At 64.4% G+C, this 55013-nt stretch carries 53 protein-coding genes, 4 tRNA genes and 1 pseudogene (2 of these 58 only partly in view); 28 read left to right on the top strand and 30 right to left on the bottom strand.

Features of this window, described 5'->3' with window-relative positions:
• Together QFZ83_RS05380 and QFZ83_RS05385 are read left to right on the top strand one after the other, a co-directional pair.
• Nucleotides 1–615, top strand: the 3' portion of a protein-coding gene (locus QFZ83_RS05380) for a 4Fe-4S dicluster domain-containing protein (protein ID WP_307503500.1). It extends 111 nt beyond the left edge of the window; 615 of the gene's 726 nt are visible here — the last part of the coding sequence; its start codon lies off the left edge, out of view; the stop codon is at nt 613–615.
• Nucleotides 616–619: 4 nt separating this feature from the next.
• Nucleotides 620–1552, top strand: coding sequence for a DmsC/YnfH family molybdoenzyme membrane anchor subunit (locus QFZ83_RS05385; protein WP_307503503.1), 933 nt, complete (start codon nt 620–622; stop codon nt 1550–1552).
• Here QFZ83_RS05385 and QFZ83_RS05390 read toward each other — a convergent pair.
• The 10 genes from QFZ83_RS05390 to QFZ83_RS05435 form a co-directional block, all read right to left on the bottom strand.
• Nucleotides 1549–2478: an SMP-30/gluconolactonase/LRE family protein gene (locus QFZ83_RS05390; RefSeq protein ID WP_307503506.1), complete on the bottom strand. Its 930-nt coding sequence runs from the start codon at nt 2476–2478 to the stop codon at nt 1549–1551. The genes QFZ83_RS05385 and QFZ83_RS05390 overlap by 4 nt on opposite strands.
• 13 nt (nt 2479–2491) lie before the next feature.
• On the bottom strand, nt 2492–3334 hold the full coding sequence (locus QFZ83_RS05395; RefSeq protein WP_307503509.1) for a hypothetical protein: 843 nt from the start codon (nt 3332–3334) through the stop codon (nt 2492–2494).
• The gene (locus tag QFZ83_RS05400) at nt 3331–4734 is read right to left on the bottom strand and encodes a DUF2314 domain-containing protein (RefSeq protein WP_307503512.1); all 1404 of its coding nucleotides are present in this window, start codon (nt 4732–4734) and stop codon (nt 3331–3333) included. The genes QFZ83_RS05395 and QFZ83_RS05400 overlap by 4 nt, the downstream gene beginning before the upstream one ends.
• 132 nt (nt 4735–4866) lie before the next feature.
• Nucleotides 4867–6747, bottom strand: a complete 1881-nt coding sequence (locus QFZ83_RS05405) for an Ig-like domain-containing protein (protein ID WP_307503514.1) — start codon at nt 6745–6747, stop codon at nt 4867–4869.
• 272 nt (nt 6748–7019) lie between these two features.
• Nucleotides 7020–7601 (bottom strand): HD family hydrolase, encoded by a 582-nt coding sequence (locus tag QFZ83_RS05410; RefSeq protein WP_307503517.1) that lies wholly within the window; start codon nt 7599–7601, stop codon nt 7020–7022.
• A 66-nt stretch (nt 7602–7667) separates the two neighbouring features.
• Entirely contained in the window at nt 7668–8063 is a 396-nt protein-coding gene (locus QFZ83_RS05415) for a DUF4431 domain-containing protein (RefSeq protein WP_307503520.1), read from the bottom strand.
• Between the two features lie 143 nt (nt 8064–8206).
• Complete coding sequence (locus QFZ83_RS05420) at nt 8207–9202, bottom strand: bifunctional enoyl-CoA hydratase/phosphate acetyltransferase (protein WP_307503523.1); 996 nt, start codon at nt 9200–9202, stop codon at nt 8207–8209.
• A 96-nt stretch (nt 9203–9298) separates the two neighbouring features.
• A complete protein-coding gene (locus QFZ83_RS05425; protein ID WP_307503525.1) occupies nt 9299–10768 on the bottom strand; it encodes an MFS transporter in 1470 nt (489 codons plus the stop codon).
• Between the two features lie 55 nt (nt 10769–10823).
• Nucleotides 10824–11405 carry a helix-turn-helix transcriptional regulator gene (locus QFZ83_RS05430; protein ID WP_307503528.1) on the bottom strand — a complete coding sequence of 194 codons (582 nt, stop codon included), beginning with the start codon at nt 11403–11405 and terminating at the stop codon, nt 10824–10826.
• A 44-nt stretch (nt 11406–11449) separates the two neighbouring features.
• Nucleotides 11450–12172 (bottom strand): hypothetical protein, encoded by a 723-nt coding sequence (locus QFZ83_RS05435; protein WP_306882773.1) that lies wholly within the window; start codon nt 12170–12172, stop codon nt 11450–11452.
• 309 nt (nt 12173–12481) lie between these two features.
• Between QFZ83_RS05435 and QFZ83_RS05440 the strand changes: the two genes are divergently transcribed.
• Together QFZ83_RS05440 and QFZ83_RS05445 are read left to right on the top strand one after the other, a co-directional pair.
• The gene (locus QFZ83_RS05440) at nt 12482–13495 is read left to right on the top strand and encodes a patatin-like phospholipase family protein (RefSeq protein WP_307503531.1); all 1014 of its coding nucleotides are present in this window, start codon (nt 12482–12484) and stop codon (nt 13493–13495) included.
• A gap of 283 nt (nt 13496–13778) precedes the next feature.
• Entirely contained in the window at nt 13779–14051 is a 273-nt protein-coding gene (locus tag QFZ83_RS05445) for a hypothetical protein (protein ID WP_307503534.1), read from the top strand.
• Between the two features lie 36 nt (nt 14052–14087).
• Here the strand turns inward: QFZ83_RS05445 and QFZ83_RS05450 are convergent, their stop codons facing one another.
• On the bottom strand, nt 14088–15965 hold the full coding sequence (locus tag QFZ83_RS05450; RefSeq protein WP_307503538.1) for a DUF2075 domain-containing protein: 1878 nt from the start codon (nt 15963–15965) through the stop codon (nt 14088–14090).
• Between the two features lies 1 nt (nt 15966).
• Nucleotides 15967–16380 (bottom strand): nucleotide pyrophosphohydrolase, encoded by a 414-nt coding sequence (locus tag QFZ83_RS05455; protein WP_307503540.1) that lies wholly within the window; start codon nt 16378–16380, stop codon nt 15967–15969.
• 245 nt (nt 16381–16625) lie between these two features.
• Between QFZ83_RS05455 and QFZ83_RS05460 the strand changes: the two genes are divergently transcribed.
• Nucleotides 16626–17825, top strand: coding sequence for a restriction endonuclease (locus QFZ83_RS05460; RefSeq protein WP_307503543.1), 1200 nt, complete (start codon nt 16626–16628; stop codon nt 17823–17825).
• 102 nt (nt 17826–17927) lie between these two features.
• Here the strand turns inward: QFZ83_RS05460 and QFZ83_RS05465 are convergent, their stop codons facing one another.
• From QFZ83_RS05465 to QFZ83_RS05505, 9 genes are all read right to left on the bottom strand, one after another.
• Entirely contained in the window at nt 17928–18791 is an 864-nt protein-coding gene (locus QFZ83_RS05465) for a hypothetical protein (protein ID WP_307503545.1), read from the bottom strand.
• A 77-nt stretch (nt 18792–18868) separates the two neighbouring features.
• Complete coding sequence (locus tag QFZ83_RS05470; protein WP_307503546.1) at nt 18869–19639, bottom strand: hypothetical protein; 771 nt, start codon at nt 19637–19639, stop codon at nt 18869–18871.
• 119 nt (nt 19640–19758) lie between these two features.
• Nucleotides 19759–19834: transfer RNA gene (locus QFZ83_RS05475), tRNA-Thr, on the bottom strand.
• 25 nt (nt 19835–19859) lie between these two features.
• Nucleotides 19860–20879, bottom strand: coding sequence for a class 1 fructose-bisphosphatase (locus QFZ83_RS05480; RefSeq protein WP_013542760.1), 1020 nt, complete (start codon nt 20877–20879; stop codon nt 19860–19862).
• A gap of 54 nt (nt 20880–20933) precedes the next feature.
• Nucleotides 20934–23636 (bottom strand): aminopeptidase N, encoded by a 2703-nt coding sequence (gene pepN, locus QFZ83_RS05485; protein ID WP_307503548.1) that lies wholly within the window; start codon nt 23634–23636, stop codon nt 20934–20936.
• Complete coding sequence (locus tag QFZ83_RS05490; protein WP_307503551.1) at nt 23623–24309, bottom strand: HAD family phosphatase; 687 nt, start codon at nt 24307–24309, stop codon at nt 23623–23625. The genes pepN and QFZ83_RS05490 overlap by 14 nt, the downstream gene beginning before the upstream one ends.
• A gap of 5 nt (nt 24310–24314) precedes the next feature.
• Nucleotides 24315–25419, bottom strand: a protein-coding gene (prfB, locus tag QFZ83_RS05495) for a peptide chain release factor 2 (protein ID WP_307503554.1) whose coding sequence is annotated in 2 segments (ribosomal slippage) — nt 24315–25337 and nt 25339–25419 — 1104 coding nt in all. Because the reading frame shifts where the segments join, the coding sequence is not laid out codon by codon here.
• 172 nt (nt 25420–25591) lie between these two features.
• Nucleotides 25592–26800, bottom strand: coding sequence for a Fic family protein (locus QFZ83_RS05500; RefSeq protein WP_307503558.1), 1209 nt, complete (start codon nt 26798–26800; stop codon nt 25592–25594).
• 202 nt (nt 26801–27002) lie between these two features.
• Nucleotides 27003–27818, bottom strand: coding sequence for a MetQ/NlpA family ABC transporter substrate-binding protein (locus QFZ83_RS05505; RefSeq protein ID WP_307503560.1), 816 nt, complete (start codon nt 27816–27818; stop codon nt 27003–27005).
• 236 nt (nt 27819–28054) lie between these two features.
• Here QFZ83_RS05505 and QFZ83_RS05510 point away from each other — a divergent pair, with 236 nt between their 5' ends.
• Genes QFZ83_RS05510 through QFZ83_RS05525 form a run of 4 tightly spaced genes read left to right on the top strand, consistent with a single transcriptional unit; the run spans nt 28055 to nt 30829 of the window.
• The gene (locus tag QFZ83_RS05510) at nt 28055–28930 is read left to right on the top strand and encodes a methionine ABC transporter ATP-binding protein (RefSeq protein ID WP_307503562.1); all 876 of its coding nucleotides are present in this window, start codon (nt 28055–28057) and stop codon (nt 28928–28930) included.
• Nucleotides 28923–29585, top strand: coding sequence for a methionine ABC transporter permease (locus QFZ83_RS05515; protein WP_013542754.1), 663 nt, complete (start codon nt 28923–28925; stop codon nt 29583–29585). The genes QFZ83_RS05510 and QFZ83_RS05515 overlap by 8 nt, the downstream gene beginning before the upstream one ends.
• Before the next feature lie 44 nt (nt 29586–29629).
• Nucleotides 29630–30451 carry a MetQ/NlpA family ABC transporter substrate-binding protein gene (locus QFZ83_RS05520; protein ID WP_307503564.1) on the top strand — a complete coding sequence of 274 codons (822 nt, stop codon included), beginning with the start codon at nt 29630–29632 and terminating at the stop codon, nt 30449–30451.
• 24 nt (nt 30452–30475) lie between these two features.
• On the top strand, nt 30476–30829 hold the full coding sequence (locus tag QFZ83_RS05525) for a hypothetical protein (RefSeq protein ID WP_307503567.1): 354 nt from the start codon (nt 30476–30478) through the stop codon (nt 30827–30829).
• Between the two features lie 270 nt (nt 30830–31099).
• Here QFZ83_RS05525 and QFZ83_RS05530 read toward each other — a convergent pair whose 3' ends face one another.
• Both QFZ83_RS05530 and QFZ83_RS05535 read right to left on the bottom strand, forming a co-directional pair.
• The gene (locus tag QFZ83_RS05530) at nt 31100–32455 is read right to left on the bottom strand and encodes an LLM class flavin-dependent oxidoreductase (RefSeq protein ID WP_307503570.1); all 1356 of its coding nucleotides are present in this window, start codon (nt 32453–32455) and stop codon (nt 31100–31102) included.
• Entirely contained in the window at nt 32452–33285 is an 834-nt protein-coding gene (locus tag QFZ83_RS05535) for a MetQ/NlpA family ABC transporter substrate-binding protein (RefSeq protein WP_307503572.1), read from the bottom strand. Before QFZ83_RS05535 ends, QFZ83_RS05530 begins: the two co-directional genes overlap by 4 nt.
• A gap of 151 nt (nt 33286–33436) precedes the next feature.
• Here QFZ83_RS05535 and QFZ83_RS05540 point away from each other — a divergent pair, with 151 nt between their 5' ends.
• Entirely contained in the window at nt 33437–34135 is a 699-nt protein-coding gene (locus QFZ83_RS05540) for an aspartate/glutamate racemase family protein (RefSeq protein ID WP_307503574.1), read from the top strand.
• On the opposite strand, the gene QFZ83_RS05545 is transcribed toward QFZ83_RS05540, so the two are convergent.
• Nucleotides 34132–35058, bottom strand: coding sequence for an alpha/beta fold hydrolase (locus QFZ83_RS05545; RefSeq protein ID WP_307503577.1), 927 nt, complete (start codon nt 35056–35058; stop codon nt 34132–34134). The two genes, QFZ83_RS05540 and QFZ83_RS05545, sit on opposite strands and share 4 nt — an antisense overlap.
• 135 nt (nt 35059–35193) lie before the next feature.
• On the opposite strand from QFZ83_RS05545, the gene QFZ83_RS05550 reads away from it, so the two are divergent.
• From QFZ83_RS05550 to QFZ83_RS05565, 4 genes are all read left to right on the top strand, one after another.
• Entirely contained in the window at nt 35194–36255 is a 1062-nt protein-coding gene (locus QFZ83_RS05550; protein ID WP_307503581.1) for an aldo/keto reductase, read from the top strand.
• Nucleotides 36252–36755, top strand: a complete 504-nt coding sequence (locus QFZ83_RS05555) for an aminoacyl-tRNA deacylase (RefSeq protein ID WP_307503585.1) — start codon at nt 36252–36254, stop codon at nt 36753–36755. Before QFZ83_RS05550 ends, QFZ83_RS05555 begins: the two co-directional genes overlap by 4 nt.
• 73 nt (nt 36756–36828) lie before the next feature.
• Complete coding sequence (gene plsY / locus QFZ83_RS05560; RefSeq protein WP_306882795.1) at nt 36829–37464, top strand: glycerol-3-phosphate 1-O-acyltransferase PlsY; 636 nt, start codon at nt 36829–36831, stop codon at nt 37462–37464.
• A gap of 8 nt (nt 37465–37472) precedes the next feature.
• Nucleotides 37473–37826 (top strand): RidA family protein, encoded by a 354-nt coding sequence (locus tag QFZ83_RS05565; protein ID WP_306882796.1) that lies wholly within the window; start codon nt 37473–37475, stop codon nt 37824–37826.
• A gap of 6 nt (nt 37827–37832) precedes the next feature.
• Here QFZ83_RS05565 and QFZ83_RS05570 read toward each other — a convergent pair whose 3' ends face one another.
• Together QFZ83_RS05570 and QFZ83_RS05575 are read right to left on the bottom strand one after the other, a co-directional pair.
• Nucleotides 37833–38483: a TIGR02281 family clan AA aspartic protease gene (locus QFZ83_RS05570; RefSeq protein WP_307503588.1), complete on the bottom strand. Its 651-nt coding sequence runs from the start codon at nt 38481–38483 to the stop codon at nt 37833–37835.
• A 7-nt stretch (nt 38484–38490) separates the two neighbouring features.
• The gene (locus tag QFZ83_RS05575) at nt 38491–38976 is read right to left on the bottom strand and encodes a YajQ family cyclic di-GMP-binding protein (protein WP_013542743.1); all 486 of its coding nucleotides are present in this window, start codon (nt 38974–38976) and stop codon (nt 38491–38493) included.
• A gap of 45 nt (nt 38977–39021) precedes the next feature.
• On the opposite strand from QFZ83_RS05575, the gene murB reads away from it, so the two are divergent.
• From murB to QFZ83_RS05590, 3 genes are all read left to right on the top strand, one after another.
• On the top strand, nt 39022–40074 hold the full coding sequence (gene murB / locus QFZ83_RS05580; RefSeq protein ID WP_013542742.1) for a UDP-N-acetylmuramate dehydrogenase: 1053 nt from the start codon (nt 39022–39024) through the stop codon (nt 40072–40074).
• Nucleotides 40075–40085: 11 nt separating this feature from the next.
• A complete protein-coding gene (locus QFZ83_RS05585; protein ID WP_307503592.1) occupies nt 40086–40919 on the top strand; it encodes a hypothetical protein in 834 nt (277 codons plus the stop codon).
• A 121-nt stretch (nt 40920–41040) separates the two neighbouring features.
• Nucleotides 41041–42486 carry an IS1182 family transposase gene (locus tag QFZ83_RS05590; RefSeq protein WP_307503597.1) on the top strand — a complete coding sequence of 482 codons (1446 nt, stop codon included), beginning with the start codon at nt 41041–41043 and terminating at the stop codon, nt 42484–42486.
• Nucleotides 42487–42618: 132 nt separating this feature from the next.
• Here the strand turns inward: QFZ83_RS05590 and argG are convergent, their stop codons facing one another.
• From argG to QFZ83_RS05610, 4 genes are all read right to left on the bottom strand, one after another.
• Nucleotides 42619–43965, bottom strand: a complete 1347-nt coding sequence (gene argG / locus QFZ83_RS05595; RefSeq protein WP_307503600.1) for an argininosuccinate synthase — start codon at nt 43963–43965, stop codon at nt 42619–42621.
• 14 nt (nt 43966–43979) lie between these two features.
• Nucleotides 43980–44306 (bottom strand): pyrimidine/purine nucleoside phosphorylase, encoded by a 327-nt coding sequence (locus tag QFZ83_RS05600; RefSeq protein WP_307503604.1) that lies wholly within the window; start codon nt 44304–44306, stop codon nt 43980–43982.
• Between the two features lie 114 nt (nt 44307–44420).
• Nucleotides 44421–45083: a hypothetical protein gene (locus tag QFZ83_RS05605; RefSeq protein ID WP_307503607.1), complete on the bottom strand. Its 663-nt coding sequence runs from the start codon at nt 45081–45083 to the stop codon at nt 44421–44423.
• Between the two features lie 58 nt (nt 45084–45141).
• Nucleotides 45142–45495 (bottom strand): ArsC family reductase, encoded by a 354-nt coding sequence (locus QFZ83_RS05610; protein WP_307503609.1) that lies wholly within the window; start codon nt 45493–45495, stop codon nt 45142–45144.
• Nucleotides 45496–45531: 36 nt separating this feature from the next.
• On the opposite strand from QFZ83_RS05610, the gene folC reads away from it, so the two are divergent.
• The 11 genes and pseudogenes from folC to QFZ83_RS05665 all read left to right on the top strand — a co-directional run.
• Complete coding sequence (gene folC, locus QFZ83_RS05615; RefSeq protein WP_306882801.1) at nt 45532–46839, top strand: bifunctional tetrahydrofolate synthase/dihydrofolate synthase; 1308 nt, start codon at nt 45532–45534, stop codon at nt 46837–46839.
• 60 nt (nt 46840–46899) lie between these two features.
• Nucleotides 46900–47781 (top strand): SPOR domain-containing protein, encoded by an 882-nt coding sequence (locus QFZ83_RS05620; protein ID WP_306882802.1) that lies wholly within the window; start codon nt 46900–46902, stop codon nt 47779–47781.
• Nucleotides 47782–47799: 18 nt separating this feature from the next.
• The gene (locus QFZ83_RS05625) at nt 47800–48285 is read left to right on the top strand and encodes a CvpA family protein (RefSeq protein ID WP_306882803.1); all 486 of its coding nucleotides are present in this window, start codon (nt 47800–47802) and stop codon (nt 48283–48285) included.
• Between the two features lie 11 nt (nt 48286–48296).
• Nucleotides 48297–49802, top strand: coding sequence for an amidophosphoribosyltransferase (purF, locus tag QFZ83_RS05630; protein WP_307503610.1), 1506 nt, complete (start codon nt 48297–48299; stop codon nt 49800–49802).
• An 8-nt stretch (nt 49803–49810) separates the two neighbouring features.
• Nucleotides 49811–51031 (top strand): O-succinylhomoserine sulfhydrylase, encoded by a 1221-nt coding sequence (locus QFZ83_RS05635; protein WP_307503612.1) that lies wholly within the window; start codon nt 49811–49813, stop codon nt 51029–51031.
• Between the two features lie 10 nt (nt 51032–51041).
• Nucleotides 51042–52431, top strand: a pseudogene (gene gltX / locus QFZ83_RS05640) (glutamate--tRNA ligase).
• A 73-nt stretch (nt 52432–52504) separates the two neighbouring features.
• A tRNA-Ala gene (locus QFZ83_RS05645) sits at nt 52505–52580 on the top strand.
• A gap of 55 nt (nt 52581–52635) precedes the next feature.
• Nucleotides 52636–52711, top strand: a tRNA-Glu gene (locus QFZ83_RS05650).
• A 69-nt stretch (nt 52712–52780) separates the two neighbouring features.
• Nucleotides 52781–52857, top strand: a tRNA-Asp gene (locus tag QFZ83_RS05655).
• A 74-nt stretch (nt 52858–52931) separates the two neighbouring features.
• Entirely contained in the window at nt 52932–53933 is a 1002-nt protein-coding gene (locus QFZ83_RS05660) for a LysR family transcriptional regulator (protein ID WP_307503615.1), read from the top strand.
• Between the two features lie 100 nt (nt 53934–54033).
• A protein-coding gene (locus tag QFZ83_RS05665; protein WP_307503618.1) for an AMP-binding protein crosses the window boundary here: on the top strand, nt 54034–55013 show its 5' portion. The gene runs 592 nt beyond the window's last position; 980 of the gene's 1572 nt are visible here — the first part of the coding sequence; its start codon is at nt 54034–54036; its stop codon lies off the right edge, out of view.

The raw sequence follows: 55013 nt of genomic DNA on the forward strand, positions 1-55013 counted from the left end.
GACCTCAACGTCTGTGTCGGCTGCCACGCGTGCGTGACCTCGTGCAAGCAATGGAACACCTCCGGCAGCGCCGGCCCGCTCGCCGACGAGCGACCTTACGCCGCCAACCCGACCGGCACCTTCTTCAACCGCGTACAGACCTACGAGGCCGGCGCCTTTCCAGCGACCGAGACGGTGCACCTCCCCAAGAGCTGCCTGCACTGCGAAGACCCGCCCTGTGTGCCCGTGTGTCCGACCGGCGCGAGCTACAAGCGCAAGGAAGACGGCATCGTGCTCGTCGATTACGACAAGTGCATCGGCTGCAAGTACTGCGCATGGGCCTGCCCCTACGGCGCGCGCGAGCTCGATGAAGAACGCCAGGTCATGACCAAGTGCACCCTCTGCGTGGACCGCATCTACGACGAGCTGCTGCCCAAGGAAGACCGCAAGCCCGCCTGCGTGAAGGCCTGCCCCACGGGCGCGCGCCTCTTCGGCGATGTGAAGGACCCGGACTCCGAGGTGTCGAAGGCGATTCGCGAACGCGGCGGCTACCAACTGATGCCGGAGTGGGAGACCAGCCCGGCCAACCAGTACCTGCCGCGCCGCATCACGCAATCGACGGACGCGCAGGGGTAACGGCATGCATCCCGCGTTCTCGATTCTTTTCTTCACCACGCTGGCCGGTGCGGCGCAGGGCCTTGTGTTCACGCTGGCGCTCGGTGCGCTGTTCGGTCTGGAGATGGCGCCGGGCTTTCTGACGATCGCATTGGGCGTGGCCGAGGTGCTGCTTGTGGCGGGGCTCGCCGCCTCGTTCATGCACCTGGGCCGCAAGACCCGTGCATGGCGCGCGGTGCTGATGTGGCGCACCTCGTGGATGTCGCGCGAGGTCATCGTGCTGCCGGGCTTCATTGCGCTGGTCGCGCTGTGGTGGCTGTGGCTGCGCTTCGGCGTGGGCGCGCCGTGGTCGTGGCTGCTGCCCGTGCTGGTGCTGCTCGGTGCTGTCGCGCTCTGGTACTGCACCGCGATGATTTATGCGTGCCTGCGCTTCATCGAGGAATGGGCGCATCCGCTCACCATCGTCAACTTCACGCTGATCGGGTTGTCGTCGGGGCTGGTGCTCGCGTGCGCGATGGCGGCCGTCGCTGGCGAGGCGCGCTTCGTGCAGGTCTTCGGGCCGTGCGCGCTCGTTGCCACGCTGGCGGCGTGGGCCGCGCGCGGACAGGCATTGCGGCGCAACGCCGGCATTCGCCACAAGTCGACGCTGCAATCGGCCACCGGCATCCGCACCGAGAAGCTGGTGCAGAAGTCGATGGGCATGTCGGCCGGGTCGTTCAACACGCGGGAGTTCTTTCATGGCGCATCGCTGGCCGCGCTGAAGAACATCAAGCTCGGCTTCCTGCTGTTTGCCTTCGTGCTGCCTGCGCTGCTGCTGGCGTGGGGCCTCGCGAGCGCGGCCGTGCTTCCGTGGCTGCTCGCGGTGCTGGTGCAGGCACCGGGCCTGCTGGCCGAGCGCTGGTTCTTCTTTGCACAGGCCAAGCACCCGCAGAACCTGTATTACCAGGTCGTGTCCTAGGCCTCGTAGTTCAGCGCAAGCCCGGGCGTCGGCCAGTCGTCGATGGCAATCAGCCTTCCGCTGCCCGAGAGCGTGATGTAGGCCGTTCGCCGGTCGCGCCCACCGAAGCAGATGTTGGTGGTGTAGCGGTCGGGCAGCGGCACATGCTCGACGGTGCCGCCATCGGGCGCGACGATGCTGATGCCGCCGTGCAGCAGCGTCGCCACGCAGAGATTGCCGAGCGCATCGACAGCCATCGAATCGAAGCGCTGGTAGTGACCGCCCGGGGAGGCGCAGAGCATGCGGCCGCCGTGCGGCGAAGGCCAGCCGTCCTTTCGCACGCGGCCCGGCGCGGTGATGTCGAAAGCCCAGACGCGCGCGCCCTCGGTCTCTGCGTAGTAGAGCGTGTCGCCATCGGGTGAGAGCGCGATGCCGTTGGGCGTCATCACCGGCCGCGCGATCACGCGGGCTTCGCGGCCGTCGGCGTGGCCGTAGAAAAGGCCGCCCCGGTCCATGTCGCGCTCGCGGGTCTTGCCGAGGTCGGTGAAGTAGAAGCCGCCGTGCGCATCGAACACGATGTCGTTGGGGCCGCAGAGCGCGCCGCCTTCGACCGTGTCGAACAGGCGCTCGGCGCGGCCGGTGGCCAGGTTCACGCGCTCGATGCGGCCGCCCGAATAGTCCGCGGCCTGCCCCACGGGGCGATGACAGCCGTCGGCCTCGGTGTGCCATTTGAAGCCGCCGTTGTTGCACACGTAGACCGCGCCGTCCGGCCCGATGGCCGCGCCGTTGGGTCCGCCGCCCAGGTCGGCCACCACCTGCACCAGCCCGTCATGCCGCACGCGCGTGAGCGTGCCGCGCGCGATTTCGACCAGCAGCACCGAGCCATCGTCCATGGCGATCGGGCCTTCGGGGAATTGCAGGCCGTTGGCGAGTTCGCGGATGTGCATGGCGGGGGGCTTTCTATGAAACTCGAGCGGTGGCCTGTGAGAAAGTCGGCCCTCGAATCGCCGCCCGCGCCAGTCGCCACGCGACGAGCAGGAAGACCAGCGGCAGGACGATCGTCTGTAGCACGAAGAGTGCGATCAGTTTCACGATGCGCTCGGCCCATTCCGAGGCGGACTTGAGAATCTGGTCGTAAGTCGCTTTGAGGTTGGGCAGCTTCGGCAGCCAACGTTCGACGCGTTCTCTCCAGCCTTCCTGGGCCGAGGGCGCCTCTTGTGTCGCGTCGATCACCGCAGTCGGTGATTTCTCGATGCCGGACAAGGCAGCCTGGTAGTCGTTTGCCATGAAGGCGCGATAGACACCCTCATTCGCCACGGCGCAGAGCGGCACCGCGAAGCGCACCAATAGCAATCCGATCAAGGCTGATTGCAGCCACCGCGGTGACGTACCTCGTCGCCAGCGCGCAATGCCCCATGCGAGCGCGACCCCGCACACGAGGCCGGACATCAATTGGTGCGCACCGATGTTCAGAAGCACCAACTGGATTCCGAATGACACGCTGGCGGCCAGCATGATGGCCGCGAACTGTTCGATCAATTCGTTCAACGGTTTCACGGCCTGCCCTGGTGCAAAGCTGACGCCGACGCCGCCCGGTGTCGCATCGACTTGCGTACCCTGGGCGACGGAAACAACTGCGCCCAGCGCCCGTGCAGCAGCGAAGGTGGTGAGTGCGCGCTTCAAACCCTCGTTGATTTGTTCGCGTGCCGGGGCATCGACGGGAGCCAACCAGCAGCCGACAAAGACGGCCAGGGCGACAAGAAGGAGGTAGGCGCGTTGCAGCGGGATGGATTTCATGGTCATTTTTTGCCCTGCTGGCGCCCGATGATCTTGCCGGTCTCGTTGCCTTCCTCGCGGCCATCGGGATAGCGGCGGATGTAGTCGAAGAGCTTGGCCTGAGACACCTTGACCATCTGCCCGGCATGCAGTCCGGTCACGTCGACCGGTTCGTTCTTCAGCAGGCCTTCGATGGTGTCACCGTTCCATCGGGCGATCTCGACCCACATCCATTCGTTGCCGCCTTCTCGTGTGGTGAACGGGGCCTTCACGAGGATGTACTCGCCGGGTTGCAGGCCTTTGTTGAAGGTATCGCGCAGCTTGGCAAGTTGCGCGCCGGCGGCCTTGCTGGCGGCGAGCAGTTCGTCGTTGTGCTTGAGGCGAGTGACCGCATCTTCGTTCGCGCCGAAGATGGCGGTGAGCAGGGCCGTCTGCTGCGCGTAGCGGTCGGGGCCCTTGTAGCGGTCGAAGCGGATCTCGAAAAGGCGGTTCTGCGGATCGCCGCTTTCCCATTTGCCGTTTACCAGCGAGAGCTTCGCGACAGGCGCCGCATTGGGTTTCAGGCTCTTGAGCTGTGGGTCGCGCGCGCCGGAGTGCTTCAACCCGCGCAGGTCGAGGTCGAACTGCCCGGCGCGAGCGATGGTGGCGCCTTCGACCATGGCTTGAGCGAACACGTTGACCAGATTGCCCATAGGCCGGTTCGAGGACCACGAGAAGTCACTCACGACAACGTCGGGCAGGCCGAGCTTCGACATGCCGAGTGTGATGGCGCGCACCAGGTTGTCGCTGCGATAGGCGTGGATGACCGTGTGCATCGCCACGTCGGGGACGCCGTTTTCCCAGGAGTCGATGCGGCGCTTCCGCCATTCGTCGGGCGTGAAGACCTCGCGCGTTTCTTCGTCCCACAACAGACCGTTGCCGTCGCGCGCGACCTGCAGAGCCACGTCGATGGCTTTGAAAAGTGCGGTCCGAGCCTGCGGTGCCGGATGCGCGAAGTCGAGGATCAGCGCCTGCTCGGTGCGCTGCAGGGCCTCGGCCTGTTCACGCGAAAGACCGCGGCCGAAACGCTGCAGCAGGTCCGTGCTGGGCGGCCGGTAGTCCTTCTGTACCGTGGTCGTGTTCCATCGGGCGAGCACGATTGCTTGGGTCAACGAAGCCGGCGGTGGCGCGGCCGTCACGAGCTTGGGACTGCCGCTGATCTGCGCGAGGCGATTGCGCAGAGACGTCAACGGTTCCGCGGCCGGGCGCTTGGGGTAATAGATGGCGAACTGAAAATGAATTGGCCCCGCGGCGACCGGAGAACCCGCGGGCACCGGCTCTCCAGGCGTTGCGCCGGGAGGTGCTGCAACGGCCGATGCAGCCATGAAGGCCGACAAGAAGCAGGCGAGTACCGCGGAGAAGAGAGGGGCGTGAAGCAGCTTTGGCATGCTGCCATTCTGTGGCCTCGCGGCGTCTGCGAGAAGACGCGGCGGAAATTCGGGCTGGCGTTCGAGAGCCTTTGTTTGTGCGGGCGCGGCAGTGAATCGAAGCAGTGCTGAGGGCAGCGTGGTCACTCGATCTCAAGACCCACTGCGCTCCCGCGACGCCACAGCCGTCCGCACCTTCGGCACAGCCACCACCGCTGCCGGGGCAGCAGCCTGCGTCATCAGCTGCTCAGCCACGTCCTTCTCCCCCTCCTTCAACGCCAGTGCCCGATACGGCATGATCTGCGCGTTCACCTGCATGTTCGCCGACACGCTGGCGATGTTCCCCATCGCGTCCACAGCCCGCGCCTCGATGCTCGCGTAGCCGGCCGCACCCGGCGTCCAGTTGCACGTATACGGCGCGGCCTTCACCGTGCACAGCGTCTTCCCATCCACGATGAACTGAAGCTCTGCAATGCCCGAGTTGGCTTGCGCCGCGGCTGACAGCGTCGTCGTCCGGCTCACCCCCGTCGCTGCGGGCACCGCCACCGACACCACCGGCGGCGCCACATCCGCCGGCGCATTCACCATCACATTCGCAGTCGCCATCGCCGAGTTGCCCGCCGCATCCACGCCGATCACGCGAATCGTCTGCATGCCCGGCGTCATCGGCGTCCAGGTGCAGGTGAAGGGCGGTGCTTCGAAAGTGCAGATCGGAATGCCATCGGCCCCCGCCACCTTCACGCCCCAAACGCCCACGTTGTCCACCACGGCCGGCGCAATGGTGACTGGCTGCCCCAGCGTGGCCATTGCGGGCGCCGAGACCGACACCGTCGGCGGCACGTTGTCCGCGCCGCCCAGCGACATGTCGATGGTGAAGGTCGATTGCCCCTTCACCGCCTTCTGCTCGAACGCATCAAAGATCGTGAACCAGCTCGCCGTCGGTGAACGCCCGGGCGCCGATGCCTTCACCAGCAGCGTCGACTTCGCGCTGTTGAAGCAGGTGAAGCCGCAAGCCCAGTCGAAAGAAAAGCGCCCCGCCTCATCGACCACGCCCTGCGCCAGCAACACCATCGGCTGCTCCGTCGATGTGCCGGCATTGCGCCACACCGACACCTGCGCGCCCGGCAATGCGGCGCCCGTTCCGCGATCGGTGATGCGCACCTGCGTGGCCGTCGTGCCCGCCATGAATTTCGACGTGCCGTACTTCGGCCAGTCGCTCCAGTCGGTGTTGATGTTGGCCTTGGTGCCCGCGGTGAAGCGAATCATGTTGAGCGTAATGACCCGATTCGTCGCCGGGTCGCGCCGCTGCTCGAACACGGTGCCCAGCAGCGGATCGAGCCGCCAGCTCTGGCGGGTCCACCAGTAGCGGTCGGTGTCGCTCATCAGCGCCAGGTCGGCCTGCGGTGCGGTGCCGGTCGTGTCCTTCACCGCCGAGGCGTTGTAGTACTCGCCCGCGCCGGCGCCGAACACGTGCTCCAGCTCGTGCAGCAGCGTCTTGAGCTGGCGGCCCAGGTAGTCTTTTTCTGTGGATTCGGGCGCGGCCTTGGTGATGTCGCGCGACAGGCGCAGCGGATCGTGAATCGCGATCCAGTTCAGGTTCCAGGCCACGCCCTTCTGCGGAAAGGTCCAGCTTGCGGCAAGGCCGCCGTGGCTGTAGCCCCGCGCCGACTTGGAGATGCACACCGCGATCTCGCCGTTCACCAGTCCGTTGTGGCTGCAGGCCGGCGCTTCGGCGGGGGCGATCAGCTGCAGGTCGTTGACCGGATCGAAGACGAAGCTGCGCACCGTTTCGCGCGTGAACACCGTGTTGACGTCGGCCACGTACTGCGCCAGGCGCCGGCCCGCTTCCGCGGCGCCGATGCCGTCAGCCAGCACTGGATCGACGAAAAGCTTCAGCCGATGGACGCTAGGCGTCGCCTTGCCGACTTCGTTCAACCCGGCCCAGGCGGCCGCCGGGCCGAAGAACACGGCGCAACAGCCAAGCACCACACCGAGGCGACGCGCACCTGCAACCAGCGAAAAAGAAGTGCGCATCGAACACGTGAAGTTGTTTCAAAAATGTAAGTTTAGTGTGTGGAAAGTGTCACAAGCATCTGTTACTTACATTACAGAAACACTTTTTGTGTGTTTTATACAACTTGCGGTAGATGAGAGCCCGAGTCGCGACCGACGCCGGCAGCAGCCGGCGGGGCGGAACTCAGGTGATCAAAGTGCTGGCCGGGGCGGTAGAGCGTCGTCAGTGACGCTCTTGGTCACTGCGGGCCGCGTGTGATCGCACCGCGAGGCAGAACCTCGCTCTCCCTGCGCTATCGGTGGACCGGCGCCGCCGACATCCTGCGCCGCGTGGCGTCGTCGAGCAGTTCGCGCAGCGAGCTGAAGAGCGGCGCAGTCCCCGTGTGCTTGCGCCCATATCCCAGGTTGAACGCGTAGTCGAAATCCTCCGGGTTCGCACCCTGGCTGTGCTGCAGGATCGTCTCGAGCTTGTCGAGCGCCTTCACCGCCTTGGCCTCGGGCGAGGCGGCGGCTTCGTACTCGTCCCACAGCGCGAGCAGCTCGCCGCGCAGCTTGTCATCGAGCGGCGCCATCAGCGTCAGCAGATCGTTGCGCTCGCGCTCGCTCTTGTCGGGATGCGCGTGTTGGCTGATCGCCGGAATGTCGCCATGGATCGCCTCACCCAAGTCGTGCACCACGCACAGCTTCAGCACGCGCAGCAGGTCGAGCCCGGCCAGCTCTTCTTCGAACGCCATCGCCATGAGGCACAGCCGCCAGCTGTGCTCGGCCGTGCTCTCCGCGCGGCCGGAGGAGGTGTGGCCGCTGCGCAGCACGTCCTTGAGTTTTTCCGCCTCGCGCAGGAAGGCGAGCTTGCCCTTGAGTTGCTCGATGTTCATCGGCGGGATCGTAGGGAGGCGATCGGGCGATGTCCACGCATGAGATATGCGCGGGGCTTGCGGGCATTACTTTGCGGGCGTGATGGACACCGGAAAAATCAGCACGTTTGTCTGGTGGTTGCCGTTGTCCGAATGAAAGAGCTTGCCGGTTACCTTGACCGGCTGCCCCTTCAAACGCTTGAACGCCGCCATGTTCTTTTCGTCGAGCGCCAGGTGCAGCAGCACCACGCCTTTCTCGGCGGGCCAATCACGTGGCTCGTCTTCTGGAACGGAGATCGGCTCGGTGAGCCGTATCGCCGGGAACTTGATCTTCTTGTCGTCTGGGGTGATGCCATCACCGGAAAGAAGCGTGCCCTGAAGTGTGACGATGGCGGGCTCGTATGGGTAGGTCTTTGCCGAGGAGATCGAAGTGGCCAGTGTCAGTGCGAGGACCAGGGACAGGGCGACGAGAGAACGATTCATTGCGGGAAAAGATGGGTTGCGATTCAGGGCGGCGGTACCGAGTGCTGTGACATTCGAGTCGGCGCAGCGCGGCCGATGGTAGGTGCGCGCCTGCGAAGTGACAAAGCTAAAAAGAGACACCCACGCGAACTTCAATCGACGAGTCACCCCACCGCCTTGATCAACCGATCCTTCCCCGCCTTCACCAGCATCGAAGCCACCGCACAAGACGCTAGCCGCGCCGATTCCGAATCCGCCCGGCTCGTCAGGATCACCGGCACCTTCGTGCCCAGCACGATGCCCGCCGCATAGGCGCCGCCCAAAAATGTGAGGCTCTTGGCGAGCATGTTGCCCGCGTCAAGATCGGGCACGATCAGCACGTTGGCGCGGCCGGCCACCGGCGAGACGATGCCCTTGATGCGCGCGGCCTCGGGGTCGATGGCGTTGTCCATGGCCAGCGGGCCGTCGAGCTGCGCGCCGGTGATCTGGCCGCGGTCGGCCATCTTGCAGAGCACGGCGGCGTCGAGCGTGGAGGGCACCTTGGCGTTCACCGTTTCGGTGGCCGAGAGAATCGCCACCCGCACGGCCGGCATGTGCAGCGCATGCGCGAGGTCGATGGCGTTCTGCACGATGTCGACCTTCTCTTCGAGCGTGGGCGCGATGTTGATCGCCGCGTCGGAAATGACCAGCGGCTGCGCATGGCCCGGAATGTCCATCACGAAGCAGTGGCTGATGCGCCGCGAGGTGCGCAGCCCGCCTTCGCGCCGCACCACCGCGCCCATCAGCTCGTCGGTGTGCAGGCTGCCCTTCATCAACGCATCGACCTCGCCGCGCAAGGCCATCGCCACGGCGGCGTCGGCCGCGGCGTGGCTGTGCGGCGCATCGACGATGGTGAGGTGCGAGATGTCGGCGCCGGCCTCGCGCGCCGCGGCTTCGATCTTCGCGCGCGGGCCGACCAGCGTCGGCGCGATGAGGCCCAGCGCGGCCGAAGCCAGCGCCGCTTCGAGCGACACCGCGTTGACCGGGTGGACCACCGCGACGCGCAGCGGGGGGAGGGCGCGGGCGGCGGCGATCAGGCGGTCGTAGTGCGGGTGCGGCGCGGCGGAGTGAGGAGTTGAAGAAGACGAAGAAGAAGGAGAAGAAGGAGGTGAAGACGCCATGCGGACTCCGGAAGATGAGTAAGGGGCGGACGGGCAGATGCAGTCAGCGGAGTTTGCAGCAAGCACCGTTGCCAAGGGCCGGGCGCTATCAGCCGTTCAGCGCGAAGCCTGCGGCGCAGCAGCGTCGCCGTGCCCGCTCACACGTGCGCCCGCATTGCGCGGCAAGCCCGCCGCATCGATCAGCGCCAGCAACGCCAGCGCCGCCACCAACCCCAGCGCGATCCGAAAGTCCGCCACGCCCGGATGGCCCGCATGCCCCGTGAAGCGTTGGGCCACGCTCAGCGCGATCGCGCCGAACGCGATGCCGATGCCCGCGCTCAGTTGCTGGAACATGCTGAACAGCGTCGTCGCGCTGCTGGTCTGCGCGGGCGTGGTGTCGCAAAAGGCCAGCGTGCTGAAGGCCGTGAACTGCATCGAGCGGCACATGCCGCCCACCACCATCACCGCGGCCATCACCGCGAGCGGCGTGTCCGGCGACAGCGCCGCGCAGGCCACGAACCCCAGCGCCACCAGCACGCCGTTGACCATCAGCGTGCCCCGAAAACCAAGGCGCCGCATCACCCAGCCCGTGGCCGGCTTCATGCCCAGGTTGCCCGCAAACAGCGCCAGCATCATGAAGCCAGAGGCGACCATGCTGAAGCCGAAGGCCAGCTGGAACATCAGCGGCAGCAGAAACGGCGCCGTGCTGATCGCCACCCGAAACAGCGACCCGCCGAACACCGACACCCGGAACGTCTGCACGCCGAAGGCCGACAGGCCGACCAGCGGATGGCTCGTGCGCCGCAGGTGCCACAGCGCCCACGCGAGCGAACACGCGCCACCCGCCACGAAGGCCAGCGCCTGCGGCCAGTCGATCGCGGTGTGGCTCAGCAGGTCGAGCCCGTACATCAGCGCGGCAAGACCCGCGCCGCTGGCAAAGAAACCGGGCCAGTCGAATGGCCGCCGCTCCCCCGGTGCGCCGTCGATCCAGCGCAGGGCCAGCACCAGGGCCACGGCGCCCAGCGGCACGTTGAGAAAGAAGATCCAGTGCCAGGTCCATGCGCTGGCGATCCAGCCGCCCAGCGGCGGGCCCAGGATCGGCGCGACCAGCCCGGGCCAGGTGATCGTGGCAATGGCTTTCACCAGCCCGCTCTTGGGCGTGCTGCGCAACACCACCAGCCGGCCCACCGGCACCATCAGCGCGCCGCCGATGCCCTGCAGGATGCGCGCCGCCACGAACACCGGCAGGCTCTGCGCGAGGCCGCAGGCCACCGAGGCCAGCGTGAAGAGAAGGATCGCGCTCGCGAACACCTGGCGCGGACCGAAGCGGTCGGCCACCCAGCCGCTCACCGGAATGAACACGGCCAGCGCCAGCAGGTAGGCGCTGATGCCGATAGACAGCGCCACCGGCGCCACGCCGAAGCTCTGCGCCATGGCCGGCACGGCGGTGGTGATGATGGTGGCGTCGAGGTTCTCCATGAAGAACGCGGCAGCGACGAGGAAGGCGACGCGCCGGCTGCGCGGCGGGTCGGCGGCCGGGGCGGCGGGAGCGGCCGGCGCAGTTGGATCGGGGCGAGCAGAGGTCATGGGCTTGGCGAGCATAGCGACGCAGCGCCAGTCGCAGAGGAACCCCCGCGCATGCCTAAAGCGTCTCCACCAACCGCGCCGACGTCCCATCGGACAGCGTGAGCCGCGTCCACCGGCAACGGCTCTGCGCAATGGGCACGAGCTGCGAACTGTTGGTGCCCGTCGCGAACTCCAGCGAGGGCGGCGCGAGCGCATCGCGCCAGCCGATGCCGTCGAGCATCGCCTCCTTGCCCGCGATCTCCGGCGTGGCATAGCGCCAGAGCGAGCGGCCCAGCAGCAGCGAGAGCGGCGCGCCGAACTCGGCGGCCCTGCGCGCGGACGAGGCCAGCAGGCGATGCGTGATGTCGCACACCAGATGCACCGGCCGCGGGCTCTCGTTGACCAGCCTGGCCAGCGCATGGTCGGCGGCCGCATCGAGCCGCGCCGACAACAACGCCTCGGCGCGTGCGCGCTCGGCGGGCTCCATCGCCTGCGTGCCGGACTCCCAGCGCGAGATGGTCGATTGATTGACGTTGAAGAGCTCGGCCGCGTGCGATTGCTTCACGCGATGCAGCAGGCGCCAGCGCTTGAGGGCTGGGCCGAGCGAAGGGGTGGAGGGCGTGGAAGGGGCGGCGGGAACGATCGGTGAGGTTTGCATGTTCGCTGGCGTGGCGTGCGGATGCCTTGAGGAGGGGCTTGGCCCTATGCCGATTTCTTCCAATCGTCCAACCCGATCTTCTCGACCTTGGCACTCCCGTCGACAAAGGTCCACCTGAACATGCGCTTCTTGTCTTTGCGCGACGAGCTCTTCGGCTTCATGAATGTGTAACCGCTGGACGAGACCCCTTGCACGTACTTCCTGCCCGTGTGCGAGGCGTGATCCGTGGTCGCCACGGTCGGCGCGTTTTCGGTCTTGGTCGGGTGATAGGCACTGACGAAAGACTCCCATCCCGCGACATGCAAAGGATCTGTGGAGCCGTAAGCCGTTTGATACCCGACGGCGAACATGCTGATGAACGACAGGTCTTGCACATCGAGGCCATGCGCTGTCGGGTCGTAGTCGCGGAAGCGAGTGTCTCCAATTGCGCCTTCGTCTTGCTGCCCGGAGTAGCAAGCAACAAAGCTCACCTTGTCGGCACGCGGTATGCCGGCAGTGCCCAGCTTTGCAATCATGGTGCTCGGACCAGCGCCTGCGATTTGCCCGCTTCCCTCTTGCCCATGCGCAACGATGTAGAGGCCCACGTTCACCAGCGTTCCGGTGGCAGTGGTTTGCGCGGTCGAAGGTACTTGGCCTTGCCTTTCCCAGCGGTTGACTTCGCTGAGTTGTCCACCGCTCGATATCTTCTTCCAGACAACGCGCGTGGTCGCAGACCGGGTGTCCTTCGAATACTTTTCGAACAGCCCCAATGCGCTCTTGGTCGTCATGTCCGTTCCGCCCGGACCCCCTTCGATGACCACAATCCAAAGTTCTTTAGCGTACATCTGCGCCTCCTGAGACAACCCGTGCCGACGACTGCGAACCGAGCCGGCAGCGTACTAGGAATGAGCCGCTTCGCATATAGGCGGAAAGGCGGCTACAGCCTCCCTGAAGAGGCCTCCGATGCCCGGCGTGGGCCGCTCTGAATACTTCCAACTTAGGCATCCCCGGCCCTTCGTATCGACACCGAAAATTTCCAACGCTGCGCGACCCGATCGGCGCACCATACGCGTCCAGCCCAACAAGGAGCACGACCCATGTCCTTCAAGATTCTCTGCTGCGACGGCGGCGGCATTCGCGGCATCATCACGGCGCTGCTGATCCAGGACCTCGACCAGCGCTTCGGCATCGTCAAGAACGCGAACGGCTTTGCCGGCACTTCTACCGGCGGCCTCATATCGCTGGGCCTGGTGAGCGGCGTGGACATCGGCGCCATCGTCGACCTCTACAAGAACCACGGCGCCACCATCTTCCAGCCCAACGGCTGGTTGCTCGACGCCCAAGCCAAGCAGCAAGACCGGCCACCGGCGCAATCGAATGAAGAACTGCTGGGCAGCGGCCCGGGCATCTTCAGCTGCCAGTACGTCAACACGGGCCTGGCGACCGTCGCCCGCAAGCTGGTGGGCAACGGCGCCATGTCGTCGGCGAGCCGCTTCGTGGCCGTCAATTCCGCACGGCTGTGGGACCCGGGCCAGAGCAGCTGGGAGCCATGCACCATCTCCAACGGCCCGCGCAACGCCTACCGCGATATCGCCATGGTGGACGCTGCGCTCGCCACCTCGGCCGCGCCCACGTATTTTCCGCCGTACCAGGTGGGCGACTTCGGCTACTTCGCCGACGGCGGCACCTTCGCCAACAACCCCTCGATGACGGCGCTGGTGGAGGCCATCTACCAGGGCTACGCCACGGGCACGTCGGACATCGTGATGCTCTCGCTGGGCACCGGCGTCAACCCCGTGGGCGTGCCGATCGGTTCGGTGTCCGATCCGCTGAACTGGGGCGTCACGCATTGGCTGTGGCCTTTCAGCAATGGCACGGTGCCCGCTACGGCGCTGCTCAACCTCACCATGGACGCCACCGCGGAGCTGGCGGCGACGCAGGCCGGCCAGATGCTCGGGGGCAACTACATGCGCGGCAACGTGCCGCTGGCCCAGCCGTTCGGCTTGGACGACTACAAGAACGTGGGCGCGCTCGTGACCGCGACGCAGAACTACATCGAGACATCCGAATGGGCCGCGGTGCGCAGTTGGGTGCAGCAGAACTGGGTGTGAATGAGGCGGTGGGCGATGCCGAATCGCGCGGGCAGAGGGGCGTTTTGCCTTGCCTTGCCGATGTGGGAAAAGTTGGCTGGATGCGCGATTTGTTCGGTGCGCGAGCGCTCCATCGAAGCGTTTCTTTTCTTATATTCGACGACCGCCGCGCCTCACGGCGGGACATCGAAATGCACACCGCAGCGATGTCGATGTGAGGCAGAAAAGGCGACGGCCAAGGTGCGCTAACACCATGGCCGTCTGACCAATCAACGTGCAACAACTTCGAAAGAGCGCACATCAAATGGCTGATCAAATTATCGCCGGGCAAAACTCGCCCACTTCCCACGACGGAACCTGGGGCCCTGACGCGTCGGACATTCTTGAGAACAAGTTGACCCAACTGCAATCTCTGCTGCACTGCTGCTACGGGGATGAGCAGGAGTTGCTCGAAGCGATTGGGGCGAGGCATCGGGGCAATCTCATGTGGATTGGGGCGGATTTGGCGGACGACGTCGCCCGGCTCACGCAACAACTCTTGAAGAGAATCCGCGTGCTAGATCAGCAGAAGGCCTGAAGGATCGAGGTGGGCATCACCGCCCATCTCCGATCCTCATGCCGGGACCGCAGCGATCGCACCGGGTGACAGCCGGGCGCGGAAATAAGCTGCGGTCTCTTCGTCGCTGCAGTAGACGTAGCACCCCTTCATGCCTCGCGTCATCAACGTGCGGTAGGTGTTCTTGATGATGAGGTCAGCTTCTGCAGCGGCTTTTTTAGGATCGGCTTTGGCCCGAACCTTGTAGCCACGCAATGTCTTGTCGTACCGGTCTCGTGCCGCTGGCACGGTCTTGACGTTTCCATCGCGCACGATCAGGTCCGGCCCGATGATCACCCCGATGTAGTCGACCTCCAGCCCTTGGCAGGTGTGGATGCAGCCAACTTCGTTGATCGAGTTCGGCGCAATGATCCACAGGCTGCCATCGACATCGAGGTTCCAGCGCTTACGGTATTCACCGATGACGATGTCGAAGGCCTTCGGGTCTTTCTTGCTGGTCCACGGCCAGCAATAGCCGGCCACGACGCGCGCAGTGCCCGACGTGTTCTTCGCCGCGATCGATGCATGAAGCTCGTCGGGTGTGCCGAAAACCTTGAAGTCGAATTCGGCGGGAGTAAGCGTCTTGTTCGCAGTCGGGCGAACGTCCAGCGTGTCGTCCAGCCACGCGATGTAGCCGTCCGAGCCACTGCACCTGAACTGAGAAGCCAGTTCGTGCTCCGACACCTCCGCGCCCTTGCCGATGCCGAAGTCGCGAATGGTCTTCTTGGTGCCGATGTCGCTCAGCGTCACGCGCTGGTCCTCATCGATGAAGAACACAGTGCACTTGGCGGCGGCGATGAGTTCCTTGACCTGGTTCTCGCCCAGGTTGCCGTACAGGCCACTCTTCTCGTTCAAGCGGTGGGCCTCGTCCACGATCAGCACGTCGAACTGGTCGGCGGGCGTGTCGATGAAACCACCAGAGCCCGTGAAGAGGTTGGAGTAACGCGTGCGCGTCATCGTGCCGGCGAGCTTGGTTTCGTAGACGCGCCTTGGCGCAGCGTTCTTCGAAACGTACTTGCAGTTCAAGCCCGCGCCCATCAACGTGACAAGCGCATTGATGGCGAGAACCGTCTTGCCAGTACCCGGCCCGCCTTCGACGATCACCACCTTGGGGCTCGTGCTCGATGCGGCTCGACCTGCGGCCAGGATGTTCTCGTAAACCTCCTTCTGGTCGTCGATCAAGGTGAACTCGGCATTGCCCTTCAGCAAGCCTGCGAGGCTGTCGCTGAGCGCCTTCGATGGCCTGATTCGGCCGTTCACCAATTCGTAGAGCACGCTCGGATCGCCGAACTTGATGTGCTGCTTGATGAAGTTGCGCAGCAAGCCTCGCTCGGTCTCGCCTCGGAGGAACAGCGGCGCCTTCGCGATGTAGCCGGCATAGTGGTCCGAGTCGATGACGCCATCGCGTTCGTAGTTGTGGAGGTACGCGCAAGCCTGAACCGAGATGCCGCCGGAATAGACCGCTTCGTTGAAGCCCTCCATCAACGAGGCATAGGACCACGCTTGGTACGAGGGATGAACCACCTCCCGATGTCCTCCGCCAAGGTAGGTGTTGACCAACGCGTCCTTGGTCGAAGCCTTCACCTTGTCCCATTGCTTGAGCTCGACGATGACGACGTTCTTCGAGTTGTCGAGACCTCGGCCGGTGAGGCTGATGTCGATGCGCTTGGAGCTTTGCGGGATATGAAGCTCGACAGCGACGCCGACATCATTCGGAATTTCAGAATCGCTGAGGACTCTCGACATGTAGCCAAGCGAATCCCTCCACGACCTCATTTCTGCCGCTGGCACCTTGCGGCCGGTGGCGCCGAAGTACTTGGCGAGGATGACATCTTCGATGTCCCTGTCGTTGTTGTCGCTGAGAAACTGCTTCTTGTCGGCCTCGTAGACGATCACGTCAGTCCTTCCCAGATTCGCCGGCTTCGGGCTGGCCGTGCTTCTTGCTGCTGCCCCGGACCTTGTCTGCGGGATAGCGCATGGCGTTGTCCTTCAGCTTCTGCTGGACCGCCGCGTCGAGGTCCACGCCCAAGACCGAGGAGAGGCGCACGAGGTAAAGCAGAACGTCCGCAAGCTCGTCTTGCACGGCCTTCGCGGTTTGGGAATCTCGGCCGGCCTCTTTGGACGCGGCCTCGGACATCCATTGAAAGATCTCGTTCAGTTCGCCGACTTCGCCCGTCAAGGCCATCACCAAATTCTTGGGTGAGTGGAACTGCGCCCAATCGCGCTCCGTGGCGAATTGATCGAGCTTCGCGGCGAGTCGGGTGACATCGACGAGGAGGGCGTCTTGCCCTGAACTGCCTTCCTCGGTCACACGCGTTCTCCTGGTTTTCCCGAGTCCGTGCGGAGCTGGGCGTGAGCGTTCAGACGGGAGTTCATGAAATGAGTGTATCTAGCGTCGGGCCGCGATTAGCGGGCTCTCCTCTGAGAAATGTCTGAACGCGGCCCGAAATCGGTCAAGATTGTCAAATCTAATGCTTGCAGGCATATCGCGAGGAATGGTTCTGGCCAGCCTTCTCGAGTTCGCTCTGGCTGCCCCTTTTGACCTCCGCTTGGACCATGACGCGCATATTCAGCTTCGAGGACTTGCCGACTGCCGACCTTGTGGTGGATGCGATCTATGAAGGTGGCAGCGCTCGCAATACGGGCAGCGATCCCATCGCGAAATTGCTACCGGGTTCCGGCAACCAAGGCGGCTTTCGTGCATCTGGTGCTGGCGCAAAGAAGAAGTTTGTCGTCCTCTACTCAAGCGGTGAAGAGGGCGATTGGCCGGATCGCCTTGATCTGAATACGGGCCAGTTCGTGTACTACGGCGACAACCGGACGCCGGGCCACGACCTTCATGACACGACGCGTCGCGGCAATCTCATCCTGAAGGCGGCCTTCGAGAACGCGCACGGAGATGCGGCGAAGCGATCACAAGTCCCCCCGTTCTTCGTCTTCACCAAGTGCCCCACGGCAAAGAGCAACAGGTCCATCCAATTCAAGGGGCTTGCCGTGCCGGGGTTTTCGGGTCTCCCCATGACGGAGGATTTGGTGGCGGTGTGGAAGACGACCTCAGGCGAACGGTTTCAGAACTACCGCTCGGTCTTCACGGTGCTCAATGCAGCCACCATTCCGCGCGGGTGGATCAACAGTCTCGACTCGCAAGAGATCGCCTTGGCAACGGCGCCGAGTACGTGGCGCTCTTGGGTGGAAACGGGCGCGTACAGCCCGTTGATGTCCGAGCCCACGAAGGTGATTCGAACGGAGAGTGAGCAGACGCCAGACACGCCGCTCAAAGCCGCGATCTTGGAGCGCGTTTGGGCGCACTTCAAAGACTCGCCTTTTGCGTTCGAATCGTTCGCTGCACGGGTTTACCAGCTGATGGATCGGCGCGTGATCATTGACGAGATCACCAGAGGTAGCGTGGATGGCGGACGAGATGCCATCGGTAGGTACTTGCTAGGCCTGAGTGCTGATCCCGTGTACGCAGAGTTCGCTTTGGAGGCCAAGTGCTATCGACCTAGTTCTGCAGATGCCCCAGCAAACACGGTTGGTGTGCGTGAAGTGGCGCGATTGATCTCTCGCATTCGCCATCGCCAGTTCGGCGTGTTGGTCACCACGTCGGTGATCGCTCGGCAGGCCTACACGGAGGTGAGGGATGACCGGCATCCCATCGTTCTCATCAGTGGGCGAGATATTGCTGAAATCTTGATCCAAGCGGGCTACGGTTCGGTCGAGCGAGTTAGCGAACTGCTTTGTGGGTGGGCAGCCTGACGACTAGTCACGTTACGAGGCGAAGGCGCGAAACGCTCAATTGGTTGGTATCAAAAAATTCGCTGCCGCGTGGCCGTGGTAGCAAAGTTACTTGGAAGAAATTCAAATGCTGAGTTGCGAGGGCGTGTAGTGCGCTTCAATTTTCTTCAACTCCATGTCGCTATTTAAGCTGTCGACATGCTTCATAACATCCGCAGATTGCAATATCGCCGCTTGATCGGTTTCTTTGCCTTCCATAATTCTTCGCAATTCTTTTAGTAGTCTTAGTTCCAGTTCATCGAGGAGGTGATAAGCGGCTTGCATTCCATTCTTGTCGATATAGCCAGCATGATCAGGAAGCGCTGATTTGATGATTTTTATTGCACTATCTGTATCGAGGGTTTCTGTGGAATTTAGCCCAGATTTCAGCATCTCCAACTGGAGTCGAGCAAGAATTACAATTGCTTTGTAAGCAGAGAATAGTGCCCACGCCAGATCCGAAACGTGCAAGCGTGCAATATCTGCGTCACTCAATAAAACCGAATCTTCTTTATTTAGAGCTGCCGCTTCAAATGTTTTAAAGAGTTGGCTTGCTTTCGGTTCCTTCGCAACTGCGGCAAGTGCTTCCTCAAATTTAATTACCGAAATTATCGTCGCCGCTCCTTTGAGCTGAGTCAATTTTTGCATTGCAGACCATAATTGATCTACCGCATCAAGGCGCCTCTTCTCTTGCGTCGTTTGCCGATTAACTATCCCAGTCAAAGCGCCGGACCGAAGATTTGATATTTGAATTTCTTTTGTTCGAAGTTCGGATTTGAAAATTTCTTCACTTTGACGATGTTCGGCTTTTATATTCTCGAATCTCTCATTGAATTCGTGTTCGACCGCTCTAGTCAATCTCGTCGTGATGACGGTTCTGCTTAGCCACAGTGCTAAGCCTATTAAACTATTTACAGTTATTACGGGAAGCCAATCAATAAATGCCATAGGTGAGTTCAGAATTAATGGCGGAGGAATTTAACAGTTATCTGCGATCTGGATGAAATGCATGGCGTGGCTGTTAATCACCCAAGCAGTTTCGGAAGCCATTCGTTGTCGCCCGAGGCAATCTTTAAAAATTTTTCCATTTTCACAAGATCGCCACTAACTGCAGCCGCTATTTTGAGCGTTTGGCTGAGCACGGAAATTGCCGTTTGCGAAGTCTCGACGGGGATGGATTCAACTGCTGATTTGAGTTTTTCCTTTTCAAAAGAGGCTTCAAAAATCGCTTTTCCTACGGCCTGTCGAAGTGGTTCAATTCCTGAGACTGGAATGAAGGAAATGGCTATTTTTATGTCTTCAATGACGCGCTCAAGATACGTACTCAATGCAGTCGGAAGTTGATTTTGTCTTGCAATTTTTTCTAGATCAATCAGCAGCGCTTCAAGCTCAGCAAAGGCGGTGGAATCTAGTTTTTCCCCGTCAGCAGGTAGGACGTGGGCGAACCATTTGTAGGAAATAATGACATCTTGCTGCAAAATATTGACGCCATTCCACGTTGCTCGCAAATGACCAAGTGCCAGCATATTTAGCACTCGCCTAATTGGCATTTCAATTAAATCATGAGGTACTTGCTGCGCGGTTAATGCAGCCTGAATCGCTTCGATTTGGGACGCCAGCGCCGTTATGAGGCGGCTGACCTGGGTTTCTCTGCGGGTTTGCTCTAAATTGCCGGGTACTTCGAATATTTTTGCCCATGCGTCAACGAATGCAGAGTCTCCATTGGTAGCCGCGGCATTCTCTAGCAGAGATACAACTCTCGAAGCAGCATTTTTAAAGGTGATATGAGTTGCCATGACGTAGAGCTGGTTTGTGCATTGGGCTTTTGAACTACCCGAAGGATGCCACGGTCGTGCATTCCGGCGTCCCAAATGAAAAAGCCCCGTTGCTATTTTCATAGCAACGGGGCTTTATTTGGTGCCGGAGAGATGAATCGAACACCCGACCTTCTCATTACGAATGAGCTGCTCTACCGACTGAGCTACACCGGCGAAGCCTCAGATTATAGCCACCTCATCAGGCCTTTTCGGCGTGGTACTGGGTCAAACGCTCAACTTCGTTACGCGAACCCAACATCACGCTCACCCGCTCGTGCAGCTTGGTGGGCTTCAGGTCAAGGATGCGCTGCTTGCCGTTGGTTGCTGCGCCGCCGGCCTGCTCGACCAGCCAGCTCATCGGGTTGGCCTCGTACATCAGCCGCAGCTTGCCGGCCTTCTCGGGCTCGCGCTTGTCCCACGGGTACATGAACACGCCGCCGCGCATCAGGATGCGGTGCACGTCGGCCACCATGCTGGCAATCCAGCGCATGTTGAAGTCCTTGCCGCGCGGGCCTTCCTTGCCGGCCAGGCACTCGTCGATGTAGCGCTTCATGGGCTCGTCCCAGTGGCGCATGTTGCTCATGTTGATCGCGAATTCTTTTGTATCCGCAGGAATCTGGATGTCTTGCTGCGTCAGCACAAAGCTGCCTTGCTCGCGGTCGAGCGTGAACATGTCCACGCCATTGCCCACGGTGAGCACCAGCGTGGTCTGCGGGCCGTAGATGCAGTAGCCCGCGGCCACCTGTTGCGTACCGGCCTGCAGAAAGTCGGCTTCCTGCACGCCGGGGGTGTCGTCGGGCTTCTTCAGCACGCTGAAGATGGTGCCGATGCTCACGTTCACGTCGATGTTGCTGCTGCCGTCCAGCGGGTCGAACATCAACAGGTATTCGCCCTGCGGGTAGCGGTTGGGCACCACGTAGATGCTGTCCATTTCCTCGCTGGCCATGGCCGCGAGGTGGCCGCCCCATTCGTTGGCCTCGATGAGCACTTCGTTGGCGATGATGTCCAGCTTCTTCTGGATCTCGCCCTGCACGTTCTCGCTCTCGGCCGTGCCGAGCACACCGCCCAGCGCGCCCTTGTTGACGGCCTGGCTGATGCTCTTGCACGCACGGGCCACCACTTCGAGCAGCAGGCGCAACTGGCCGGGAATGAGGCCGTCGGCGCGCTGTTGTTCGACGAGGTAGCGGGTGAGGGAAATCTTCTGTTGTTGTTGAGCCATGTGCTTCTGTGTTCCTTGCTTGTCTGCTTGCTGGTTGGCTAGCTTGCTGGTTGATCAGTTACCGGCGAGCGCGCGGGTAACGACTTCGTGGGTGTCCTTGCTGAGGTCCGGCTTGGCCGCCACACGCGCGATCGCTTCGCGCGCGGCGCTGCGGTACGGCTCGGCCAGCTTGCTCCAGCGGTCGAGCGAGCGCGCCAGGCGTGCGGCGACTTGCGGGTTGATGGCGTCGAGCTCGATCACGCGGTCGCTCCAGAACACGTAGCCGGCCGCGTCGGGGCGGTGGAAGGCGCCGGGGTTCGCGCTGCAATAACTGAAGATCACGCTGCGCGCGCGGTTCGGGTTCTTGAGCGAGAAGTCCGGGTGCTTCATCAACTGCTTGACCAGCGGCAGGATGTCGCCGCCGCGGTCGCTGGCGCCGGCCTGCAGCGAGAACCACTTGTCGATGACCAGCGCCTCGTCCTTGAAGATGGCGTGGAACCGCGCGAGCGCCTGCGCCGCGAGCGTGTGGCCCGACGACACGAGCGCGTTGAGCGCGTTGAAGCGGTCGGTCATGTTGCCCGCGTCTTTAAAACGCTGCAGCGTCTTGCCGGGCCACACGGTGTCGCCCGAGGCGCGCGCCGCCAGGCACAGAAAGTTGAGCGCCATGCCGGCCAGCGCGCGGCGGCCCGAGGAGGTCGGGTCGGGCGTGTAGGCGCCGGTGTCGTGGTTCTCTTCGTACACCTGTTCCCAGTCGGCAAAGAGGGCGGTGGCGAGCTGCGCGCGCATGGCTTCGCGCACGAGGTGCACGCGCTGCGGATCGACCACGTCGAGCTGTTCGGCGATATACGTTTCCGACGGCAGCGTGAGCACCAGCTCCTTGAAGGCGGCGTCGAGCTGTGGGTTGCGCAGCACGCTGCGCATGGCGTCGATGTAGGCGTCGTTCAGCACCGGGGTGTCGGTGGCCAGGGCCGCAATGCCCTGCAGCGCGGCGCGCAGGCCCAGGCGCTGGCCGGCTTCCCAGCGGTTGAACGGGTCGGGGTCGTTGGCCAGCAGGGTGAGCAGTTGGACGTCGGTGTAGTCGAAATCGAGGATCACCGGCGCGCTGAAGCCACGCAGGATCGACGGCACGGGCTCGGCATCGAGGCCCACGAAGGTGAGCTGCTCGCCGGCGCGCGAGAGCACGATGGTGCGGGTGCCGCGCGTCACGTCGCTTTCGCCTTCAAGCTGGATCGCCAGCTCGCGCCCGTTGGCATCGAGCAGGCCGATGTTCAGCGGAATGACGAAGGGCTCCTTGGTCGGCTGGCCCGGCGTGGGCGGGCAGCTTTGCACCACGCTCAGCGTGTAGCTGCGGTTCTGCGCGTCGTACACGCCGTGCGCCGCAATGCGGGGCGTGCCGGCCTGGCTGTACCAGCGCTTGAACTGGGGCAGGAGGCGCGCCAGTTCCGAATCGGGGTTGGCATCGGCAATGGCCTGCGCGAAGTCGTCGCAGGTCACGGCCTGGCCGTCGTGGCGCTCGAAGTAGAGGGTAATGCCCGCCTCGAAGCCCTTGCGGCCGACCAGCGTCTGCATCATGCGAACGACCTCGGCACCCTTTTCATAGATGGTGACGGTGTAGAAGTTGCTGATCTCGATATAGCTGTCGGGCCGCACCGGGTGGGCCATGGGGCCGGCGTCTTCGGGGAACTGGGCGGTGCGCAGCACGCGCACGTCTTCGATGCGCTTCACGGCGCGGGCCGAGGCGTCGGCGCACAGGTCCTGGCTGAACTCCTGGTCGCGGAAGACGGTGAGGCCTTCCTTCAGCGAGAGCTGGAACCAGTCGCGGCAGGTCACGCGGTCGCCGCTCCAGTTGTGGAAGTACTCGTGGCCGACGACGCTTTCGATATTGCTGTAGTCCGCATCGGTGGCGGTGGCCTGGTTGGCCAGAACGTACTTCGTGTTGAAGATGTTCAGGCCCTTGTTCTCCATCGCGCCCATGTTGAAGTCGCTGGTCGCAACGATCATGAAGCGGTCGAGGTCCAGCGGCAGGCCGAAGCGGGCCTCGTCCCACAGCACGGAGTTGATGAGCGAGTTCATCGCGTGCTCGGTCTTGTCGAGGTCGCCGGCGCGCACGTACACCTGCAGCAAATGCTCCTTGCCGTTGCGCGCGGTGATGCGCTGCTCGCGCGCCACCAGCTTGCCAGCCACGAGCGCGAACAAGTAGCTGGGCTTGCGGAATGGGTCGACCCATTTCGCGAAGTGGCGGCCCTCGGGCAGGTCGCCCTGCTCGACGAGGTTGCCGTTCGACAGCAGCACCGGGTACGCGGCCTTGGCGGCGCGCAGCGTGACGGTGTAGGTCGACATCACATCCGGGCGGTCCAGGAAGTAGGTGATGCGGCGAAAGCCCTCGGCCTCGCACTGCGTGAAAAACGTGTCTTCACTCACGAACAGGCCCATCAGCTTGGTGTTCTTGATGGGACAGCAGGTGGTGAAGATCTCGAGTTCGAAGTCGCCTTCTTCCGCGTAGGGCAGGCCGTCGATGACGAGCTGGTCGCCCTCCATGCGGAACGAGGCGCCCTGGCCGTTGACGAGCACGCGCGCGAGGTTCAGCTCGTCGCCGTCGAGGCGCAGCGGCTGGATCGGCGCATCGGGGTTGCGGCGCAGGCGCATGCGGTTGAGCACGCGGGTCTTGGCGGGGTCGAGGTCGAAGGTGAGGTCGACGGTGTCGATCCAGTAGCCCGGGGCGGCATAGTCTTCGCGTCGAATGGCAATTGGTTGGCCTTGGCCATCACGCAGCATCATCGAGGGTCTCCAGAAAATTCGAATGGGCGAGTTCGTTGTAGTCACGAACCGCGGCAATCACATGGGGGCCGGCAAGCTCGGCGGCGGTATGGGTGCTGCACACGGCCACGGCACGCATGCCGCCGCGGCGGGCGGCCTCGATGCCGAAGGGCGCGTCTTCGAAGACGATGCAGCGCTCGGGCGCCACGCCGATGCGGCGCGCCGCTTCCAGAAAGATCGCAGGCGTGGGCTTGCCGCTGAAGCCTTCGTCGCCACCGACGATGGCGAGCGGCAGCGGGTCCATCTTCAGGCGCGACATCGCGAACTCGATGTTGTGCTTGTCGCCCGCCGTGCCCACCGCCACCTTGAGGCCGCGCGCAACGGCGGCCTTGGCGAAGGCGGTGAAGCCCGCGACTTCGGTGAAGTTGTCGCTGAACATGGCGCGGTAGATCTCTTCCTTCTCGTGCACCAGCACCTGGGCTTCGTCGTCCGAGAGCTTGCGGTCGAACAGCTCGTGCATGCACTCGACGCCGGTGCGGCCCGTGGTGCGCGCGAGGATGTCGCTCACATCGAGCTTCAGCCCATGGCGCGCCACGAACTCCACCCACGAGCGCGCATGCCAGGGCATGGAGTCGATCATGGTGCCGTCCATGTCGAAGATGAAGGCTTCGACCTTGCCGTGCGTCAGAGTCATTGGGTTTACACGCCTTGCTTCAAAGAGGCTTCGATGAACACATCCAGGTCGCCATCGAGCACCTTCTGCGTGGCCGAGACTTCGACGTTGGTGCGCAGGTCCTTGATGCGGCTGTTGTCCAGCACGTAGCTGCGGATCTGGTGGCCCCAGCCCACGTCGGTCTTGCTGTCTTCCAGCTTCTGCTGCTCTTCCTGGCGCTTGCGCATCTCGTGGTCGTACAGGCGCGAGCGCAGGCGCTTCCACGCCACGTCGCGGTTGCTGTGCTGGCTGCGGCCGTCCTGGCACTGCACGACGATGCCGGTCGGAATGTGCGTCAGGCGCACGGCCGAGTCGGTCTTGTTGATGTGCTGGCCGCCCGCGCCGCTGGCACGGAAGGTGTCGGTGCGCACGTCGGAAGGGTTGATGTCGATCTCGATCGAATCGTCGATTTCCGGGTACACGAAGATCGATGCGAAGCTGGTGTGGCGGCCGCCGGAGGAGTCGAACGGAGACTTCCGCACCAGGCGGTGCACGCCGGTCTCGGTGCGCAAGAGGCCGAAGGCGTAGTCGCCCTCGACCTTGATGGTCGCGCCCTTGATGCCGGCGGTGTCGCCGGGCGTTTCGTCTTCGATCTGCGTCTTGAAGCCCTTGCGCTCGGCGTACTTGAGGTACTGGCGCAGCAGCATGCTGGCCCAGTCGCAAGCCTCGGTGCCGCCGGCGCCGGCCTGGATGTCGACAAAGGCGTTGAGCGGATCGGCCGGGTTGTTGAACATCCGGCGGAATTCGAGCTGCTTGATGTCGGCTTCGAGCGCGGTGGCGTCATCGGAGATGGACTGCAAGCCGTCCATGTCGCCTTCTTCCTTCGACATCTCGAAGAGCTCGGAGTTGTCCGAAAGGCCATTGGTGAGCCGGTCGAGCGTGACGACCACGTCGTCGAGCGACTTCTTTTCCCGGCCCAGTTCCTGGGCCTTCTTCGGGTCGTTCCAGACGTTCGGGTCTTCGAGCGATGCGTTGACTGTCCTCAGTCGTTCAGCTTTGGCATCGTAGTCAAAGATACCTCCGTAAATCGACCGTACGGACGCTCAGGTCCGCGAGCATTGCGCCGATTTGGTTGATCTGTTCTGCGTCCATGGGGTGTCCTGACTGTGTGAGGTTGGTGTTCGGGGGAACCCGGCATTTTCTCACGCTCGGGAAACCGGCTTTGGAGAGGCCCGGTATTGCGCCTTCCCCCTCTGGGGGAAGGTTGGGATGGGGGCACGCGGCTTCAATGCCGTGCGGTGTTCGACCGTCCCGCCCTGATCCTTCACTCCAAGACTACGGTTGCCGCCTCCGGATACAGATTCGGAAAAAGGATGTTCAATGAGGCAAGCGGAAAACCGATGCTCAGTTCCGCACGATGGCCATCGCTTGTCAAAAGTCCATCCTTGATGAAGCGCGAAATCACCTTTCGGGCCGTTCGCTCTTCCAGCCCAGTCATGCGTATGAAGTCACCGCGCGATACCGAGCCGATGCCCGCGACGGTATGCAGCGGAAGCAGCGCCTCTTCGCGGTATTCGGTAATGCCATCGGTGGCCCCTCGCACCAACAAATAAGCACGAATGCGGTCCTTCAGCTTGGGAAGGTCGAGCATCGATGTCATGAAATCGACTTGGTCCTCGCACAGCGCCAGGAAGTAGCGGCACCAGGCCCAGAGCATCTTTTCGCTGAGGTTTCCTCGCCCGTCGAGATCTCCGTGCCTTGCGCTGTCCGCGTTGTCCAGCATCTCGTAATAGCGGTCGCGATGGCGCGCCAATCCGCGATTGGCAGACCACAGTCCGCCGCTGATCAGGTGCAAGGCGCAATGCGTCTGGAGCCGGACGGCACGTCCGTTTCCATCTTCGAAAGGATGTGTCCAGGCCATCCTGTGGTGCGCTGCGGCGATCGTGTAGATCACCGCATCGACACCCTGGAGGCGGCCGTAGACCTCATCCATCCTTTTCAGGAATCGCGGAATCGACGTCCATGTCGGCGGCTGATGCCGTCCCACCGCAACGTCGTGCGTGCGCAAGGTCCCCGGAGCGATGAGCTGACCATCGTCCGTGAGGCGATCCGATTCGGGGAGTCGGCGATACAGGCTTTCGTGGGCCTGGGTCAGGAAGCTGCTGCTCAACGCGCCTGCCTCGGTGACGACGATCGCTTCCAGTTCCCGTTCGGCTTCGATGTGCGCCAGTGCGACGCGCTGGCGCTTGGCCACGTCGGGCTTGTCCGAGAAGTCCGCTTTCAGCGCCCGTTCGATATTCACAGGGTGGGTGCCTTGCCCCTCGATGCGATTCGAGTAATACGAGTTCATCGAGCGCACGATCTCGCGCAACGCGGCCCGTGCTTGCGGGCTCGCGGAGCTTTTCAACGCGGATGATTTTTCGAATATCCGGCGCGTGATCTCGCTCAGCTCGCCGAGCTTTTGCGTTGGCAGCAGTGGTTCGAACTGATGAGGCTGGTCATAGACCAGCAAAGACTTGGGTTTGACGGACATGGATTCCGGTTGAAATTCCGTCCAGTCTATTAGAAAAGTTGTTATTAATCAAAGGGTTATAGCCGACTGAGAAATCGCAATTTTCCGGTTTCGATTCTGGTTTCTTTGCCCGTTGAAACGCATGCTCAACCAAAAAGGAAAAAGCCTCCCGGGCACGCCGCGCGTACCGAGGGGGCAAGGGGGAAGTCGGTGTCCGCGCGGATCAGAACGCCGGTACCAGCGACCCCTTGAACTGCGTCTCGATGAAGCTCTTCACCTCCGGCGACTGGTACGCCGCCACGAGGCGCTTGGCCCACGGCTTGTCCTTGTCCGCGCGGCGCACGGCGATCAGGTTGGCGTAGGGGCTCTTGGGGGCTTCCTTGATCACCGCGTCCTTGTTGAGCGACAGGCCTGCCTTCTCGGCGTAGTCGTTGTTGATGGAGGCGATGGTCAGGTCGTCCAGCGAGCGCGGCAGCTGCGCCGCATCGAGTGCCACGAGCTTCAGTTTCTTGGAGTTCGTCACCACGTCCAGCGGCGTGGCGTTGTTGTTCTTCACCGCCTCGGGCTTCAGCGTGATGAGGCCGGCCTGTTGCAGCAGGAGCAGGGCGCGGTTGCCGTTCGACGGATCGTTCTGGATGCCGACTGAGGCGCCGTCCGGCAGTTGGTCGATGGACTTGATCTTGCGCGAGTAGAAGCCCAGCGGCGCGGTGATGGTCAAGCCCACGGGCACGATGTCGAAGCCGCGCGCCTTGTTCTGGTTGTCGAGAAAGGGCTGGTGCTGGAAGGCGTTGGCGTCCAGGTCGCCCGAGGCGAGCGCCGCGTTGGGCAACTGGTAGTCGTTGAACACCACGACCTGGATGTTCAGGCCGTCCTTGGCGGCGACCTTTTTCACCACTTCGAAGATCTGCTCGCCGTTGCCGACCGAGACGCCGACCTTGAGCGTGTTCTTGTTGTCCTGCGCGAAGGCGGTGCTGCCGGCGAAAAGAGCGGTGGCCAGTGCGGCGAGGGCGAGGGTGCGGCGGCGGAAAGTGCTGTGCATGTTGTTGTGCGCGAATCAAAAATGAAGGCGCGAATGTGGCACTGCCGCACGGATTTGGGAACGAACCAATCTGCATATCGTTATGGCGCTCGCGGCACGCGTTTCGAAATGCTTATGCGATTTCATGCATAAGCAAGCGCCGATTTGTTCGTTCCCTTTTGGGGCGGTTGTTTACATACTCGGCACCTTTTTGCGAACTCCGCGACCGGCTTTCACGCTGGCCGCGCCTCCTCTCCATGACCAACCATTCGCCTGATACGGCCCGCGGCGACGCGGAGCAGCCGGTCATCCGTCTTCAATCGGTGCAGAAATCCTTCGCCCTGCCCAGCGGCGAGGTGTTCGACGCCGTGCAGTCGCTCTCGCTCGACATCCACCAGGGCGACGTGTTCGGCCTGATCGGCAAGAGCGGCGCCGGCAAGTCGACGCTCTTGCGCCTCATCAACCTGCTGGAGCGGCCCGATGCGGGCCGTGTGCTCGTCGGCGGGCGCGACCTCACCACGCTCTCGCGCCGCGAACTGCGCGACACGCGCCAGAACATCGGCATGATCTTCCAGCAGTTCAACCTGCTGCAGAACGCCACGGTGTTCGACAACGTGGCCTTCCCGCTGAAGATCCACGGCCGCCACTCCAAAGCCGAGATCAACACGCGGGTGCGCGAATGCCTCGACCTCGTGGGCCTGGCCGAGAAGATCGACACCTACCCGGCCCAGCTTTCCGGCGGCCAAAAGCAGCGCGTGGCCATCGCCCGCGCGCTGGCGCCGCGCCCGCAGGTGCTGCTGTGCGACGAACCCACTTCGGCGCTCGACACCGAAACCACCCGCTCGCTGCTCGAGACGTTGCGCGACATCAACCAGAAGATCGGCGTGACCATCGTGATCGTCACGCACGAGCTCTCGGTGGTCGAGGTGCTGTGCCGCAACGTGGCCATTCTTGAAAAGGGCCGGCTGGTGGAGCAGTTCGCCGTTGTCGACGCGCCGAGCGAGGAGCGCAAGACCGCGCTGGGCCGCGAGATCGACGAGCTGGTGCGCCGCCGCGAGCGCGAGGCGCGCCTGCCGGTCGAGCCGCGTTCTGCATCCGCCGCGCGCAATGCCGAGGAGGTGGCCTATGTTTGAGAACATCACTCCCATCCTTCCCGAGCTCTGGACCGCGACGGGCCAGACTTTCATGATGCTGGCCATCGGCCTTTCGGCTGCTGTGCTGATCGGCGGGCCGCTGGGCATCCTGCTGTTCCTGCTGGGGCCGGGCCAGTCGCTGGAGAACAAGCCGGCGTTCCTCATCCTCAACTGGATCGTCAACACGGTCCGCTCCTTCCCTTTCATCATCCTGCTGGTGGCGCTGGTGCCGTTCACGCGGATCATCGCGGGCACGTCCATCGGGCCGCTGGCGGCGGCGGTGCCGCTGTCGTTCGCGGCCATTCCGTATTTCGCGCGGCTGGTGGACCAGTGCCTGCGCGAAGTGCCGCGCGGCGTGATCGAGGCGGCGCATGCCATGGGCGCCTCGGAGCTGCAGATCGTCTGGCGCGTGCTGGTGGTCGAGGCGCGCTCGGGCCTGGTGCTCGCGCTCACGGTGCTGGCGGTGAGCTTTCTCTCGTACTCGGCGATTGCCGGCGTGGTGGGCGGCGGCGGCATCGGCGACCTGGCGATCCGCTACGGCTACTACCGCTTCCAGACCGACGTGATGGTGCTCACCGTGGCGCTGCTCGTGGTGCTGGTACAGATCCTGCAATTCGTGGGGAACACCACGGCGCGCAGGCTGGACAAGCGTTGATTTCCTTCTTTTCTCCCTTTCTCTTTTCTCCTGTTGCTCATTCCATGAAAACCGCATTGCTGCGCCGCTCCGTCCTCGCCGTTTCCCTCGTCGCACTGTCGTTCGGCGGCCTGTCGCTCGCGCAGGCGCAAGACGCCAAGAAGAACCTCGTGATCGGCGGCACCGCCGGCTCGAACATCGACCAACTGAAGGTCGGCATCGTCCCCATCCTCGAGAAGAAGGGCTACAAGGTGAAGCTGGTCGAGTTCAACGACTACGTGCAGCCCAACCTCGCGCTCGCTCAGGGCTCGCTCGACGCCAATTTCTTCCAGCATCAGGTCTATCTGAAGAAGTTCTCTGCCGACCAGAAGCTCGACCTCGCCGAGCTGGTGCAGGGCCCCATCGCGCCGCTGGGTGTGTACTCGACCAAGCGCAAGACGCTGGCCGATGTGAAAGAGGGCGACCGCGTGACGCTCCCGAACGACCCGAGCAACCTGGCGCGCGCGCTGGTGCTGCTGGAGCAGAACAAGCTCATCACCATCAAGGCCGGCGTGGACCCGATCCGCGCGTCTGAAAGAGACGTGGCCGAGAACCCGAAGAAGCTCAAGTTCATTCCGCTCGAAGCCGCGCAACTGCCGCGCTCGCTGGGCGACACCGAGTACGCCATCGTCAACGGCAACTTCGCGATCTCGTCGGGCCTGAAGCTCAGCGAGGCGGTGGTGCTGGAGAAGACGCCCGACTACTACCTCAATGTGGTCGCGGTGAAGACCGGCGACAAGAACTCGGCCTGGGCCAAGGACATCGTCGAGGCCTACCACTCGAAGGAATTCAAGACGGTGGTCGACACCAAGTTCCAGGGCTACGCCAAGCCCAGCTTCCTGCAGTAATCCAACTTCGACAAAGGACGCCCCATGCCCGTGCTCGCCGTATTCGATGCCCAAGCCAACTGGCGCGACACGCATGTGTGCGACGGATGGATCACCGAGCATCTTGCGAAGCAGGGCGTGAGTTGGGGGCGGGGGAAGGCGAAGAAGGGCCAGCGCGGGCTCGATGGGGCGGGGCTGTTCTATCTGCCCACTGCTGATGGTTATCTGGGGCTGCTGTTCGAAGGGGGCGAGTGGGTTTCCATTCCACCTGACAAGCTGCATTTCTTCGATGCTGGGGAGGCGGAAACTCTCGACGGGTTGCCTGCTGCGCTGCCGCTGTTCGAGGCCTTTGTTGAAGAAGTGCTGTCCCTTACCGGGAACGACGCCGACGACGAGTGAGCGCCTTTGTTCAGGGCGTGTGCACAGGCCGCCGGGTACTCCCCTCCGCGAATGTCCCCGGCTTCGCCTCCTCCTTGATTTCGCTGCGGGGAGCACCCGACGCCCTGCGCACTTGGATGCGCTGTGGGTGTGCGGCCGATCAACGACTGCTCTGAAAACGAGCGTGCCGATGGGGTGCCTTGCGCAGCGAAATCAAGGAGGAGGCCGAAGGCCGGGGGACATTCGCGGAGCAAGGTACCCCGTCGGCGCGATCGTCGCCCTGAGCAACACTCAAGCTGCCAGCCGCTGCGCCACTCGCCCGCCAGGTCGCGCCAGCCCGAGGTGATCGCGCAACGTGCGCCCTTCGTACTCGGTGCGGAAGATCCCGCGCTTCTGCAGGATCGGCACCACGCCATCGACGAAATCCTGCAGCCCATGCGGCAGCGCATCGGGCATCAGGTTGAACCCATCCGCCGCACCGCCCTTGAACCAATGCTCGATGTCGTCGGCGATCTGCTCGGGCGTACCCACGATCACGCGATGCCCTCCGCCGCCTGCGAGTTCGCGGATCAGTTGGCGCACCGTGTAGCCGTGCGTGCGGCCGGCCGCGACCACCGCGTTGAAAAAGGTGTGGTTGCCGTTGCCATTGCCGGGAAGCGGCAGGTTCTCGGGCAGGCGCTCGTCGAGCTTCAGGCGGTCGGGCGTGATGCCCAGCGTGCCGGCGATTCGCGTGAGGCTGTAGTCCCACGGGATCAGGTCGACCAACTCGTCGCGACGACGTCGCGCCTCGGCCTCGGTGCCGCCGACGATGGTGGTGAGGCCGGCGAGCACCTTCACCGCATCGGGACCGCGGCTCAGTTCGGCGGCGCGGGTCTTGAGCGCGCGTGCGTAGGCGAGCGATTCCTCAAAAGACTGCGAGGCCGAGAACACGGCCTCCGCGTGGCGTGACGCGAGTTCGCGCCCATCGGCCGAAGCGCCGGCCTGCACCAGCACCGGATGCCCCTGCGGCGCACGCGGCAGGTTCAGCGGACCCTGCACCGCGAAGTGCTCGCCGCGGTGCGCAATCGCATGCACCTTGGTTGGGTCGATGAAGCTGCCGCTGGCCTTGTCGCCGATGAAGGCGTCGTCTTCCCAGCTGTCCCACAGCGCCTTCACGATGTCGGCGAACTCCGAGGCGCGAGCGTAGCGCTTCGTGTGGTCGGGCGTGGTGTCGAGGCCGAAGTTGCGGGCCGAGGGCAGGTCGGCGGTGGTCACCATGTTCCATCCCGCGCGGCCGTTGCTCACGTGGTCGAGCGTCGAGAAACGGCGCGCGATGTTGTAGGGCTCGTTGTAGCTGGTGGAGGCGGTGGCGATCAGGCCGATGTGCGTCGTCGCCGCGGCCACGCAGGCCAGGAGGATGGTGGGCTCCAGCGCGGTGATCGGGCGGAAGTGGATCTGGTCCACGATGGCCGCGTTGTCCGCGAGGAAGATCGCATCGAGCTTGGCGGCTTCGGCGATCCGCGCGGTGCGGATGTAGTGCTGGATGTCGGCGAACGCCCACGGGTCGCTCTCCGGCAGGCGCCACGCCGAGGGCACGAAGCCCGAATGCAGGATGTTGACGTTGAGATGCAGTTGCCTGCGCGGTGTGGCGCTGTTGTTATTGCTCATTGATTGAAGTAGTCCGGCAGCCGATAGCCCGCCCACACGGGGTTGGCCTTGAAGAACTTTTGGAACTCGGGCGACTGGTAGGCGGCCACGATGTCCTTCGCGAACTTCGCGTTCTCGTTGCTGCGCTTGACGGCAACCACGTTCACGTAGGGCAGCGTCATGTCTTCGAGCTTGAGCGCCTCGGTGAGCTTCAGGCCCGAGGCGACAGCGAAATTGCCCTGCACGGCGGCGAGGTCGGCGTCGGCCAGCGAGCGCGGGGCCTGCGCGGCGTCGAGCGGAACGATCTTCAGGCGCTTGGGGTTGTTCACGATGTCGCGCTCCGACACGCTCAGCGGGCTCACCCCCGGTTTCAGCGTCACCCAGCCGATGGCCGCGAGGATGTTGAGCGCGCGCGCCGCATTCACCGGATCAGCCGGCAGCGTGACGGTCGCGCCGTCGGGCACCGCGGCGAGCAACTTGTGGCGTTGCGAGTAGAGGCCCATCGGGGGCGTCGGCACATGCACCACCGGCACGAGGTCGAACCCCTGCTGCTTGTTGGTGGCGTTGAGGTACAGCGTGTGCTGGAAGATGTTGGCGTCGATCTGCCCGCGCTCCACCGCGTCGTTGGGCTGCACGCCCTGGCTGAACTCGACGTACTTGATGGTGTAGCCCAGCTTCTTGAGTTGGGGCTCGATGCCGTGGGTGAAGGCATCGCGATAAGGGCCGGGCATGAAGCCCACGCGCAGGTCGTCGGCGTGGGCGGAAACGTGCAGGAGCAGGCTCAGCGCGAGGCCGCCGGACAGCGGAGCGAGGCGGCGCAGCCACGACGGCGCGCGCGAAAAGAAAAGCATGACGACAACTCCGGGAGACGGCAACAGGAGTCGGCACTCTAGGCGGCGGTGTCTGCCGCGCGAACGAAGATTTGCGCGCTTGGATATCCGGTCGGCGGATATCGCGGGGCAGCGCGGTGACATCTCTTCGCTCGTTTTGTACGATGCCTTCATGACCCAGCACATCGGAATCGTCGGCTGCTCCGCCGAAGGCGCATCGCTTTGCTACCAGACCATCTGCGTGGAGGGCGCGAAATTCCTCGGGCCGCACGCGCATCCCGAGGTCTCGATGCACACGCCCTCGCTCTCGGACTACATGGAACACATCTACCGCGACGACTGGCGCAGCGTGGGCGAAGTGATGCTCGCCTCGGCGCACAAGCTCGCGAAGATCGGCGCGGACTTCCTGGTCTGCCCGGACAACACCATTCACCAGGCGCTGCCGTTCATCGAAGGGCGCTCGCCGCTGCCCTGGCTGCACATTGCGGAGTGCGTCGCTGAAGAGGCGGTGCAGCGCGGCTTCAGGCGCATCGGCATCACGGGCACGCGCTGGCTGACCGACAGCGAGGTGTACCCCGAGAAGCTCTCGGCCCGCGGCCTGGAATATGTCCGCCCCACCGTTGAGGAGCGCGACGAGATCGCCCGCATCATCATGGAAGAGCTGGTCTACGGCGTCTTCAATCCCGAGGCCGTGGCCACCTTCCAGCGCGTGATGCAGCGCATGAAGGACGAGGAGGGCTGCGACGCCGTGGTGCTCGGCTGCACCGAGATTCCGCTGATCATGAGCGACGCGAATTCACCGCTGCCGACGCTGGATTCGACGCGGCTACTGGCGCGCGCGGCATTGCGCCGCGCCACGCAGAAAAACTAGGCCAGGAAGTCTTCGATCAGCCGCGCCACGCGCTGCGGCTGGTCGTGGTGCAGCATGTGGCCCGCGTCGTCCAGACGCTCGATGCGCACCGAGGGCACGGACTTCAGGCGCTCGTGGAATTCATCGAGCGTGTAGCGGTTCTTCCACCAGCCCTGCAGACTGTCGTCGGAGGCCTCGACCATCAGCGTCGGCGCGGTGATGCGCGAATAGAGGGCGAGGGTTTCATCGACGCGGAAGATGTGCGCATTGACGATCTTGTGCGCCGCATCGCCAAGGATCTGCCAGCGCGTGCTGCCGTCGGGCTGAAGCTGCCCGGCCGACCAGTGGCTGGCGAGCCAGTCGGCCTTGTCTTGAGAGAGGCGCGGGTTGGTCTTCATGAGGCGGCGGGCCACGCCGTCCACGGCCGAATAGCCGGCGAGCGCCTTCTCGCCGCCGTGCAGGCTCTTGAGCTCGTCGATCCACTGGCCGTAGCGCGCGGGCGCTTCGTCGGGCTTGCGCGCGGGCATGCCGAAGCCTTCGAGGTTGACCAGGCGGCGGATGCGCGCGGGCCGCACGCCCGCGTAGTGCATTGCGACATTGCCGCCCATGCTGTGGCCGACGAGGTCCACCGGGCGGGCGTCGTCGCCCTCGCCGGCGTAGTGGTCGAGCAGCCATTCGAGGTCGGCGAGGTAGTCGGCGAGCCAGTAGTTGTCGACGCCGCCGCCGTCGGTGAGGCCGAAGCCGCGCCAGTCGGGGGCAATGATGAAGCGGTCTTCGGCCAGCGCATCGACGACGAACTGCCACGAGGCCGCGACGTCCATCCATCCGTGCACCAGCACCAGCGGCGGACGTTCGGCCGAGGGCTGGCCCCAGAGGCGCACGTGGTAGCTGAGATTGCGCACGGGCACGAATTCGCTGCGCGAGGGACGGAGGGCTTGGTACATGGGCGCCGATGATAAGGAGCGGGGCGCGTTTGGACAGTCCGGCAGACGACAGGTGCGGACGGCCGCGGGCAACTGCCGCTCGGGCTTTGGCCGTGCGGCCAGCGCGTTGCGGGGGAGGGCGGTAGCATCCCGCGCATGAAAAAGATCCAACTCGGTCAGAGCGACCTGCACGTCACCCCGATCTGCCTCGGCACCATGACTTTCGGCGAGCAGGTGGACGAGCCCACCGCCCACGCCATCCTGAGCCGTTCGCTCGAACGCGGCGTCGACTTCATCGACACCGCCGAGATGTACTCGGTGCCCACCCGCAAGGAAACCTACAGCGTCACCGAAACCATCATCGGCAACTGGTTCGCCGCCAACCCGGGCGCGCGCCAGAAGCTCGTGCTCGCCACCAAGGTGGCCGGCCCGCTGCGCAACACGCCCTGGGTGCGCGAAGGCGTGGGCATGACGGCCGCCGACATCGTGGCCTCGTGCGACGCGAGCCTCAAGCGCCTGAAGACCGAGACGATCGATCTCTACCAGATCCACTGGCCCGAGCGCCATGTGCCAGCCTTCGGCAACATCTACTACGACCCCGCCAAGGAGGTTTCGCAGACGCCGATCCACGAGCAACTGGAGACCTTCGGCAAGCTGGTGAAGGCCGGCAAGATCCGCGCAATCGGCCTGTCGAACGAAACGCCCTACGGCGTGCACGAGTTCGTGCGGCTGGCCGAGCAGCACGGCCTCCCGCGCGTGGCGACGGTGCAGAACGTCTACAACCTCGCGAGCCGCGGCGTGGAAAACGGGCTGGACGAAACGATGCACCGGCTGGGCGTGTCGCTGCTGGCGTATTCGCCGCTGGCCTATGGCCTGTTGACCGGCAAGTACGACCAGAGCGGCATCACCGGACCCGACGCGCCCGCCGAAGCGCGCATCACGCGCTACGAGTCGGTGCGCAAGCTGCGCTGGGGCCGCCCCGACGCGCTGAAGGCCGCGCGCCTGTACAACCAGCTCGCGCGCGACAACGGCCTGACGCCCACGCAGCTCGCGCTGGCCTTCTGCTACACCAAGTGGCAGGTGGCGAGCACGATCATCGGCGTGCGCACGCTCGGGCAGCTCGACGAGGACATCGACGCCTACGGCACCACGCTGTCGCCGGAAATCCTGGCCGAGATCGACAAGATCCGGTGGGACATCCGGGACCCGGCGGCGTGAAAGACCAGAAGGTGAAGAAGGTCCACGTTTCCGAAACGCCCGCAACGCAACTGCTGCGGGCGAACAAGATCGACTTCACCGAGCATCCGTACGAGTACATGGAGCACGGCGGCGCGCAGCGCGGTGCCGAGATGCTGGGGCTCGATCCGTTCACGGTCATCAAGACGCTGGTGATGCAGGACCAGGACGCCAAGCCGCTGATCGTGCTGATGCACGGCAACCGCACGGTGTCGACCAAGAACCTCGCGCGGCAGATCGGCGCCAAGTCGGTCGAGCCCTGCAAGCCCGATGTGGCGCAGCGTCACAGCGGCTACATGGTGGGCGGCACCTCGCCGTTCGGTACGCGGCGCGAGATGCCGGTGTACATCGAGTCGACCATCCTCGAACTGCCGAAGATCGTGCTCAACGGCGGGCGGCGCGGCTACCTCGTCGGCATCGATCCGCAGGTGTGTGTGGCGCTGCTGGAGGCCAAGCCCGTGCAGTGCGCGCTGGCAGAATAGCCGCCGCGGCGCGTCGGCCCACGATGGCGCCCTTCGACAAAAAAGAACAACCATTTCCCCGCGGAGCGCTGCCTTGAGCTTTCACCTGCCGTCCCTCATCGCCATCGTGGCTTCGTACCTGATCGGCTCGCTGTCGTTCGCGGTCATCGTGAGCAAGTCGCTCGGCATGGCCGATCCGCGCAGCTACGGCAGCGGCAACCCGGGCGCCACCAACGTTCTGCGCTCGGGCAACAAGGGCGCGGCGCTGGCCACGCTGGTGCTCGATGCGGTCAAGGGTTGGCTGCCGGTGTTCTTGATCCGCCACTACGGCGCGCAGTGGGGCCTGGGCGATGGCGTGGCCGCCGTGGCGGGCCTCGCGGCCTTTCTGGGCCACCTGTACCCGGTGTTCTTCGGCTTCCAAGGCGGCAAGGGCGTGGCGACCGCGGCGGGCGTGCTGGTGGGCATCGCGCCCTGGCTGGGCCTGGCGACCGGCGCCACCTGGCTGATCATCGCGGTCTTCTTCCGTTACTCGTCGCTGTCGTCGCTGGTGGCGGCCTTCTTTGCGCCGGCCTATTACCTGCTGGGCGGCAACATTGCATGGCCGCTCGACCGCACGGTGCTGATCGCGATCATCATCATGAGTCTGCTGCTGGTCTGGCGGCACCGCGAAAACATCCGCCGGCTCGCGGCCGGCACGGAGTCGAAACTCGGCTCGAAGAAAAAGGCTTGAACAACACCATGGCAAACATCACCCGCTTTCACGTCGGCCCGCGTCTCTCGGAGACGGCCGTTCACAACGGCACCATCTATCTCGCCGGCCAGGTGCCCGACGACACCACGCAGGACATCCGCGGCCAGACCACCCAGGTGCTCGCCATGGTCGACCGCCTGCTGGCCGAGGCCGGCAGCGACAAGTCGCGCATCCTCATGACGCAGATATTCCTGGCCGACATCACCGACATCACGGCGATGAACGAGGTGTGGGATGCGTGGATTCCGGCCGGCAACACGCCGCCGCGCGCGACGGTGCAGGCCAAGATGGCCAATGCGGCTTACAAGATCGAGATCGTCGTTACCGCTGCTGCGGCCTGACGTTATTCAGTACCGCTTTTCGAGGACCATCTGGTCCGCGTCTCGGCGCATGGAGAAGCGATTGATGAAGCTGTTGCCCAGCAGCACGAAGGGCATCGGCTGCTGCGAGACGACAGCATCGATGTCGTACACCTCCACATCGCCCACACGCACCGACTGCACGCGCAGTTTGTAGCCCTGGGACACGCCGTTGGCGGTGTTCATCTGGATGCGCTGGCCCTTGCTGTAGTCCAGGCCGATGCGCTCGGCATCGGCGGCCGAGAGCGCGATGGAGGTGGCGCCCGTGTCGAGCATGAACGTGACAGCGCGGCCGTTGATGGCGCCCTGTGTCATGTAGTGCCCGCGGCTGTCGGGCGACAACACGATGCGGTTGCCGCCACCGCCTGAACCGCCACCGCCGCCGATGCTCACGGGCGTGTCCATGCGCAGGTTGACGCGCTTGCCTTCGAGCTCGACCACCGCCTGCTCGGCCTGCAGCGACACGAGCTTGACCCCCTGAAAACTCTCGCCGACCGCCACGGTCTTGGGCGGTGCGCCGTTCACGATCAGGATCGCGCGGCTGCCGATGGTGCCGGTGAGCATCACCGAGCCGGCAGCGTGCGCCGCCGCAACGGCAGCCAGAAGACACGCTGCCGTCGCAAGGGCGAGGGGTTTCATGAGGAGATCAGTCGCGGAAGTTGTTGAACGACAGCGGCATGTCCGGCACGTCTTTCTTGATCAGCGCCATGGCGGCCTGAAGGTCGTCGCGCTTGGCGCCGGTGATGCGCACCGCGTCGCCCTGGATCGCGGCCTGCACCTTGAGCTTGCTGTCCTTGACGATGCGGGTGATCTTCTTGGCCTGCTCGCTCTCGATGCCGCTCTTGACCTTGATGACCTGCTTGACCTTGTCGCCGCCCATCTTCTGGACGTCGCCCTTGTCGAGAAAGCGTACATCGACGCTGCGCTTGGTGAGCTTGCTGCGAAGGATGTCCTCGACCTGCACGAGCTGGAACTCGGCGTCACCGATCATGGTGATTTCCTTGTCCTTGAGGTCGACGGCGGCGGCGGTGCCCTTGAAGTCGAAGCGCGTCGCGATTTCCTTGGCGGTGTTCTCGACCGCGTTCTTCACTTCGGGCAAATTGGGCTCGCAGACGGTATCGAAAGACGGCATGGGCTCTCCTGAATTCTTGCGGGTGCTGAATGCGACAATTCTCCCATGATCGTGGAGCACAACGTCCCCCTGCAGCCGTACAACAGTTTCGGCATCGTCGCGCGCGCGCAGCGCCTGGCGCGCATCACGGACGAGGCCGATATCGCCGAGCTCCTGGCCGGCCCCGACTGGCAGGGCGCCCCCCGTTTCGTGCTGGGCGGCGGCAGCAACATCGTGCTGACCGGCGACGTCAAGCCGCTGGTGCTCAAGGTGGAAATCAAGGGTCTGCGGCTGGTCGAAGAGACGCCGCGGGCCTGGATCGTAGAAGCCGGCGCGGGAGAGATCTGGCACGACGCCGTTGAATGGATGGTGCGCAACGGCTACCCGGGCCTTGAGAACCTGGCGCTGATTCCGGGCACCGTGGGCGGCGCGCCGGTGCAGAACATCGGTGCCTACGGCGTCGAGTTGCAGGACCGCTTCGAATCGCTAGACGCCATCGACCTGGACACCGGCCGCAGCTTCACCCTCGATGCCGCCCAGTGCGCCTTCGGCTACCGCGATTCGGTGTTCAAGCATGTGCGCAGCGGCCCCAACGACTTCGGCCTTGCGGGCCGGGCGCTCATCACCCGGGTGCGCTTCCGGCTGCCCAAGCCCTGGAAGGCAGTGGTCGGCTACCTCGATCTCGAACGCAAGATGGAAGAAACCGGCAACTTCACGCCGAGCGCCGTCGACATCTTCGATTGGGTCTGTGCCATCCGCCGGGCCAAGCTGCCCGATTGGCGCGTGCTGGGCAACGCCGGCAGCTTCTTCAAGAACCCGACCGTCACGCCCGAGCAGTGCGCCGACATCATTGCGCGCGATCCCAAGATCGTTCACTACCCGATGGCCGACGGCAGCATCAAGCTGGCGGCCGGCTGGCTCATCGACGCCTGCGGATGGAAGGGCAAGTCGGTCGGCAATGCCGGCGTGTACGAGCGGCAGGCGCTGGTGCTGGTCAACCGCGGCGGCAGCGAGAACCCGGTGACCGGCGGCGAGGTGATGACGCTGGCCAAGGCGATCCAGACCAGCGTGTACGAGCGCTTCGGCATCCGGCTGGAGCCTGAGCCGGTGGTGGTCTGACGAAGTAATCAATGGATCTCGACTTCCTGCACCTGAACTACCGCCGGCGCATCGCCGCGCTGGTGTGGGCGCAGCGGATCGTCATCGTGGCTGGCATTGCTTCGGTATTCCTGGTGCCGGCGCGCTGGTGGGGATCGGCACTGCTGTTCATCGCGGCCTTCTGCTTCGCGGCGCTCCTGAGCCGCATCGAAGTGAGCCTGCGCCGCCAGTTCATCCGCGAGGCGCGGCTGCCGCCCTTCCTCGTCGGCAAGCTGCGCGAAGCCCATCCGCAACTGAGCCGGCGCGATGCCGAACTGGTACTGCGGGGCCTGCGCCAGTTCTTCATGGCGCACCTGCGCAGCGACCGCAAGTTCGTCGCCATGCCTTCGAAGGTGGTCGACACCGCCTGGCACGAGTTCATCCTGCACACGCAGGGCTACCAGAACTGGTGCAAGGCGGCCTTCGGCGGCATGCTGCACCACAGCCCGGCCGAGGTGCTGGGCAAGGACCCCAAGCGCAACGACGGCCTGCGGCGCACCTGGTACTGGTCGTGCAAGGAAGAGAGCATCGATCCGCGCAAGCCGGCGCGCCTGCCGCTGCTGTTTGCGCTGGACATCAAGTTCGCGATTCCCGGCGGCTTCGAGTACGTGCCCGATTGCAAGGCGATAGACCGGCACAACGGCTCGACCTCGCAGTGCGGCAGCGAATTCGGCGAGTCCTCGTCGGATGGGGGCAGCTCGGGTGATGCCGGTGGTTTCGGCGGCAGTGAATCGAGCAGCAGCGGCGAGGGCGGGGGAAGCGGGGACTCCGGCGGCGGCGACAGCGGTGGCGGTTGCGGAGGGGGCTGCGGCGGAGGCGGCGACTGACCGACGCGACACCCCAAAGAGAAACGGGCCCATCCAGGCTGTGTAAATAGTCTGCATTGAGTCCGCGAGATATGCCCCTCAGGCGTTTGTCTGAGGGGCATTTTTCATTGGAGGCTGACCAATGGGACATCGACACGGGCAGCACCGAGGGCAAGCAATGCTGTTTCCTCTGATGCTCGATGAACTGGTGGGGCGGGACGCGTTGGTTCGAGTGGTGGACGCTTGGGTGCAGGCGCTGGATTTGAAGGCACTGGGCTTTGCCAAGGCGCAAACGCAGCGCCTGGGTACACCGCCCTACGACCCGGGCGATCTGCTGCGGCTGTACATCTGGGGCTACCTGAGCGCGATCCGCTCCTCGCGGGCACTGGAGCGCGAGTGCCATCGCAACGTGGAGTGCATGTGGCTGCTGGGGCGCCTGGCACCGGATCACAAGACGATCGCCGAGTTCAGGCGCCAGAACACGGCTGCCTTGGTGGCCAGCTGCGCGGCGTTCGTGCAGTTCGCGCGCCAGAGCCGGCTGATCCGGGGCAGCACGGTGGCCATCGATGGCACGAAGGTGCAGGCGGCGGCCTCGCGCAAGGCGGTGGTGGGCCAGCGCGAGCTGGCGGCCCAGGCGCAGCGCAACGCGCAGGAGATTGCCGCCTACCTGCGGCTGCTGGACAGCCAGGACAGCGACGATGACCAAGGCGGCGAAGGGCCTGGCGGCGGCCCTGGCGCGCCAGATGAAGTGCGCGCCGCCCTCAAGCGCCTGAAGGCCCAGGGCCGAGCCATTGCCAACGAGGCGCAGCAGCTCATGCGCAGCGGCGCGAGCACCGTGGTGCGTGGCGAGCCCGAGGCACGTCCGATGCGCAGTCTGAACAGCCAGCCGGGCTACAACCTGCAAACGGCGGTGGAGACGCAAAGCCACCTGATCGTGGCCCATGAGGTGGTCTGCGAGGTGAGCGATCAGCGCCAGTTGCAGCCCATGGCCGAGGCGGCCAGCAGGGTCCTGGAGCAGCCCTGCACGGTGGTGGCCGACGCGGGCTATGCCAATGGGCAGCAGATCGCGGCGCTGCAGGCCCAAGGCATCACCAGTTACGTGGCGGTCAACCGTTCGGTGAACAACCAAGGCGATGGAAGCCTGTACCAGCCAAGTGCCTTCGTCTATGACGCAACCAGCGACAGCTTCACCTGCCCGGCGGGCCAGTTGCTCCAACGCAAGCAGCTCTCGCGCAAAAACAAGATGGTGATCTATGCCGCGCAGCAAAGCGACTGCGCCGACTGCCAGCGCAAGGCCCAGTGCACCACGGCCAAGCAGCGCTTCGTCTCGCGCCACCTGTACGAAGAGGCATTGCAGGCCAATGCGAGCAGATTGGCCGCGCAGCCCTGGATGATGGCGCTCAGGCGCCAGACGGTGGAACACCCCTTCGCCAGCATCAAGCACCTGATTCTGGGCAATGCCCGGCTGCTGATGAGGCACACGAGCGGAGCGCGCGCCGAGTTCAGCCTGGCAGTGATGGCCTACAACCTCAAGCGGGTGTTCAACATGAAGGGCGCCGCCTGGATGCACCAGGCGCTGCGGGGCTGAGGCCCTTCGCGCATTTGCTCGCCCAATGAAAAATGCCCCGCTATCGCGGGGCATCTCGACTCAAGCGGCCAGCAGACTATTTACACAGCCTGCATCGGGCCCGTTCGTCATTGAGAGCAAGAGCGCGCTGGCTTACTTGCTGCCGCTCTCGTCGTCGTTCGCCAGCTTCGGCAGCGAGGCGCCCTGGCTCGACGACAGCAGCCCGGTGCGGGTGTAGATCGCCAGCTTCTCGCGCGTGTCGATGATGTCCAGGTTGCGCATCGTCAGCTGGCCGATGCGGTCCAGCGGTGTGAACGCGCCTTCGACCTTTTCCATGCTCAAGCGCTCGGGCTTGTAGGTGAGGTTGGGCGACTCGGTGTTGAGGATCGAGTAATCGTTGCCGCGGCGCAGCTCGACTGTCACTTCGCCGGTGATGGCGCGCGCCACCCAGCGCTGGGCCGTTTCGCGCAGCATGATCGCCTGCGGGTCGAACCAGCGGCCCTGGTAGAGCAGGCGGCCGAGCTTGCGGCCGTGGTCGCGGTACTGCTCGATCGTGTCTTCGTTGTGGATGCCGGTGACCAGGCGCTCGTAGGCGATGAACAGCAGCGCGAGGCCGGGGGCCTCGTAGATGCCGCGGCTCTTGGCCTCGATGATGCGGTTCTCGATCTGGTCGCTCATGCCCAGGCCGTGGCGTCCGCCGATGCGGTTGGCTTCCAGGATCAGCTCGACCATGTTCGGGTAGGCCACGCCGTTCAGCGCGACCGGCACGCCTTCTTCGAAGCGCACCGAGACGGTTTCGCGCTTGACCTCGACTTCGTCCTTCCAGAACGCGACGCCCATGATGGGCTGCACGATCTGCATGCCGCTGTTCAGGTGCTCCAGGTCCTTGGCCTCGTGCGTGGCGCCCAGCATGTTCGAGTCGGTCGAGTAGGCCTTTTCGGACGACATCTTGTAGGCGAAGCCGGCCTTCTGCATGAACTCCGACATCTCCTTGCGGCCGCCGAGCTCGTCGATGAAGACCTGGTCGAGCCAGGGCTTGTAGATCTTGAGCGCGGGGTTGGTGAGCAGGCCGTAGCGGTAGAAGCGCTCGATGTCGTTGCCCTTGTAGGTGCTGCCGTCGCCCCAGATGTTGACGTCGTCGTCCTTCATGGCCGACACCAGCATGGTGCCGGTCACCGCGCGGCCGAGCGGCGTGGTGTTGAAGTAAGTGACACCAGCGGTCGTGACGTGGAAGGCGCCGGCCTGCAGCGCGGCAATGCCTTCGTTGGCCAGCTGCGTGCGGCAGTCGATCAGGCGGGCGTTCTCGGCGCCGTAGAGCATCGCCTTGCGGGGGATCTCGTCGTAGTCGGGCTCGTCGGGCTGGCCGAGGTTGGCGGTGTAGGCGTAGGGAATCGCGCCCTTGTTGCGCATCCAGTGCAGCGCCGCGCTGGTGTCCAGGCCGCCTGAGAAGGCAATGCCGACCTTCTGGCCGGCGGGAACGTTTTGGAGGATGGTCGACATGTGAGGGTCCCGGTTCAGCCGAAATGGCAGATGTAGCTGTAGGGCTCGCCGGTCACCCGGATCTGGAAGCTGGAATTGGCCGGCACGTTGAACTTCTGGCCCGGGCCTGAAGCGACCCACTCGCTGGTGCCCGACAACAGGTATTCGCAGCTGCCGGCGGTGCCTTCCATGATTTCAGGCGCACCGGTGTTGAAGGTGAGGGTGGACGGCAGGATCACGCCGACCGATTTCTTGGTGCCGTCCGCGAGCGTGAGGCTGTGGCTCACGCATTTGCCGTCGAAGTACACATTGGCCTTGGTGGCCACTGCGGCGCTGTTCAGAGTGTCGGTAGTCGTCGTCATTGGGTGGCGCCGGCGCGCGGGCGGTCGGCATTCGAGGACGCACCGCGCAGGCGGCGCACCCCTCAGGGGTTGGAAAAGTCCTCGATTTTAGGGGCTTGGCCGAGCCCCAGCCGCTCAACGATGCCAGCCGCCGCGGTAACCGCCATAGCCACGATAGCCGTAGCCCCGGCCGTAGTAGCCGCCACCCCAGCCGCGCGAATAGCCCAGGTTCAGCGAGATGCCCACCGGCGGGTACACGTAGGGCTGTGCGTACGGGTAGGTGTAGGCGGGCTGCACGTACACGGGCGGCGCATACACCGGCGCCGGCTGCGCGTAGACCGGCGCGGGCGCGTTGGACACCACCACGCCGGGTTCGGGCACGACGCTGTCCCAGGGCGAGCCGCTGCCCTGGTATTGCTGCTGCGACTGCGGGTCTTGCTGATACTGGTACGGCTGCTGGTATGGCTGGCCGTTGTTGTTGGCCTCGACCGGATAGGGCTGCAGCTGCGATTGCGGCTGCACGGGCGCGGTGGTCGCACCCGAAGTGGTCACGCCGTAGGCACTGGCCTGGACCGGGATGGTCGCGCCCGGCCGGCTGGTGGCGCGGGTCGTGTACTGGCGGCCCTGGTATTCGTAGGTGACGTTGTAGCTGACGTCGCTGCCGGTCGTTTCGCGGATCGGCGTGGCCGAAATGACCCGGGCCTGGACCACTTGCTGGGCCTGCGCGATGCCTGCGCCCGTCGTCAACAGCCCGACCACCGAAAGCCCCGCGAGGGTGCGAAAAACGTGTCTGTTCATGGTGTTCTCTCCTGCAGATCGGGTTTGGAGGCCGGCCGGCGAGGCGGGGTTCCGGGGTTTACACGGCGTTCACAGCCCAGCTTTCGACGTCGAATCCCGTCGTAACGCCGGTTTTCGCGCCCCAGTTGACCACCGGCCGCTTGATCAGGCTCGGGTTGGCCAGCAGCACGGCACGGGCCGAGGCGGCATCGACGACGCTGTTCTGGGTGGCTTCGTCGAGCTTGCGCCAGGTGGTGCCGCGCCGGTTGACCAGCGCCTCCCAGCCGGGCTTCTTCAGCCACTGGTCGAGCTCGGCCTCGGGCACGCCCTGTTTCTTGAAATCGTGGAAGGTGTAGGCCACGTTGTGTTCGTCGAGCCAGCCGCGGGCGCGCTTGACGGTGTCGCAGTTCGGGATGCCGTATAGGGTTGTCATGGCCGCCATGATGCCGCGCCCGGCGGGTCGGCGACAATGCCGGCCTCCATGGAAACCCTTAACGACTGGCTCGCGCGCGCCGAGCAACTCCATCCCAAGAACATCGAACTGGGCCTCGACCGCGCCAAGGAGATGGCCGGGCGCCTCGGGCTGAAATTCGGCTGTCCCGTTATCACGGTGGCGGGCACCAACGGCAAGGGCTCGACCTGCGCGATGCTCGAGTCGATCCTCACGCATGCGGGCTACCGCACCGCCGTGTTCACGTCCCCCCATCTTGTGCGCTTCGAAGAGCGGCTGCGCCTGAAGGGCGAATCGGTCGATGCTTCCAAACTGATAGCAAGCTTCGAAGTGGTGGAGAAGGCGCGCGGCGACATGGCACTGACCTACTTCGAGTTCACCACCCTCGGCATCCTGCACCGGATGATCGAAGAAAAGCCCGATGTGGCGATTCTGGAAGTCGGCCTCGGCGGCCGGCTCGACGCGGTCAACATCATCGATGCTGATTGCGCGGTCATCACCAGCATCGACCTGGACCACATGGACTATCTTGGCCCCGACCGCGAAAGCATCGGCTTCGAGAAGGCCGGCGTCCTGCGCGCCGGCAAGCCGGCCATCGTGAGCGATCCGATGCCGCCGCAGAGCGTGATCGACCACGCAAACGCCATCGGCGCCGACCTCTGGCGCTTCGGGACCGACTTCAACGTGTCGGGCGACAAGCAGCAGTGGGGCTGGTCGGGCCGCGGGCGGCGCTACAGCGGGCTGGCCTATCCGGCGCTGCGTGGCGCCAACCAGCTCATCAATGCCGCGGGCGTGCTCGCGGCGCTCGAGGCGCTGCGTCCGCAATTGCCGATCACGGCGCAAGCGGTGCGCAACGGTCTCGCGATGGTCGAGTTGCCGGGGCGCTTCCAGATCGTGCCGGGCGAACCCTCGCTGGTGCTCGATGTGGCGCACAACGCACACGCGGTCGCGGCGCTCGCCGAGAACCTCGATGCGATGGGTTTCTTTCCCACGACGCACGGCGTGTTCGGCATCATGGCCGACAAGGACCTCGCGCCGATCTTGGCGCGCATCGGCCCGCTGATCGACCGCTGGTACTTCACCGACCTGCCCACGCCGCGCGCCGCCAAGGCGGTCGATCTGCAGGCTGCCTGGCAGGCGCAGAACACCCGCGCCGACGCCTCCGGCAGCGTGCATGCAGGCCCCATGGACGCATTGCGCGCGGCCATCGAGCACGCAGACCCCGCTGATAGAATCGTGGTCTTCGGATCGTTCTTCACCGTGGGTGGCGTGCTCGAAAACGGCACCCCCCGGCTGCAAGCCAAACACCTGTCGCCGGGCGGCTGACCGACAGGTCTCCGCACCATCTGGCATCACCTCGCTGCACTCCTTCAGGGATCGAACTTCATGGCGTTTTTCAAGTTCCGCACGCGCGGCCCACAAGGCAACGAAGGACGCAGCGCCCCGGCGGCCGTCCCTGCGGAAAGTGTCGAAACCATGCGTCGGCGTGCGCGCCATCGGCTGCTGGGCGCCGCGGTGCTGGTGCTGCTGGGCGTGATCGGATTCCCGCTGCTGTTCGACACCCAGCCGCGCCCCGTGTCGGTCGACATCCCCATCGAGATTCCGGACCGCAACAAGGTCAAGCCGCTGCCCGTGCCCGCCGCACCTGCAACGCCTCCTGCGACGAGCAGCGCACCGCCCGCACCCGAAAGCAGTTCCCGCGTGGCGGCCGCCTCCTCGGCCGGCGGCATGATCACCGAGACCGCCGACGGCACCGTGATCGATTCCGGCAAGCCGGTGGCCAGCACGTCGCCTGCCGTCGAGACCAAACCCAAGCCCGAGCCAAAACCCGAGCCGAAGCCGGAGGTCAAGCCAAAGCCGGAGCCCAAGCCCGAAGTCAAGCCGGAACCCAAGCCAAAGCCTGAACCGAAACCCGAGGCCAAGCCGAAGCCGGAGCCCAAGCCAGCCGCCTCGGCGGACGATGGTGCACGCGCCCGGGCCTTGCTCGAAGGCAAGCCCATCAGCGCCACGCCCAAGCCTGCCGCCGCCGACGAGGCTGCCGGCCGCTTCATCGTGCAAGTCGGCGCCTTCGCCGATGCCGACAAGGCGCGCGAAGTCCGGCAGAAGCTGGAGCGCGCCGGCCTCAAGACCTACGTTCACGTTGCCAAGACGGCCGATGGCGAGCGCACGCGTGTGCGTGTCGGCCCCTTCGCGTCGCGTGCCGAAGCGGACAAGGCCGCGGAAAAGGTCAAGGGCTTGTCTTTGTCGGCCGCGATCCTCACGTTGTAAACGCAGGCGCCTGCTGCCGTGGCCCTGCTCGACTGGATCGCTGTCACGCTCATCGTGGTGTCGATGCTGTTCGGCCTCATGCGGGGGCTGGTGTTCGAAGTGATTTCGCTGGCGGGCTGGGTGGCTGCATTCATCGCCGCCCAGTGGCTGGCTTCCGATGTGGCAGCGTGGCTGCCGTTCGGCGAGCCGCAGGCGACGTGGCGTTATCCGTTGGCCTTCGTGCTGGTGTTCGTGGGAGTGGCGTTCGGTGTGGGGCTCATTGCGGCCCTCACGCGCAAGCTGATCACTGTGGTGGGCCTTCGGCCTGTGGACCGGATTTTGGGAGCTGCCTTCGGTGCGGCGCGGGGCGCAGTGGCCCTGCTCGTGCTGGCAGTCATTGTTCATTTGCTGGTGTTGAGCGACAGTGCCTGGTGGCGCGACTCGCTCAGTGCCGGTGTTCTCGATGCGGCACTGCAGGGCCTGAAACCCGCGCTGCCTGAAAAGTTGGCAAGCTACCTGCCCTGAAGGAATCGCTCATGTGTGGAATCGTCGGCGTTGTCAGCAACGCACCCGTCAACCAGTTGCTCTATGACGCGCTGCTGCTCCTGCAGCACCGCGGCCAGGACGCGGCCGGCATCGTGACCTTGCTGGAACGCAAGTTCTTCATGCACAAGGCCAAGGGCATGGTGCGCGACGTGTTCCGCACCCGCAACATGCGCGGGCTGCCGGGCAATGTAGGCCTGGGCCAGGTCCGCTACCCGACCGCCGGCAACGCCTACAGCGAAGAAGAGGCGCAGCCCTTCTACGTGAACGCGCCCTTCGGCATCGTGCTCGTGCACAACGGCAACCTCACCAACGCGCACGCGCTGCGCTCGGAACTGTTCTCCACCGACCACCGCCACACCAACACCGAGAGCGACTCCGAAGTGCTGCTCAACGTGCTCGCGCACGAACTGGAGCGCTCGTCGCGCGGCGTGCCGCTGCATCCTGCCGAAGTGTTCGCCGCGGTCAAGAACATGCACAAGCGCCTGCGCGGCTCGTACGCCGTGGTCTCGCTGATCGCCGGCCACGGCCTGCTCGCCTTTCGCGATCCGTACGGCATCCGCCCGCTGTGCATGGGCCGCAACGAGAAAGACGGCACCGTGATGGTGGCCAGCGAATCGGTTGCGCTCGAGGGCTCGGGTCATGTGTTCGAGCGCAACATCAACCCGGGCGAAGCGGTGTTCATCGACCTGGAAGGCAAGGTCCATTCGATGCAGTGCGCCGAGGCGCCCACGCTGAACCCGTGCATCTTCGAATTCGTCTACCTGGCCCGCCCGGACTCGGTGCTCGACGGCATCTCGGTCTACCAGGCGCGCTTGAACCTGGGCGAAACGCTGGCCAAGCGCGTGGTCTCGACCGTGCCGCCGAACCAGATCGACGTGATCATCCCGATCCCCGAATCCAGCCGCCCGAGCGCCACGCAACTCGCGCATCTGCTGGGTGTGCCGTACCGCGAAGGCTTCGTGAAGAACCGTTATGTGGGCCGCACTTTCATCATGCCGGGGCAGGGCGTGCGCAAGAAGTCGGTGCGCCAGAAGCTCAACGTGATCGCGAGCGAGTTCAAGGGCCGTAACGTGCTGCTGGTCGACGACTCCATCGTGCGCGGCACCACCAGCCGCGAAATCGTCCAGATGGCGCGCGATGCCGGTGCCCGCAAGGTCTACCTGGCCAGCGCCGCGCCGCCGGTGCGCTACCCCAATGTCTACGGCATCGACATGCCGACCAAGGACGAACTGGTCGCGCACGACCGCACCGTCGAAGAGATCCGCGAACTGATCGGCTGCGACGCGCTGATCTACCAGGACGTCGACGCCATGAAGCGCGCCATCGGCTCGCTCAACTCCAAGCTCGACGGCTTCGACGCCTCGTGCTTCGACGGCGTGTACGTGACCGGCGACATCGACACCGACGCCATCTCGCGCATGAACGGCAACCGCCCGCGCATCGAAGAGACCGAAGAAGATTCTTCGCGCCTCGCGCTCCCCAACCACAGCGAGTGAGAGCTGAAGTGACCGACGTACGAACCCTGCCGCCCGGACTACACCGCGACACGCTCGCGCTGCGCACCGGGCTGGCGCCCAGCCAGCATGGCGAGCATTCCGAAGCGCTGTTCCTCACCAGCGGCTTCGTGCAGCCCGACGCTGAAACCTCGGCACGCCGCTTCGCCGGCACCGAGCAGGGCTTTACCTACTCGCGCACTTCCAATCCGACGGTGACCAGCTTCGAGCAGCGCCTTGCCGCGCTCGAAGGCACAGAAGCGGCCATCGGTGCATCCACCGGCATGGGCGCGATCCTCATGATGTGTATGGGCCTGCTGAAGGCTGGCGACCATGTGATCTGTTCGCGCTCGGTGTTCGGCTCGACGCTGAACCTGTTCGGCAAGGAGTTCGCGAAGTTCGGCGTCGAGACCACTTTCGTCTCGCAGACCGACGTGGCCGAGTGGCGTGCGGCGATCAAGCCGAACACCAAGCTGCTGTTCGCCGAGACGCCGACCAATCCGCTGACGGAAGTCTGCGACATCAAGGCGCTCGCCGACCTCGCTCACGATGCGGGCGCGCTGCTCGCCGTCGACAACTGCTTCTGCACGCCGGTGCTGCAGCGGCCGGCCGAACTCGGCGCCGACCTCATCATTCATTCGGGCACCAAGTACCTCGACGGGCAGGGCCGCGTGATGGCGGGCGCGATCTGCGGTCCGTCGAAGCTCATCGTCGATGTGTTCGGCCCGGTCGTGCGCACCGCCGGCATGGCGCTGTCGCCGTTCAATGCATGGGTCGTGCTGAAGGGCCTTGAAACGCTAGGCATCCGCATGAAGGCGCAGTGCGCGAATGCATTGGCCGTGGCGCAGTGGCTAGAGCAACAGCCGGGCGTCGCGCGTGTCTACTACCCCGGCCTCGCTTCGCACGGGCAGCACGAGCTCGCGATGCGCCAGCAGTCGGGGCAGGGCGGGGCGGTGGTGTCGTTCGACGTGGTCGGCGACACGCCGGAAGCGGCGCGCGCCAATGCTTTCCATGTGATCAACAGCACGCGCGTGGTGAGCATTGCCACCAACCTGGGCGACACCAAGACCATCGTCACGCACCCCGGCACGACCTCGCACGGCCGCCTGACCGAAGTGCAGCGCCAGGCGGCTGGCATCAGCCAGGGCCTGATCCGCGTTGCGGTCGGCCTCGAATACATCGACGACATCACGGCCGACCTTTCGCGCGGCCTGAGCACCCTGAATTCCTGAATCGAGTTTCATGACCGGCAAAGTTCGCACCCGCATCGCTCCGTCTCCTACCGGCTTTCTTCACCTGGGCACGGCCCGCACCGCGCTCTATTCGTGGGCCTACGCGCGCCACCACGGTGGCGAGTTCGTGCTGCGCATCGAGGACACCGACGTGGCCCGCTCCACGCAGGACTCGACCGACCAGATCCTCGCCTCGATGCACTGGCTCGGCCTCGACTACGACGAAGGCCCGATTTACCAGATGCAGCGGCTGGAGCGCTACCGCGAAGTCATCGCGCAGATGCTCGCGGCCGGCACGGCCTATCACTGCTACTGCACGCCCGCCGAGCTCGACGAGATGCGCGAGGCGCAACGCGCGCGCGGCGAAAAGACGCTGTACGACCGCCGCTGGCGCCCCGAGCCGGGCAAGGTGCTGCCGCCCGTGCCCGAAGGCGTGCCGCCGGTGGTGCGCTTCTGCAATCCGCCCGAAGGCGACGTGACGTGGAACGACCTGGTCAAGGGCGAGATCACGATCAACAACCGCGAGATCGACGACCTCATCATCCTGCGGCCCGACGGTGTGCCCACCTACAACTTCGCGGTGGTGGTCGACGACTGGGACATGAACATCACGCACGTGTTCCGCGGCGACGAGCACATCAACAACACGCCGTGGCAGATCAACATCTTCCGCGCGCTGGGCGCACCGCTTCCTCAGTTCGGCCACGTGCCGGTGATCCTGGGCGACGACGGGCAGAAGCTCTCGAAGCGCCGCGGCGCGGTGAGCGTCACTGCGTATGAAGAGAACGGCTACCTGCCGGAGGCGATGCTGAACTACCTCGCGCGCCTGGGCTGGAGCCACGGCGACGACGAGCTCTTCACGCGCGAGCAGATGGTGAGCTGGTTCGACGGTTCGCACCTTTCCAAGAGCCCCGCGCAATGGGATGCGGCAAAGCTCGCATGGGTGAACGCGCAGTACATCAAGGCGAAGGCCGATGCGGAACTCGCACCGCTCGTGGCCGCGCAACTGAAGAAGCGCGGCATCGAGGCGGACGACCGGCTCGCGGCCATCTGCGCGCTCTTCAAGGATCGCTGCGAAACCACCGTCGCGCTGGCCGACTGGGGCCGCGGCGTTCTACGCGGACGTGACGCCGAGCGAAGCCGATCTCGCGCAGCACGTCACCGATGCGGTGAAACCCGTCATCGCGACGCTGGCCGAGAAGCTCGCGGACGTGACATGGGAAAAAGTTTCGATCGCCGCGGCCATCAAGGAAGTTCTGGCCGCGCATTCTGTGAAAATGCCCGTGTTGGCCATGCCGGTTCGCGTCCTTGTGATGGGAACACCGCAGACGCCATCACTCGATTCGGTGCTCGCACTCTTTTCTCGCGAAAAAGTTGTGGAGCGTTTGAAAAGGGCCTGATTTTTCGGTCTATAATTTGAGGCTCGACACCGACACACGGTAATTCTGAAAAGAAAAGCCCGAAAGTCAAATTGGGGGTATAGCTCAGCTGGGAGAGCGCTTGCATGGCATGCAAGAGGTCATCGGTTCGATCCCGTTTACCTCCACCATCAAAAGTGTCGAGAAGAAGATAAGTGCTGATCGCAGCACGGTTCCTAAGGTTTTGACCCTATCGTCTAGAGGCCTAGGACACCACCCTTTCACGGTGGCTACCGGGGTTCGAATCCCCGTAGGGTCGCCAGTTTCATGCAAGTGAAGCAGGCACAAGTCGTCAGCACTTGGCTCCGCAAGGAGTGAACGTTGTCTACCAGGAGTGGTAGTTCAGTTGGTTAGAATACCGGCCTGTCACGCCGGGGGTCGCGGGTTCGAGTCCCGTCCACTCCGCCAGATAAAACCCCTCGCAGCTTTCGAGCCGCGAGGGGTTTCCTCTTTGTGGGCTGCCCCAAACGTTGGCAATACACATGGACCTTCGCGCGCTTCGCTACTTCATCGCAGTGCTCGAGGCGGGAAGCCTCTCCCGGGCCGCGGCTTCGCTCTACGTGGCCCAGCCTGCGCTCACCGCGCAGATAAAAAAGCTCGAGAACGAACTCGGCACCCAGCTCTTCGAACGCTCGCATGCAGGCGTCACGCCGACGACCGCGGGCATGCAGCTCTATCACGACGCGCGCCGGCTGCTGTCCGATGCGGCCGCGCTGCGGGAGCGCTTCCAGCGGCCGCCGAACGGTCTCGAAGGTTCGGTCACGCTGGCAATTCCCTCGCTGCTTTCATCCTTGCTGCTCGGCCCTGTGCTGATGCGGCTGAAAGAGCGGCATCCGCTCGTGCGCGTCTTCGTGCTGGACGATCTGAGCCTCATGGTGAGGAAAGCCATGCTCGATCGCCGGGCCGATGTCGGCATCCTGGTGGACACGCCGGTGCTCGAAGGCATGGCGTGCGAGCCGTTGGCGGAAGAGTCGATCTTTCTTTGCGGCTTCGACGTCGGCGGCATCGCAGCACCGCTGGTGAAGCGCCCGCGCAAGTCCGCATCCGGCAAGGCGGTCACGCGGCGCGGCATCGGTGACATCGCCTTCGCGAAAGCCGCGCAGCTCCCGCTGGTGCTGCAGTCGCGGCGCTTCAATATCCGGCAGCAGGTCGAAGGTGCCGCATCGAACCTCGGCATCGAACTCAACGTGGCCTACGAACACGATTCGGCACGCGTGCTGCGCTCGCTCTACCAGGCCGGCGCAGGCTTCACTTTCACGCCCGGATGCGCGCTCGACGCCTCGGCATTGACGAACGAACACTGGATCTGCGCCCGCGTGACCGAGCCCGAACTCAAGCGCAGCTACACGCTCGCGACGCCCGCGAACCGTGCGGTCGATCCGGTCGCGCAGGCGCTGATCGATGTGCTGCGCGAAGAGATCGAGCGCATGGTCGGCGAAGGAATCTGGAAGGCCGAACTCCCGGCCGGCCATCAGAAAGATTGATGCCTTCGCATCAGCAAACGGTATTTCCTCCTCGAGCGCCTGCGCCGCGATAGTGGCGGCAGTCCACCCGAATGCAGAGGTGGCGCACAGGAGATAGCTTTTGAATTCCACATCCTTCGAGGTCGCCAACGTCGGCGACCTCGTCTCTCGCGCCTCCCGCGCGTTCTCGAAACAGATCGCGATCAAGAGCCCGGCGCGATCGATCACTTACGACGCACTCGACCGGCGTTCCAACCGCCTGGCCCATGCGGTGCTCGCACAGGGACTCGCACGCGGCGCCCGGGTCGGCGTGTACTTGCCCAATTGCATCGAGGTCGTCGAGCTCGAACTCGCCTGCTACAAGGCGGCGCTGGTGAAGGCGCCGATCAATTCGCGGCTCTCGCCCGTCGAAGTGGCCGAGGTCATCGCGAACAGCGAGGCCGAGCTGATCGTGACCACCGCCGCGCGGGCCGAAGCATTCCTTCCCTTCTTGAAAATCTCAGCGCCGCGTCTTCTGCTGATCGACCAACCGGAAGGCGCATCGAACAGCTACGAGGCTGCATTGGCCGTCGCAAGCGATGTGTTCGAAGCCGTGCGCGTGCGCTCCGACGAACTGGCCGTGCTGCACTACACCTCCGGTTCGAGCGGCGTGCTGAAGGCGGCCATGCAGACCTTCGGCAACCGCCTCGCGCAACTGCGCAAGTTCCTGATGCGCGCCGACGGCATGCGCCCCGGCGAACTGCTCGGACTCGTCGGTCCCATCACGCACGCCTCGGGCATGCAACTCGTGCCGGCGCTTTGCAGCGGCGCGACCATCCGGCTGTTCGACGGCTTCGAGCCCGGGCGCTTTCTTGCGGAGATGCGCGCCGACCGCGTCGCCCACACCTTCATGGTGCCTACGATGATCAACATGCTGCTCGCGCACCTCGAGGGCCAGTACCTCCCGCTGCCCGATCTGAAGCGGCTCGGCTATGGCGCGGCACCGATGGCGCCCGCGCGCATCCTGCAGGCGATGGACGTGTTCGGCCCCGTTCTTTCGCAGGGCTACGGCGCAGGCGAGACGACTTCGGGCGTGTGCGGCCTCTCGGTCGAAGACCATCT

It is taken from the genome of Variovorax sp. W1I1, assembly GCF_030815625.1.
GTDB lineage: Bacteria > Pseudomonadota > Gammaproteobacteria > Burkholderiales > Burkholderiaceae_C > Variovorax > Variovorax paradoxus_C.

What these genes read in the sequence shown, in the direction of transcription:
- QFZ83_RS05385 (WP_307503503.1), top strand. Translation starts at nt 620, where the DNA reads ATGCATCCCGCGTTCTCGATTCTTTTCTTCACCACGCTGGCCGGTGCG.
- QFZ83_RS05390 (WP_307503506.1), bottom strand. Translation starts at nt 2,478, where the DNA reads ATGCACATCCGCGAACTCGCCAACGGCCTGCAATTCCCCGAAGGCCCG.
- QFZ83_RS05395 (WP_307503509.1), bottom strand. Translation starts at nt 3,334, where the DNA reads ATGACCATGAAATCCATCCCGCTGCAACGCGCCTACCTCCTTCTTGTC.
- QFZ83_RS05400 (WP_307503512.1), bottom strand. Translation starts at nt 4,734, where the DNA reads ATGCCAAAGCTGCTTCACGCCCCTCTCTTCTCCGCGGTACTCGCCTGC.
- QFZ83_RS05405 (WP_307503514.1), bottom strand. Translation starts at nt 6,747, where the DNA reads ATGCGCACTTCTTTTTCGCTGGTTGCAGGTGCGCGTCGCCTCGGTGTG.
- QFZ83_RS05410 (WP_307503517.1), bottom strand. Translation starts at nt 7,601, where the DNA reads ATGAACATCGAGCAACTCAAGGGCAAGCTCGCCTTCCTGCGCGAGGCG.
- QFZ83_RS05415 (WP_307503520.1), bottom strand. Translation starts at nt 8,063, where the DNA reads ATGAATCGTTCTCTCGTCGCCCTGTCCCTGGTCCTCGCACTGACACTG.
- QFZ83_RS05420 (WP_307503523.1), bottom strand. Translation starts at nt 9,202, where the DNA reads ATGGCGTCTTCACCTCCTTCTTCTCCTTCTTCTTCGTCTTCTTCAACT.
- QFZ83_RS05425 (WP_307503525.1), bottom strand. Translation starts at nt 10,768, where the DNA reads ATGACCTCTGCTCGCCCCGATCCAACTGCGCCGGCCGCTCCCGCCGCC.
- QFZ83_RS05430 (WP_307503528.1), bottom strand. Translation starts at nt 11,405, where the DNA reads ATGCAAACCTCACCGATCGTTCCCGCCGCCCCTTCCACGCCCTCCACC.
- QFZ83_RS05435 (WP_306882773.1), bottom strand. Translation starts at nt 12,172, where the DNA reads ATGACGACCAAGAGCGCATTGGGGCTGTTCGAAAAGTATTCGAAGGAC.
- QFZ83_RS05440 (WP_307503531.1), top strand. Translation starts at nt 12,482, where the DNA reads ATGTCCTTCAAGATTCTCTGCTGCGACGGCGGCGGCATTCGCGGCATC.
- QFZ83_RS05445 (WP_307503534.1), top strand. Translation starts at nt 13,779, where the DNA reads ATGGCTGATCAAATTATCGCCGGGCAAAACTCGCCCACTTCCCACGAC.
- QFZ83_RS05460 (WP_307503543.1), top strand. Translation starts at nt 16,626, where the DNA reads ATGACGCGCATATTCAGCTTCGAGGACTTGCCGACTGCCGACCTTGTG.
- QFZ83_RS05465 (WP_307503545.1), bottom strand. Translation starts at nt 18,791, where the DNA reads ATGGCATTTATTGATTGGCTTCCCGTAATAACTGTAAATAGTTTAATA.
- QFZ83_RS05470 (WP_307503546.1), bottom strand. Translation starts at nt 19,639, where the DNA reads ATGGCAACTCATATCACCTTTAAAAATGCTGCTTCGAGAGTTGTATCT.
- QFZ83_RS05480 (WP_013542760.1), bottom strand. Translation starts at nt 20,879, where the DNA reads ATGGCTCAACAACAACAGAAGATTTCCCTCACCCGCTACCTCGTCGAA.
- pepN (WP_307503548.1), bottom strand. Translation starts at nt 23,636, where the DNA reads ATGATGCTGCGTGATGGCCAAGGCCAACCAATTGCCATTCGACGCGAA.
- QFZ83_RS05490 (WP_307503551.1), bottom strand. Translation starts at nt 24,309, where the DNA reads ATGACTCTGACGCACGGCAAGGTCGAAGCCTTCATCTTCGACATGGAC.
- QFZ83_RS05500 (WP_307503558.1), bottom strand. Translation starts at nt 26,800, where the DNA reads ATGTCCGTCAAACCCAAGTCTTTGCTGGTCTATGACCAGCCTCATCAG.
- QFZ83_RS05505 (WP_307503560.1), bottom strand. Translation starts at nt 27,818, where the DNA reads ATGCACAGCACTTTCCGCCGCCGCACCCTCGCCCTCGCCGCACTGGCC.
- QFZ83_RS05510 (WP_307503562.1), top strand. Translation starts at nt 28,055, where the DNA reads ATGACCAACCATTCGCCTGATACGGCCCGCGGCGACGCGGAGCAGCCG.
- QFZ83_RS05515 (WP_013542754.1), top strand. Translation starts at nt 28,923, where the DNA reads ATGTTTGAGAACATCACTCCCATCCTTCCCGAGCTCTGGACCGCGACG.
- QFZ83_RS05520 (WP_307503564.1), top strand. Translation starts at nt 29,630, where the DNA reads ATGAAAACCGCATTGCTGCGCCGCTCCGTCCTCGCCGTTTCCCTCGTC.
- QFZ83_RS05525 (WP_307503567.1), top strand. Translation starts at nt 30,476, where the DNA reads ATGCCCGTGCTCGCCGTATTCGATGCCCAAGCCAACTGGCGCGACACG.
- QFZ83_RS05530 (WP_307503570.1), bottom strand. Translation starts at nt 32,455, where the DNA reads ATGAGCAATAACAACAGCGCCACACCGCGCAGGCAACTGCATCTCAAC.
- QFZ83_RS05535 (WP_307503572.1), bottom strand. Translation starts at nt 33,285, where the DNA reads ATGCTTTTCTTTTCGCGCGCGCCGTCGTGGCTGCGCCGCCTCGCTCCG.
- QFZ83_RS05540 (WP_307503574.1), top strand. Translation starts at nt 33,437, where the DNA reads ATGACCCAGCACATCGGAATCGTCGGCTGCTCCGCCGAAGGCGCATCG.
- QFZ83_RS05545 (WP_307503577.1), bottom strand. Translation starts at nt 35,058, where the DNA reads ATGTACCAAGCCCTCCGTCCCTCGCGCAGCGAATTCGTGCCCGTGCGC.
- QFZ83_RS05550 (WP_307503581.1), top strand. Translation starts at nt 35,194, where the DNA reads ATGAAAAAGATCCAACTCGGTCAGAGCGACCTGCACGTCACCCCGATC.
- QFZ83_RS05565 (WP_306882796.1), top strand. Translation starts at nt 37,473, where the DNA reads ATGGCAAACATCACCCGCTTTCACGTCGGCCCGCGTCTCTCGGAGACG.
- QFZ83_RS05570 (WP_307503588.1), bottom strand. Translation starts at nt 38,483, where the DNA reads ATGAAACCCCTCGCCCTTGCGACGGCAGCGTGTCTTCTGGCTGCCGTT.
- QFZ83_RS05575 (WP_013542743.1), bottom strand. Translation starts at nt 38,976, where the DNA reads ATGCCGTCTTTCGATACCGTCTGCGAGCCCAATTTGCCCGAAGTGAAG.
- murB (WP_013542742.1), top strand. Translation starts at nt 39,022, where the DNA reads ATGATCGTGGAGCACAACGTCCCCCTGCAGCCGTACAACAGTTTCGGC.
- QFZ83_RS05585 (WP_307503592.1), top strand. Translation starts at nt 40,086, where the DNA reads ATGGATCTCGACTTCCTGCACCTGAACTACCGCCGGCGCATCGCCGCG.
- QFZ83_RS05590 (WP_307503597.1), top strand. Translation starts at nt 41,041, where the DNA reads ATGGGACATCGACACGGGCAGCACCGAGGGCAAGCAATGCTGTTTCCT.
- argG (WP_307503600.1), bottom strand. Translation starts at nt 43,965, where the DNA reads ATGTCGACCATCCTCCAAAACGTTCCCGCCGGCCAGAAGGTCGGCATT.
- QFZ83_RS05600 (WP_307503604.1), bottom strand. Translation starts at nt 44,306, where the DNA reads ATGACGACGACTACCGACACTCTGAACAGCGCCGCAGTGGCCACCAAG.
- QFZ83_RS05605 (WP_307503607.1), bottom strand. Translation starts at nt 45,083, where the DNA reads ATGAACAGACACGTTTTTCGCACCCTCGCGGGGCTTTCGGTGGTCGGG.
- QFZ83_RS05610 (WP_307503609.1), bottom strand. Translation starts at nt 45,495, where the DNA reads ATGACAACCCTATACGGCATCCCGAACTGCGACACCGTCAAGCGCGCC.
- folC (WP_306882801.1), top strand. Translation starts at nt 45,532, where the DNA reads ATGCCGGCCTCCATGGAAACCCTTAACGACTGGCTCGCGCGCGCCGAG.
- QFZ83_RS05620 (WP_306882802.1), top strand. Translation starts at nt 46,900, where the DNA reads ATGGCGTTTTTCAAGTTCCGCACGCGCGGCCCACAAGGCAACGAAGGA.
- purF (WP_307503610.1), top strand. Translation starts at nt 48,297, where the DNA reads ATGTGTGGAATCGTCGGCGTTGTCAGCAACGCACCCGTCAACCAGTTG.
- QFZ83_RS05660 (WP_307503615.1), top strand. Translation starts at nt 52,932, where the DNA reads ATGGACCTTCGCGCGCTTCGCTACTTCATCGCAGTGCTCGAGGCGGGA.